This window comes from Microcoleus sp. B4-C1 (assembly GCF_036705285.1).
In the GTDB taxonomy this organism is placed as follows: Bacteria; Cyanobacteriota; Cyanobacteriia; order Cyanobacteriales; family Microcoleaceae; genus Microcoleus.
In genome coordinates this window covers 1-57671 of sequence record NZ_JAUBUC010000022.1, presented here as the reverse complement: position 1 = coordinate 57671, position 57671 = coordinate 1, and the positions used below count along the sequence as shown (strand labels likewise).

The window sequence follows — 57671 nt, the reverse complement described above, 5'->3', positions numbered from 1 at the left end:
TTGATCGCGATCGCAACTACAGCCGGACTTTTATCGCTCCAAATTAAATCGAGTAGTGGGTAGCGTCGCCACAGCTTCTGATTGCTGGGAACGATTTGTTGCCGATACCTCGCCCAATCGTACAATGATTGTCTGTCAGATGTTAAAGCTGCAATTAAAGCTAAGAACATCACCAAATTCAAGATAAGTAAACAGATGAGATTACCGTCGTTTGGGGGGTCTGATTGGAGTGCAAACCCTAAAAATATTACCTGACAGCAGATAACTAGCAAATAACTTTGCCGCTTGCTCAAAACTGTAGCACTGGGATTGGGAAAGCGGCGCTGCCATCCCTGCCACATCCAGTAGATTCCTGTACCACAAACCAAGAGAGACAAAGCAATGCCCATCGCAATATTTGTACCCACTGGCGAGTAAAACCATCGCAACTTGTCTAAGTTTTCAGCTAACGAATCGAAATCAGTTTTATGAACTAGAAAAAGCGGATATCTCAGCATAGCAAGGGGAGACAAAAAATGTAACACATCCAAAGCAGTTCGCGTGAGCGGAAGCCAAGAAATCCCAAACACAACAAAAGCCATAGCGCTAGCCAACCAAGGTTGAAATCCTCCCAACCAACTGGTTGTCAATCCAAATAAGCTGTTGTGCATTTAAATAGAATGTCAAAAAACAATCTAATTCTTGTGGGGTGGGCGTCTCGCCCGCCCTGAATATGCAATTTAAATGCGTGACAGCTTAGCATGGCAGTGCTGTAAAACAAAGCACTGCTAGCTGCCACTGCTATGTAGAAACATAAAATTTCATTCAGAGGTATTTGAGCAGCTAATCCAGCGTACAGGTGCAGGGGTAGGGCCAGAATTGTTGCTAAATAAAGTAAAATTGGTACGCCAAGAATTTTGCCCAGAAAAATTGTTTTGGCAGACTGGGGACTGAGGCGAATAAAGTTGAGTGTCCCGCGGCGTTCCTCCTTGTCTAAGTCACTGACCAGCATATAAGTCCCTGCTATTAATAAAGCTAACACGCTCGATATGCTCAGCAAAATGAATATCTCTAGCCACCACTCCCGCCAGTTAATGACAAAGTTGCCCAAGGCATCTCTGACACACTTTCTCGTAGAGGAATCGGCAGTCTCTAAGCAAAATCTGTGATAGGTGGGATAAGTGTACTCGCCATTAGTAGGGGGAACGGGTATCTGGGCGCTGTAATACATGAATAGCAGCAGTTGAGCGCTTAGGGAAAGGGCAGAGGCGATCGCCATATTGCCAGTATTCAAGCGCCCTTTGATTTCTCGAAATAACTGGGGATTCCAGTTGCCTATTTTGTCTAGTAAGTGGAGTGTCATTGGTTATTGGTGATTAGGAATGGGTGACGACTTAGTTATAACTCACTGTTTATTCTGGGAAACAGGAAAGGAGCAAATTAAGATGCTTGCTGGTGTCCCATCTTGAGGAAGATGGTTTCTAAGTCTTCTTGAGTGCAGTGGAATTCGGTTAGGGGAATGTTGGCCGCGACGAGTTCGCGTAATAAATTTGCGGCATCTTCCGGGCTTCCTGAAAAATCAACGCACACCTGTTGAGTTTCCGCGATTATTGCCCAATTTTCCACCCAAGGAAAGTTTTTTAATGCCGATGTTAGCGCTTCTAATTTATTTCCTAAAACCGACATGAAAATTTGCTGGCGGCTGAGGCGTTTGTAAAGTTCTTGTAACGGTGCGCTTTCGACCAGATATCCGAGTTCCATGATACCGACCCAGGTACAAAGTTCGGCTAAGTCGCTGAGGACGTGAGATGATATTACTACGGTCATGCCGACTTCTTGCAAAACTTTGATAATTTCGCGGAACTGCATTCGGGCGATCGGATCTAAGCCAGAAACGGGTTCGTCTAACAACAACAATAGCGGTTCGTGGATAATAGTTCTCCCCAAACTCAGGCGCTGTTTCATCCCCCGCGACAGGGTAGAAATTAAGCTGTTGCGCTTGTTGGTTAGTTGCACGAGTTCTAACACGGAGTTGATTCGCTCTCGGCGGCGCGGTTGCTGGAGGTTGTAGAGTCGGGCAAAATAGTCTAAATAATCCCAAACAGTCAAGTCGTCGTAGAGGGGAAAGTCGTCGGGAAGAAAGCCGATGCGCTGTTTGAGAATTGGGTGCGATCGATCGCGCAATAACCTATCGCCGTTGATGTAAATTTCCCCTATTGTCGGTTCCTCAGCCGCCGCCAACATCCGCAGCAAGGTAGTTTTGCCGGCACCGTTGGGGCCTATCAGTCCGCATACTTCGCCTGCTGCTACTTGCAAATCGATGTCATTGACGGCTATATGGCGATCGAATTGTTTCGTGAGTCCGCGAGTTTCTATTGCTAGTTGTTTTGCCATGTTTAGAGCGGTAAGAGAAATTTGATGAGGTGCATCTCTGGGAATAATAGGAGTTATATCGAGTCCGATTGATTTGAGGGGATTATTCGTGGGGGAGGGCGGGTTTATTTAACCTGTCTGCAAACGTTTAAGCCTACTGGCGAACCCGCCCCTACAGCTAATGGAGAATGCTGCAATATCTCAGATAGATCCGATCCGTTATTACAAACGCCATGTCTTGTAGGGGCAGGTTCACCGACAATAATTGCCGAAAACAGACAATCACATAAACCTGCCCCCTCGACTAATCTACCGGACACGATATTACGCATCAAAACCAAACAAACCGGGTTTTTGTGGTTTTTACGGGCTATAACCCGTCTTCTGGGCAAAAAACCCGGTTTCTGGCCACCCGTGCGTAAATCCCGATCGAAATAGATGTCTGCAGCTAGCCTAGCTCGTTCTTCCAGGAATTGTCATCTCGTTTCTGAAATTAAAACAAGGACATTCTCGATCGCTGAAATTCTTGCTAGTATTAAGTCTTCCTTCTTCCCGATCGCTGATTCGGTATGACATCTGATACGCGCACCCTTTAATCCGTGTATCCGTGTATCCGTGTTAATCCGTGTAGTGCCTTCCTTCTTCCTTCTGCTATATCAAGTCTGCACGGAAAATTCCTCTGGATCAATATCCCAATTTACCCAGCGAATTGCCTCCCTCGCTGATGTCAGGTCAGGCGGCACTCTCAAAGCGTGAATGAATCCCGTACTTGGACAAGTCATTTTTAACAAACAAATCGGCTCGACATCATAGGCGTCATCTATATCATCGGCGTCATCTATTTGTAATAGTGCATATTCCTGCCAACTATCTATTTGTTTTGCTGACAACTCTTGAATTATGCGATCGTAACCAATTCCTTGAATTAACACTCGCCGAACTTCGGCATTCTCTTCTGCTAAAATCCATTGGGATTGCCATTTATTTGGGTGAAATTGACCGTATTGTTCAGGCAATCTGACGCCGTGATAATAGTAAAAATTCCATCCGTCAGCAAACTCGATCGCGGGTTCCCCTTCTGCGTGCAAGCGGTTTTGACTGTCAAAGCGGAGGTGGCGGGGGCGATCGCACGCAAAGCAAATCTTTTCAAAGGGAAATATAAAACCGCAATGCTCGAAAAGCAGCTTTTGGGAGCGAAGTATTTCTTGTGCCTTTTGGGAAAGATTGACGCCTAATGAAGAGATATACCATTCAGTCAAATAGATTTTTTTAACCAAAGTCGTGGGGGTTTCAGGGGATTGGAGGCCGAACAAATAATCGGGAAAAACATTCCCCTTCGTTTTTTCCGATCGCGCATAGCTGCCAACCAATTCGTACATCAGCCCCCTTATTGTGCTGTCTGCTTCGGACTCGATCGTCATGTGAGCGAGATCAGACTCCCACACGCCCGGACTTGTAAATTCTCTCACAATAATCGATGGGGAAATCCATTCCCACTCTAGCTTTTTCCCCAATCTATTGCTGTCCCATTCGTCTGAGCAGTTTGGTGAATGGTCGCGTTTCGGCAAGTTGAAGAGTTGGATATAAGCGTCGCGGGGACTGCTGCAAATAATAACTTCGGGTTGTTCTAGCCCAATAGCGGCATAGGCAACTTTGATGGCTTCTGTAGCTTTTTGAGCATCAATTGGCTTAGTCGAGAGAGTAAGACGTTTCTCTGCGAGTTCGCCTAACACGCACAGAGCGGTAATTTGATTGTACCAGAGCTCCAGTGTTGTCAGATTGGTGAGCGATCGCAAGGCGCTAATGTCGGTAATTTGATTGTTTTCGAGATTCAGTGCTGTCAGATTGGTGAGCGAGCCGAGGAAGCTGATGTCGGTAACTTGATTGTTTTCGAGATTCAGTGCTGTCAGATTGGTGAGCGAGCCGAGGAAGCTGATGTCGGTAATTTGATTGTTTTTGAAATCCAGTGTTGTCAGATTGGTGAGCGATCGCAAGGCGCTGATGTCGGTAATTTGATTGTTTTTGAGATCCAGTTCTGTCAGATTGGTGAGCGAGCCGAGGGAGCTGATGTCGGTACTTTGATTGTAGTTAAGATCCAGTGTTGTCAGATTGGTGAGCGAGCCGAGGGAGCTGATGTCGCTAATTTGATTGTAGCTGAGATCCAGTGTTGTCAGATTGGTGAGCGAGCCGAGGGAGCTGATGTCGCTAATTTGATTGCTTTGGAGATTCAGTGTTATCAAATTGGTGAGCGAGCCGAGGGAGCTGATGTCGCTAATTTGATTGTCGTAGAGATCCAGTGTTGTCAGATTGGTGAGCGAGCCCAGGAAGCTGATGTCGCTAATTTGAGTGTCCCAGATATGGAGTGTTGTCAGATTGGTGAGCGAGCCGAGGAAGCTGATGTCGGTAATTTCATTGCCATAGAGACGCAGTGTTGTCAGATTGGTGAGCGAGCCGAGGAAGCTGAAGTCGCTAATTTGATTGAGGCTGAGATTCAGTGTTGTCAGATTGGTGAGCGAGCCGAGGAAGCTGAAGTCGCTAATTTGATTGTGGTAGAGATTCAGTGTTGTCAGATTGGTGAGCGAGCCGAGAGAGCTGATGTCGCTAATTTGATTGTGGTAGAGATTCAGTGTTGTCAGATTGGTGAGCGAGCCGAGAGAGCTGATGTCGCTAATTCCAGTGCTTTCGAGATTCAGTGTTGTCAGATTGGTGAGCGAGCCGAGGAAGCTGAAGTCGCTAATTTGATTGTTGTAGAGATTCAGTGTTGTCAGATTGGTGAGCGAGGCGAGGGAGCTGATGTCGCTAATTTTATTGCTGCGGAGATCCAGTTCTGTCATGCTTGAAAGTATCTGCTCCGCTGCTTGTGCGTCATCAGTGCCAGCCTTTTTTAACAACACTTTAACTGTGTGCCTTGCCTCTTCTGAAAGACTGTCAATATGCCTGCACCAGTCGGCAAAGCGACTAAAACTCATTGCCTCGTTTGGCTTTTTTTCTGACATAAAACACTCCTAGATGGGGAATGGGGCATCGGGAATGGGGCATGGGAATATTTATCGCACTTTTATGGTAGTTTATCGCGCAGGTCAAGCCAAGTGTTGAGTTTTTCATCTAAAACATATTTATCAGTATCAGAAAGTGCTGCAATAACTTTCAAGCGATTTTTAAGTTTTCTTAACTCGCGAATTTCTGCAATAGGTAGCGTTTTCCAATTAGCTGCTTTTTTTTGGACATCTTCCTGCGACTCTTTGATGTTATCCCAAAACCATTCTAAAATTAAGTTAACATCGAGAACAGGATGATCGGAAATTACTTCCTGTTTTTCTATCATCGCAGCCCGCAACATCATTGAGGAAATCGTAAAAGACTCGCCACTACCTGGTTTTTTCCGATCGGCATCATCGGCTTTGCGATCGTAAATTGCGATCGCAACTTCTGCCCATTTGCGATCGCACAAACCGGAACCATTTTCACCTTTTCGAGCCTTAGCCGAGGCAACATCGGCTAATAATAGCCAGTTAAACCCTTGTGGTTCGGTGGTTTGACCTGAAAATATGTTGTTCGCCCAAATCAGTACAGATTCGGCATTTTGTTCGAGAATGCGATCGAGGGATATTGTCGTAGGAGATTGAGTCATAATTTATCTACTCCACATATTCGATATCAGCATTATTTGTATCAACTCCTTGCTGCCTAAAGGCTGTAATTCCTACTTCTAAGCTCTCTGAAGTTGGTCTAAAATGCCCGCTATGATTGCTGATTGTTAGCAAAATATACAAACCGTTGGTGCCGACAATCTCGGCTTCTCCCGCAGCCAAAACAGGCTGACCGCGAGTTATAACCGTATGGTAAATTTCATTGTTAACATCTAAAAATTTCGGAATTATAAGGAGTTCTAGGTTTGTTGTCACTGCCCATTTGACAGTACCTTCATTAATTATATCGTCAAATCCTGCTTCTCCCACTTTAATGGGTCTGATACCTAACTCATCTGCCGATCGAATTTCATCATTTAGCGTCGCGGGGTACTGATTGGAAAACCGAGGACTAGGAACATTATTTGAAAATGATTGTGTCACAACAGAATTTAACGAGAATCAAATTTACAGTCAAATATGATTCTATCACTTCAAATCTTCCAGCTTAATCCGAGGATCGACAGCTTTCAGCAGCAAATCCGCCAACAAATTCCCCACAATCAACATCGTCGCACCCATCATCAAACTTGCCATTACTAAATACAAATCTTGATTGTTCACCGCCTCCAAAGTCAGCTTTCCCAAACCCGGCCAATTAAAGAAAAATTCCGCAATAAACGCACCGCTCAACAAACTAGCAAACTCAAAACCCAACAGCGTAATCAACGGATTAACAGCATTCCGCAAAGCATGAATGTAAATTACTCGATCGTCCGGCAAACCTTTAGCCCGCGCTGTTCGGATATAATCTTGACGCAGCACGTCCAACAATTGTCCGCGCATCAATCTTTGCAAACCAGCAAAACCAGTAACGCTGAGGGCGACAGTTGGCAAAATTAAGTGCCAGCCGTAATCGAGGATTTGACCCCACCAAGGTAAGTCTGCGTGGTCAATGCTTGTCATTCCTCCGACGGGAAACAGAGGCGAAGTATTTTGAGCAAAAAATAGCAGCAGCAACGCTGTGATAAAGCTGGGAAATCCCTGTCCGGTGTAGCTGACTACTTGCAGAACTCGATCGACTGTGCGGTTTTGATTGACGGCGGCGACTATTCCCAAGGGAATCGCGATCGCCCAAGTTACAATCAAAGATGCGATCGCCATTAATAACGTCGCCGGTACCCGTTCCCACAGCAGCGAAGCTACGGATCGCTGATACACAAAACTCGTGCCAAAATTCCCCCGCGTCACAATTTGTTGCAGCCACAGCCAATACTGCACAATCGCTGGTTTATCTAAGCCGAACTGCTGTTCGAGTTGCTTGAGTGTCTCCGGCGAAATCTTGGGATTTTGGCTCAAAGTATCCAAGTAATTTCCCGGTGCTAGCTCAATAATTGCAAAACAAAGCATCGATGCCAAAAATAGCGTTAAAAGTGCCTGCAACAGTCGCTTGAAAACATAAGTAAATGTCTCGCTGCTAAACAGAGAACTCAACATTCGCCAATTTCGATTCAATTTAATAGAAGTCATAGGATTTTAGATTTTAGATTTTAGATTTTAGATTTGAAGAATTGTGAATGATATTAATTCCGGTTGCATCGGAATGATTTAACCACAGAGAACGCAGAGATCGCAGAGAAAGAGAAGAGAGAAATAAATAATTCCGATGCAAAGGTCAAGGATATTATTTGTCTGTAGTTTTTATTCAACTGTCAGCAGTCAACTGTCAACTGTCAACTGCCAACAGTTAACTAACTAATATTCCACTAGCGTGACGATCGGCACATCGGGCAATTTCTGCCTGCCGCCCAAGGCCTGCAATTCAATGATAAAAGCAAAACCGACAAGCTCGCAGCCAGCTTGCTCTAACAATTTAGCCGTCGCTGCTGCTGTTCCGCCAGTGGCGATTAAATCGTCCACAATCAGCACCCGGCTGCCGGATGTCATCGCATCTTGGTGCATCTCCAGTCGATCGACACCGTACTCCAATTCGTACTCAGCAAAATGAACCGCACCTGGCAGTTTTCCTGGTTTGCGGACAGGAATAAAGCCTATTCCCATTTTATAAGCCAACGGCGCGCCAAAGATGAAGCCCCGCGATTCCATGCCCACCACATAGTCAACAGACATTGCAGAGCATTTTTCCGCTAAGCTGTCAATGGTGTAGCGGAGCCCTTGCGGGTCGCGCAGCAAAGTTGTAATGTCTCGAAACAGAATTCCCGGCTTGGGGAAATCAGGAATGTCGCGAATCAGAGATTTGAGATCCATAAGCTTGCAGATCGGCGTTGAGGGTAACGAGGCATCAAAAATGCTACAATAATAACGTCAAAATTGAAAAATTAAAAAATAAAAATTAAAACTAAGAGCTTTTTTAATTTTTATTCTTTAATTGCTTAATCCTTTACGTACTATGTAAACAAATGTCATAATTCCCTAACAACAGGGTTGAATATCACGATTTGTCGCCCTATGATCTAAAGTCAAAAATCTAATATCTAAAATCCAATGATTAAGTTGGCAGCACGAGTGGGTGAGGTTACTCCTTCTATAACCTTGGCGATCGCCGCTAAGGCTAAAGCTATGAAGGCCGAAGGGATTGATGTCTGTAGTTTGAGTACGGGAGAACCCGACTTTGATACCCCCGAACACATTAAAGCAGCGGCAAAACAAGCTTTAGACGCGGGGAAGACTAAGTACGGCCCTGTGGCTGGGGAACCGCAGTTAAAAGCTGCGATCGCGCGCAAACTCCAATCCGACAACAATCTCAACTATCAACCGGAAAATATCATTGTCACCAACGGCGGCAAGCATTCCCTCTACAATCTGATGATGGCTCTGATCGAGCCGGGAGAGGAAGTAATTATTCCGGCTCCCTACTGGCTAAGCTACCCAGAAATGGTCAAACTCGCTAGCGGCAAGCCAGTAATTGTACGGACTGATGCTTCTACAGGATATAAAATTACACCGGAACTACTGAGTGGAGCGATTACTCCCAAAACCAAGTTATTTGTACTGAATTCGCCTTCTAATCCGACGGGAATGGTGTATACTCCGGCGGAAATCAAAGCATTGGCCGAGGTGATAGTCGATCGAGATATTTTAGTCGTTGCTGACGAGATTTACGAAAAAATTATATATGACGACGCCCAGCACGTCAGCATCGGTTCCCTGGGCAAAGAAATCTTCGATCGCACCCTGATCAGCAGCGGTTTTGCTAAAGCTTACTCGATGACAGGCTGGCGAATCGGTTATTTGGCCGGGCCGATCGAATTAATCAAAGCCACCAACACCATTCAAGGTCACAGTACCTCAAATGTCTGTACCTTTGCACAGTACGGTGCGATCGCAGCTTTGGAAAGCAGTCAAGAGTCTGTCGAAACAATGCGTCTAGCTTTTGCCGAAAGGCGTCAGGTAATATTTGAATTACTCGATGCTGTCCCTGGAATTAGCTGTATTAAACCAGACGGTGCTTTCTATATGTTTGTCAACATCAGCAAGACTGGAATGAATTCTTTGGAATTTTGCGACGCTTTTTTAGAAAAGCAGCAAGTAGCAGTTATTCCGGGGATTGCTTTTGGCGCAGATGACCATATTCGCTTGTCTTACGCTACCGATTTAGGCACCATTAAAAAAGCCGTAGAAAGGCTCGATAAATTTGTCCGCAGCATCTAAAAATTAGTCTGTTGACTGTTAACGGTTAACTGTTAACTGTTAACGGTTGACTGTTAACTGTTAACTGTTCACAACTGACAACTGACAACTGACAACTGACAACCAACAACTGACCAATGACTAAAGCTGTTTAGTCATAATCTCTTTGAGCAAATCCAGCCCCTTCTTAACTCGCCGAGAAACAGTCACCGCACTGATACCCAAGCGTTCAGCCGTTTCCTTCTGAGTCAAATCGTAGAGAAAAACAAACTCCAATATCTCGCGAGTCCGTTGTTCCAACATAGCCAAAGCTTGCTGTACGCGAATTTGATCCTCTTGCGCCAACTGAAAACTCCGATACTTGCTATCGGGTACCAATTCTCCCAGACAAGTCGCCCCCTCGTCTTCATCTTGCATCGGCGCGTCCAAACTCAGAGGCGATCGATTGAGATGGGCCAACTTAATTTCGTGCCATTCTTCTACAGAAACCTCAAGGACTGCTGCTACTTCAGCATCCGTAGGCTTGCGGTTTAACTGCACCTGCAAATCCTTGATCGCTCCTACTGATTTGCGTTCCAGGGACTGCCAGTGGCGGGGAAAGCGCACCGAAGGGCTTTTGTCGCGCAAGTAGTGTTGAATTTCGCCCCGAATGTAGGGAATTGCAAAGGAACTAAAAGCGTGTCCCTTGGCGATATCAAACCGCTCGATCGCCCTGATCAACCCAATACATCCGACTTGCAGCAAATCGTCGTAGCTTTCACCGCACTGGTTGAGCCAGTGGTAAACTTCTTTTCTGACCAGTCCAACATTCAGTTTAACTAACTGATTGCGGATTTCATTCGATCCAGAAAGTTGGTACTCGCGCAACAATTGCAAATTTTCGCTTTTTAGCTCGTTCGGCACTGTGGTAGACATGGTGACATAAGGGTTGGTAGAGCAGAGGACTGAAGTTGCTTTATATCTAGTTTCCAATCTAGTCTAAAAAAATTCACTTTTAGGTAGTGTAATCCTAGCACTTAATCGGTGTGATAGCGGACACACCCGTTTAACTTTCCGAAGGTGCAGGGATTTAGCTGAATTATCCGAAGGTTTTCCGCATAAGGCAGAACTTTATCAGGTAGAAGACCTTCGACACAAGCCCGAATTAAACCGGGATTTTGCCCAAGTATATTATAATCTGAAAGCGGTTTGAATACAATACTTTAATTAATTAAAAATCCCAACTTAATAACTTGCGAATGACCACAATTCAACCATAAATTTAGTCATTAGTCAACAGTCCTAAGTTATATTGCTCAAGACTGTTGGCTAATGAAGGGCGAGCAGGAGCTTTACGGTCAGAAACTGCTCAAGTTCGATCGATCCTGAAAGCCAATTTTATGACACAGAAGGCTCAATGCGAGCGTAAAACAAACCCCGAATTTTCACGTCAAGAGCCGGTCTAGCTCCCAAATCAGTATCAGAAGGCTGCGTGCTCTCAAAAATCCCGCCAACTTCGCCTGTGGCGCTGTTGACTTTAGCAACTTGGAGAGAAATTTTGCCGGCCTTGGTGCGAGTGTCAGCAACCTTAACATTAGCCCGCACCCGTTTGGAATTGTCACTAGCCGGAAGCGCTACAGCATTGTCGTAGCCAGTCGATACCCCGCGAGCTTTAGGGTCTAAAAAGCCTGCGCTGCGGTAAGAAGGAACGTTAAACTCCCCTCTCAAATCGGTGGAAGTATTGATAGCAACCACTCCGGGTTCGGAACTTGCCACTAGCTGTTTAATGGTAAACAAGAAAGGTACTTGCTCTCCGCCCGGTAATTGAATCGTAATAGCTTGAAAATCCAAGCCGTCTTCTTCTGTGAAAGTCAGAGTTCCATCAGTACCGACCTTGAGCGTACCTTGAACTTGGTCAATGCTCGACGTGAACCGGGTCAGCAATTTACCAGGCACAAATTCCGCTTCTTGGCGTTTGTTTGCTGGTTCTTCCTTCACAAAATAAGTTGTGGGCTGCAAACACAAACCAGTCAGTTTATAGGTGGCGCCCGCTTCGATGGGGATCGAGCCCCGAGAAGTTTCTGCCAAGCTAGGGCAGTTATTAGCCAAGCCAGTACCTCTAATCTGGTCGTAGGTGAGCAACTCAGTAGTTGCCACCGTCGTGTCAGAAGCAGAAGAACAAGCAACCAGCGCACTCATGCAAAAAGCTAAAAGTGCAACAATTAAAGCACGATATTTCATTGCAAACCTCAATATCCAACATCGGATTATATTAAGAAAAAGCCCTAGTTCGAGCAAAATATAATTGCCCGCCGGCAGGCTAGGCCAGCGCTTAGGGTAGCATTTAGATCCTGATCCCTCGCTTCACCGAGACCGGCATTGACTCAAAAAATCAAGCTAGTGCGCCGTGAAAATAAGCATGAACTTATGATTTCTCAATCATGTTCGGATCGCAGCCCAATACACATGGTACGACGGGTTGTGCTCTTTTCCTGACTTGGACTGCAAATTAATATTGCTTAAGTCAACCTACTTAAGTTACTTTGCTTATGACCCCGAATGGCGATCGCGACTAGCTCGATTAGTCGGTTGACCAAAAGGCTGGGGACAAAGGCCTTGTAGATTTCAAAGGAAGCAGCAGTATGGACAACGGCAAAGATTTAGAGTCAGAAAAGTTGCAGTCTCAAATGCAATCGCTGACAGAGGCGATTCGGACTTTAGGCGAAAGTTGTCAGGGAGACAGTCTGCTGCTTTTGGCCCTGCTGCGGAGGCTGGAAGCTTCGCACCGGGAAATTCGGGACGGTTTGTTTCAAGCGTCTTTTCCCGACAACCGCCAAGCACTTTACAAACTGCTCAGGAATATTGAAGCCAATGGCGGCTGGCCTTACATCCACCGCATGAAACTTCGATCGCTCTTGGAGTATAGCCAACAATTATCTCCCCTAGAAGATTCTCCAGCCGAGTCGCCACAAGACTCGGCCGAAACTCCCCAGGACGTTAAATAGTTTTGAGTTATGAGTTTAGTGAGTTTTACATTAACTCATAACTCATCACTAAACTGCGCGATCGCACCTACAACCCGAAAGGTGGAGGGACAGGTGTAGGAAAAGGTATCAGGTTCGGCACCGTCGGGAATATCGGCGTCTGGCCCGGCATTGGCAATAGTCCGGGAGTCGGAGTCGGGGCCAGAGAACTCATTGACACCAGAGGCGAATCATCAGGCGGGCTAACTGTCGGTGCAGTAGGAATCCTCGCAGCAGTTGGCGTCGGAGTCGGAGTCGGTGCTGCTGTGGGAGTCGGAGTCGGTGCTGCTGTGGGAGTCGGAGTCGGCGCTGCTGTGGGAGTCGGAGTCGGCGCTGCTGTGGGAGTCGGAGTCGGTGCTTCCGTGGGAGTCGGAGTCGGTGCTTCCGTGAGAGTAGGCGTCGCTTCGTCCGTGGGAGTTGGAGTCGGTGCTTCCGTGGGAGTTGGAGTCGGTGCTTCCGTGGGAGTTGGAGACGGAGTTGGAAGTGATTCTGTAGTTGAAGTTTGAGGTTGAGTTGGATCTGTAATTGTGCTTGTAACTGTAGTTGTAGTGGTAGTTGTAATGGTGGTTGGCCTGGGAGTAGCCGTCCCAGTCACAGCGATAAAATCATTCGCCTCGATCAGCGCCGCCGGAGTGTCGATCAAAATTGCTAAAAGCTTGCCGTCAAGTGTCGTAATTACTGTATCCCTGACATTTGCACCGTTGCCTTGGGTAACTAGCAGTTGAGCGAAAGATAAATTGCTCGGCAGTCCAAAGAAATCCTCTGTGTCATTGTAATCAGTAATTAAAGCCAGACTGCCAGGCCCGGCTCCCAATCCAAAAACATCGCTGCCGCTGCCGCCAGTCAGAGTATCCGAACCCTCACCTCCGATTAAAGAATCATTACCCTCTGCTCCAAATAAATTGTCATTGCCGAAACCGCCCAAAATTGTATCGTCGCCGATACCTCCAGCCAAGGAGTCATCGCCAAAACCGCCGTCGATACCATCATTACCTTTGCCACCAAACAAAAAGTCATTGCCTTCATCTCCCAGTACCGAGTCGTCGGCTTCATCGCCGCGAAGGGTATCGGAACCGCTGCCACCAAAAACTGTATCGTCAGCCTTGCCGCCGAATATCTGGTCATTACCAGCATCTCCGAAGAGCGAATCGTTGTCGGCATTGCCGTACAAAGTGTCGTCGCCGTCGCCGCCAGTCAAATAATCGTTGCCCTCAGCGCCCAACATTTGATCTCTACCACTGCCGCCGTTGAGAGAATCGTTCCCCGCATTCCCGTAGAGAAAGTCGTCATCAGCATTGCCGAACACGGAATCGTCGCCGTCACCCCCTGTGAGGGTGTCGTTCCCAGTACCGCCGGCAATCACATCAAAGCCTGCGTTGCCAAAAACTAAGTCGTCCCCGGCGTCTCCCAACACGCTGTCTATCCCGTCGTTGCCTTCGAGGATGTCGTTGCCCAAACCGCCACGAATCGAGTCGTCGCCGTTTCCGCCGGAAGCAAAATCGCGGCCTTGGTTGCCAATAAGTTCGTCATTTCCTTCACCGCCAATCAGCGAATCTGCTCCGTCACCTCCCAGAAGCTGGTCGTTGCCGCCGTCGCCCTCTAGGGTGTCATCTCCTCCCGCACCCAGGGCCGTGTCATCGCCATCTAAGCCGCGAATTCGATCGCTCAGCGGAGTTCCTAGAATAAAGTCGTTGCTGTCTGTGCCGATCAGGTTTGCCATACGGGATACACCGCTCCTAAATCAAATAAATTGTTTGAAATTATGTTAATCGCCTTCATGACAAGGGATTGCTGCTTGCCTAGGTTAGCATAATTGAGATTTTGGCAATCTGGCGAAGGGGCGCTGGAAGTTTTGCTCGTGTCCGCAGTTGCGATCGGGGCTGGTATAATTCCCGATCGGCAATCTAATTTACTTATTCGGGATTTTTTCAAATAGAAATTAGTCGATCGTACTCAAGGAAGTCAAACTAGACAAACAAAATGATGAAGAATGAAAAATGAATAACCTTTTTCATTAGTCATTAGTCATTAGTCAACAGTCAACAGTCAACTTTTATTCGCTAATAGGTAACACTATCTCAAATTCACTCCCTCCCCCCAAAATAGAATTGACATTAATTGTTCCACCGTGGGTTTCGACTACAATCTGGCGGGCGATAGCCAATCCTAACCCAGTGCCTTTTCCTACTGCCTTCGTTGTGAACAAATGGTCGAAAATCCGTTTTTTCACGGCTTCTGTCATGCCCGCACCGTTATCGGCAATCTGAATTTTGATGTGTCGATCGCCCGACTGACTGGTACGAACTGTGATACAGTGTGGATTCGCTTTAATTGCCTCCAAACTGCGTCCTTGGTTTGATTCTTCTAGGGCATCGATCGCGTTAGCAAGCAAGTTCATAAAGACTTGGTTCAGTTGACCGGGAAAGCATTCGATGGGGGGAAGATTCCCGTAATCTGTGACGACTTCGATCGCCGGATGGTGTTCGTTGGCTTTCAGCCGGTGTTTCAAAATTAAGATGGTGCTGTCAATGCCCTCATGGATATTAAAGGGAACTTTGTAGTCTTTATCGGCTCTGGAGAAGGTGCGGAGGCTGGTGCTAATGCCGCGAATGCGATCGCATCCCACTTTCATCGACAACAGCATCTTGGGTAAATCTTCTAAGGCATACTCTAAATCAATATCCTCAGCATTTTCTTCAATTTCCTCGCCTGGATTTGGCAGTTTTTCTTGATATAATTTTAAGTGACCAATCACATCTTTGATCGTGGTCGTTGCTTCCTCAATATTGCCGCTAATAAACCCGACAGGATTATTGATTTCGTGGGCTATTCCTGTGACTAGATTGCCCAATGCGGACATTTTTTCGCTTTGCACGATCTGTAACTGTGCTTGCTGCAAATCAAGGAGCGATCGCTCTAATTCTTGTGCATAAGCTTGAGATTGCTGGTACAAGCGAGCATTTTCTATAGAGATAGCCGCTTGGGCGCACAAAAGTTGGATGACATCAGTACGATCTTCTGTAAATGCACCAATTGTTAAGTTATTTTCTAGGTAGAGCAACCCGATTAATTTACCCTGATTTAAAATCGGGGTGCACAGCACACTTTTGGGCTTTTTCTGCATCAAATACGGCTCGGCAATAAAATCATTTTGTACTGCTGCATTATCCAAAACGACAGTTTTCCAAGTCCGCTTAACATAGTTGACCACAGCAGGGGGAAACTCGTCGCTGGCTGACAGTGGTACAGATATTGAGATGACATCTTGATTGAAGGAGGCTACAGCTTCGATCGCGAGATTCCCATCCTTAATCAACAGGAGAACTGCTTTTTTTGCCCCGGCATTTTCCATCACCACACACATCAGTGCAGCCAGTAATTTTTCTAATTGAATTTCACTGGATAGAGTTTGGGAGGCTTTGAGAATAGTCGCGAAATCGAGGGCTTCGTAAATACTGCTACTGCTAGATAGAGTTGTGTGCCAGGTTTGATGTAAAACTGACGATTTATTGATCGTGTGGAGGCGAGTTTCGCTGATTACACCACGATTTTCTCTTGCCTGCAATATGGGAGCAAGAAGTTGGGGATAGCATTTTTCTAAGTCATCGATTTTGGCTTTCGCTCCCCAGCGAGCATAACAGTAGTAGGCTTCTTGCATATAAGCTTGCGCTACTTTTTCTTTGCCCCAGTCGAGGTAGAATTTAGCTGCTAGTTCGTTAGCGAGGGCTTCTTCTTGGATGTATTCGTTTTCTTTCGCTCCAGAAATGCCGCGATCGTACATTTCAATAGCTTCTGCCCTCTGTCTGGCAACTCGGTATTTCTCTGCTTCTACCAACTGCCACTTATGCAAATAATTCATGGGGGCGTGTTCGGCCCAATGCTGCAACTTACTTTGATTTTCCTGAACTCGTTGCGACTGCGTTTCTAACTCAGCCTCGGACTCAGGAGTGGCAAGGGCTATGAGTGAGTCATAGAAATATAAACCTGCTTCGCAAGTAGTTCCTACGGTTCCCGCTATATACTGTCTTGCTCGATCGACATCTGCGGAGGCCCGAGCAATGTCTTCCAGCAGGAATCTCAACGTTGCCCTGTACAGATAGAAGATGCAGAGTCGGTAAAAATCGTTAGAGGCAAGCGACTCAGAAACCAGCTTCTCATCATAGCCTTCCACTTCAAAGGAAATCTCAAAGTTGTTTGGATTACCCAATAAAAACAGCGTTGTTTCCCAAAAAACCGAACAATAATTTGCCGTTGCTAGTTGGTTGAGGTCGAATAATTGCTGACGGTATGCCCGAATTTGGGGCTCAAGTTCTGCCAAAGGTTGACCGCACCAGTAGGAATTTAGACAGAATCCCTGCCCATTATACCCGACAAACTCTAGATTGCCTGTTTCTAATGCGACTTGATAGCCTGCCTGAAGAATGGGGAGAGTTTCCCGCAAGTGCGATTTGTGATGGTGCAAACAGATCCCGAGCGCAGCAAAAGTTGCAGAGCGAATATTTTTGGCCTCCGCCCCACTGGCAAGACGATAAGCTAATCGGCAAAACCGATCGGCTACTGTCACATCTTGTAGAAAGTTGTTGAGAATCATCCCATAACAACCATAGCTATAAGCTGAAGTACGACTGTTGCCATATTGGATAGATAAATTTACCTGTAAGGCAGTCACCAGTGCAAACAAAGACGAACCAACCAGATAACAAACTGACCCCATACTTGCCGCCACTTGCATCGTGGCCAGTTTTTGGGGGTTTACCATCGCTGGCAGATCGAATAACTCTTCAATCGGTCGATCGGCGATCGAGCTATTAATTTCCTGCACTGCTTGCTGAATATCTTCTGATGTAGGGCGATCGGGCAATTCAACTCCTAATTCTTTGAGACTCAACAAACCGATAGCAATTGCTTCTAAAAACTTGTTCTGGGACGATAATGCCTGAATTTTGACGATGTAAACGTTCACTCGCTCTAGGGGAGTTCTGGTATGATGAATCACAGTGTCAATCCACTGATTCATCTGTTCAAATTCCCCACAGAGTGAAGCCACTTCTGCGGCTATTTCGTGCAAGTTCAATGTCATCTGGTACTGTCGTTGCCAAGGGTTATCTCCAAGCAAATTTAGCCCGATCGCAGCATACTCGCGAGCAGCTTGATAAGCAGTAGCAGCTCTGGCTTTGCGGCAAGCCGTGAGGTTGAGTTGTGCCAAATCATCACGTTGTGTTTGGTCTTCAATCAGCGCAATACCATAATTCAACTGATTGACAACTGAAAAAATTTGCTCTTCTATAGCTGCGGGTGAAATTTGCTGGATCAGCAATTGTCCAATCTGATAGTGAGCACGCGATCGCTCTTGTTCGGGAATTAAAGAATAGGCAGCTTGCTGAACGCGATCGTGCAAAAACTTGTAATTTACCACCTCCGAATTTTCGGTTTCCTCCCGTCTTTCTCGCCCCATATAAAACTTGTAGATTTCACTTTCAGGCAGGATTAACCCCTCTTGCAATGCCTTCCACAAATCCGCCGCCGTTTCCGTTTCCAATTGCTTGGAAACAACTGCCAAAGTCCCCAAATCAAAGTGATTCCCAACACAAGCAGCCAACTTCAACACATTCTGAGTCGCGGGCGGCAATTTTTGTAACTGCAACGCCATAAACTCGACCACATCATCCGTCAGCGCTGCCTCCCGAACTCGCACAATATCGCACTGCCAATAACCAGCAAGCCGATCGAACTCAATCAGCCCATCCTGATGCAGGGCTTTGAGAAACTGCGTTGCAAAAAAGGGATTTCCCTGGGTTTTTTGTGCCACCAATTCCGCCAACGGTATTGCCCAAGATGGATCACAATTGAGCGTATCAGCAACCAAATGATTTAGACTTGTTGAACTCAACGGTTCCAGGGTAATAGTATTCACCGTGGCCCCACCTTTGACCACTGCATCCAGTGTCAGCATCAACGGATGTGCGGCCAATACTTCATTATCTCGGTAGGCACCAATTACTAATAAATAGCCGGTTTCCGACTCGGTAACAAGCAGTTGCATTAACCGCAGCGAGGCGGAATCAGCCCACTGCAAGTCATCCAAAAACATCACCAGGGGATGTTCTGGCTTTGTGAACACATGAATAAAGTTTTGAAACAGCAAATTAAACCGATTTTGTGCCGCAGTTCCTGATAATTCCAGTGCGGGTGGTTGTTTCCCAATAATTCTTTCGAGTTCGGGAATTACTTCAATAATGACTTGACCGTTATCGCCCAGCGCTTGGAATATTTGAGTTTGCCAATTTTCCAACCTTTCGTCACTTTCGCTCAGCAATTGTCCGATTAAATCTCGAAATGCTTGGACAAGAGCTGAGAAAGGAATATTGCGGTTAAATTGGTCGAATTTTCCTTTGATGAAATAGCCGCGCTGGCGGACAATTGGTTTGTGAACTTCCTTCACAATTGCAGTTTTCCCAATCCCCGAAAAACCAGCTACTAGCATCATTTCAGTTGTGCCACTACTAACGCGATCAAAGGCTTCGAGTAGGGTTTCTACTTCTGTTTCGCGACCGTAGAGTTTTTCTGGTATCATGAATCGATCGCCAACATCCCTCTGCGCGATCGCAAAACTCTTTATCCTACCGTTTTCTTCAAGTTGCTCCAAACAACATTCTAAATCGAATTTCAGCCCTAACGCACTCTGATAGCGGTCTTCGGCATTTTTCCCCATTAATTTGCTGACAATCTCCGAGAGTAGGGGCGGGATTTCAGAATTGATTTCATGCAGTGATGGTGGTTGCTTGGCAATATGACAGTGTACTAATTCCATCACATCGTTGGATTGAAACGGCAATCGTCCCGCCAGCAATTCGTAAAAAGTCACGCCCAAAGAGTAAAAGTCACTGCGGTAGTCTATGCCGCGATTCATCCTTCCCGTTTGTTCGGGAGACAAATAGCCGAGTGTCCCTTCCAGCAGGTTAGGATTCATCAAGGTTTGAGTTTCCCTTGGTAGCAAAGATGCAATACTAAAGTCAATGAGTTTGACTTGTTTTGTTTGGGGATGAATTAAAATATTGGCGGGTTTAATGTCTTTGTGAATTATCCGGTGGCGGTAGAGTATATCTAATATATTGCTCAGGTCGATCGCCACTTGCAAAAACTCGATCAGAGTCGGCCCCGTTTCTCCTTGTTCCCTCCATTCCTTCAGAGAAATTCCCCCAAAGTCTTCCATTACCAACGCATAGCTGTTGTGGTAGGTTTCCAAGCTGTAGGTTTCGATGATTCCGGGCAAGTTGAGGTTTTTGGCGATCGTGTACTGATTGCGAAATTGCACCAGTTCGCTGAAGCTGGGATACTCGTTCCGCAAGACTTTGATGGCGACTGGCTGTTTGTCATCAATACGGAAAGCTCGATAAACTAGGGTGCGAGTTCCTGAGTAAATGCGATCGAGAATTTGATAACCTGTCAATCTAAAATTTATACTTGCCATACTTATATTCTTCCCGTCCTCCACGGGCTATTTCCACATTAGCAGAAGCCAATACAGTTTCCAAGTCACGTGATTTTTATTTTAAATCAAGATGAGAGATAGCAGTTTTATAGCAGTTTTAAATAAAGTTAGGTCTACCCTATGCCCTATACCCACGGAGGCCTATGCCCTATGCCCTATGCCCTCGATCGGAGAACACCTCATTTTACTGAGAAAGACTATATATCGTTCAATGTTTGTGATGGGGATCACTAAAATAATAAAATTTTCAAGCTGAGCAATTCCTATTTTTAGTAAAAATTAAATAGCCTCATCCATAGGGGAATAGTGAATAATAAACTAACGCAGCCGATGCCGATCGCAGTTACGGCTAATTCGCGATCGAGATTGAAAGCTTCGGCCAGCAATGTAGTACCAAAAGCAGGAGGCATTGCCATTTGCAACACGAGCACAAGTCGCGGCGCGCCCGCGATGCCAAAAAACGTTAATCCCGTGCCAATTACCAAGGGAATAAACAGCATTTTAATCGCCAGACAAGCCAAAACTGGTTTGAGGTTGTGCAAGGAATTCAACTTGCTCAACTGCATCCCGATCGTAATTAAAGCTAAAGTAATTACAGTCCAAGCGCCTGTTGTTAACAATTCTGCGATTTGTGCCGACAGCGGCAAGCTGCGCGAGATAAATCCTAGACCAAAAGCCCACAGTGCCGGATTCTGAAAGATTGCCTGCAGGGGTGTTAACCAACCCTGACGGCGATCGCTTTTACCGCAGTGAGAAGCAATAGCAACTCCCAGTATATTCATTCCCATCGTAGTGCCTAGCAAGTCGTAAAACAACGCCCAGGCAAAGTGTTCCGAACCTAATAAGGACAAGGTGACGGGAATGCCTAAAAAACCCGTATTACCCAGCATCGTTGCCAATAAAAAGCTGCCTTGAGTGGGCAAACTCCAAGCGCTGGTGTGTTCCGGGCTATTTTGGGCCGGATTAAGAGTCTTGAAACGTTCCTCACCGACACCAAAATTTATCAAAATCCCAGCGAGTCCTCCACCTGCTAGAATTGCCGCCCAAGCTATCAGCGGCGCCATCCAAATAGCGCCCGACAAATTGGCGCGGCGGATGAAAGCAACAATGCTCAATGGCGTCCCAAAGAAGAAAAGAAACTTGGCTAAATATGTAGAATAGCTTCTTGGTAGCAGGCGGCCGAGAATGAATCCCAACGTCACCCATCCGATCAGATTTATATAAAGTTTGAGCAGCGGATTTTCTAAATAAACCATGCTTGGCTAAATATTTTAGGACTGGCGCCGATAGTTAGAAACCGGGTTTTTTTACGAAAATATTTCGTTGTTACCCGCAGATTCGGTAAAAAACCCGGTTTCTGTGGCCTTGATGCACATCCACTACTTTTGGCAACCTTTGCTAAATATTAATGCTTATTCAGCTTTGCACATAATTTTCCACACAGGCCTTGACATCTACAGAAGCGCGTGTCATGATTAAGTTGATGAATAAGTCAACATAGGTGAAAACTATGGCACGGCAAGCAAAACAATCATCTCAAGTCAAACGTTCCAGCAGCCAAGCAGCCTCCAATACTCGCACCAAGTTTACCCTCTACAATTTTGCCGGAAACGCCAAGGCATTCTATCTAGTCGATCGCATTAATTTAGAAAGAACACCAGGCGATATCCCAGAAAAATCCGTCGCTCACAGCATCATCATCATCGACCGTTCCGGCTCAATGTGTTATGAGTTAGAACCGCTGAAAGAAACCCTAATCAAGCTTTTGACCTTAGACGAATACAACAATTACCAGCTAATTGTCAGCCTGATTTCCTATGCTAGCAATGGGGACGTAATTTGTCATTTCCAGCGAATTCCCATTCAAGAAGTGCTGAAGTTTGACTCTCAATACATCAAAGAAATTCAAAAAATCCACACGGCTGGCTATACCTGCATATCGCAGTCGATGGAACTCGCTAAATCTCTGGTTAAAGCGGGAGAAATGACAGCGATCAATTTGCACACAGACGGCTATGCAAATGACCCCAGTGCTAATTCCGAAGCTACAAAACTAGGGGAAATTTGCGAAGAACTCAAAGACATGGATGTGTTTGCCAACACCATATCCTATGCCTCTGCTGACTTCAAACTTCTCTCCAAAATCGCCAACACATTATCGGGAAATTGCATCCGCGCGGGCGAAGTTAAAATGGTTTATGATGCTCTTTACGACAGCACAAAACTGTTAGGCAGTTCCGTTGCACCGCCGCTGGAAGAACCGTTAATTAAGGAATATGATTATCAAGTTTTTGTTTCCAAAAGTGGCAAGAAAATCAACGGTTCATCGAGTACGCTGAAAATCTGCGGGCTGAAAGCAGACGATCGCGGACTGTTTTACAAATATCAGAAAGTCGCCAAAGATGAGTATGACAAATTAGATGTTCCCGTTGCTCAAACTGATGAGTCGGTGTTGGCTTTTGCGAAAGCTAACCTCGCTGACGGCAATTTAAATACGGCTAAGTATGCGCTGGCGAGCACCTTCGACGCTACTTTGACGGAAAAACACGCGAAAGCTTTGACAAATGCCCAAATAGCCGAGTTTACGGAAGATTTGGAAGAGGCTGTTTTTGCGCCTGATGTGTTGAAAAATCATGAAATTGGCGATCGGGTAAAAGTCAGCGATAAAATTTCCCTGCTGGAGTTAATCAAGATATTGGAGGAAAACAGCAACAGCATCATCATCAACTTGAAACACTTGCAAGAAAATTATCAGCGAAAAGGTTTAAAGCGAATTGAAGGAAAGCGAGACGAAAACGGCAACCTTGTCAAGCCTTGGCTGAAAACTGAATTCTTAGATGGTGGCGAATACGTGCAAATGGGTTCATTTGCCATCAATCAAAATACCGCTACCATCAATATGCTGATTACCCGAAAAGCTAAGCTGGTAAAAGTTGAGGATGAAACTTTAATCGCCGAAGTGGCGGGAATTCTAGTTACAGACCTCAATACTTTCAACAATTATACCATTGTCAGCGACGGCGAAGTTAATATTAAGTCGCTGCGAACCAAAATCAGCAGCAAACCTGTGTTTGATTTGCTCAAAAAATGCGGTCTCCTTGAAAAAGACGGTTCGCCCGTGCAAGAATTTGACTTCCGTTCCGAGTACGATATTAAGTTAGAGACTTTGCCCCTCGTGCCTTTTGACGGGCGTTACGGCAGCCTTGACGGAGTGTTTGAGGAACTAGCAGAAATCAAAATTCTCTCTAGCATTCTCTCGGCTCATTTGAAGGAGGAATCCGAGGCTTACACTGCGGAACAATTGGAAGAATTGAAACAGCATTATCTGTCAAAAAGCCTTTACATCAACTTTCCGACGACGACAGAATACACGGAATTAAAAAGTGCGATCGCCAACGGTTCAGTAGATTCGCGAGTCAGCTACAAAATCGACATCGGCAGCAAAAACATTCTCAACTTCGGCAAGTTGCACTCGGCCAACAAATTTCTCGATCGCCTTTATGAAGTTTACCACAAAAACACGGGCGAAAAGCTAGCAAAACCGACATTTGACATCACCTTAGATGAGCCTGTTGTCTTCGCACACAAAACGCTGTCATCCCGAACAAAAATCACCAAAGTTGACGACTTGATGAAACTGATTTTTGATGAGTTTTTGGGGTTGGAGGATAACGGAATTGTTAGCGCTACTTTAGCCAAAGTGGGTGCAGATAGTTTGCTGCGCCTTTTGCAAGCGAAATGGCAGGGAGAAGATGTCAAGCGAGACGAATTTGTCGCTGCTTTAGCTAATGCGAATGAGCGACTGGAAGCTTATGCTGAAAAAGCGTACAGGGAAAAAGTTTCACCGCTGGTTTTCTATATCGGTTCTACCGGACTTATCCCGGATGAAATGGAGGCAAAAGCGGCGACTGCTGAGGAAATTAATTCTAAATACGGCAACTTGCAATTTTCTAAGGATGAGCAAGAGGGGATGTTTTTTGAATTGGGAGATTGCATTATTAGCGTGTATGCTAAGAATGAGTATTTCACTGTAGGGAAGTAGGAATTAGGGTGGGCTTTTGCCCACCTTGGTTAAATATTTTTATTGGAAGGGCGATCGAGTCCACGCCGGAGATTTTGCTGAGAGTTGACCAAGAATTTCAAAGGTGGTACCCGCCACGTAATTTATCCGTGGAATCAATCCAAAATCTCAAATCTAAAATCCTCAAGCCCCCGAATTTATCCGTGGGTTCAATCCAAAATCCAAAATCTCAAATCTAAAATAGAATGACTGCTTTACTGCATCAGTTTGTGGAAATTATTAATAGGGCGATCGCAAGATGATTGGGAACATCTCAAATTTGCAAATAGACTGCTAAGCTGTCGCGCATTTAAATTGTATATTCAGGGCGGGCGGGACGCCCATCCCACAAGAACCATCACGCATTCTAAGTTATTTAATTCTCATTCCATATCCGTTATTTTTCGATAAAATATATTGCAAATCGACTTTTTATATCAATTGAATAGCTGGAGTATTTATTGCCTCGCCTCTTAAATGAAGGACAATTAATAATTAAATGGGGTCGCCAAATCAAAAACAAGGGTAATGCTTGTATAGTTTAAATATGCAACAGCTTATCTCAAAAAAAAATAGGCTAGCCATATTTCACAGCGCCTATCTCTATCCAAATTTTAATGGTTCCCCGCAACGCCGTCTTACCTCAGCTTTTGACCTGGTATTTTACCAGGTGGGTACCGTTGGCTCGGACTTAAAGTTTCTGGGTACAAGCCCAGTTTACTGCTGTCCAAACATCTTGATTCCCGAGAGTTAAGAGTTATAGATCAAAAAAACATTATTGGCAGTCACCAACGTCGCAGTAGAACCTTTATTAAATATATACCAACTAACCCGATTTTGGCAAGCTTTGAGCAATTTAACTTGCATACCAGATGGATTCTACGGTTTGAGCGATCGCCAGTGCTTGCGATCGCCCTTGAGCCACCAACTCCGCGTCGATCACAACTGTAACGTGACCGAGTTTGCGGCCCGGACGCGATACTTCCTTACCATACCAATGGACAAAAGCACCACTAATTTGTGCCAGTTGTTGTCTTTTTGCTAAATAATCGGACTGGGCAGACTCGTAGCCTAGCAAATTTACCATCACAGCGCCTGCACATTTCAGAGCCGAATTACCTAAAGGCAGTTGACAAACTGCGCGCAAATGCTGTTCAAATTGGGAAGTTTCGCAAGCATCGATCGTAAAATGTCCCGAGTTGTGAGTGCGGGGTGCAATTTCATTGACTAACAGCTTATTGTCGGCGGTTAAAAATAATTCAATGCCGAATACGCCGACAGCTTGCAAACTGTTGAGGAGAGTGCGGGCGATCGCACAAGCTTCATTTTTCACCTCTAAACTAATATCAGCGGGCGCAATCACCAGATGACAAACCTGATTTTGTTGCTGAGTTTCCACGATCGGATAAATCGCAATTTCCCCATTTGCCGATCGAGCTGCAATCACAGCCAATTCGCGATCGAACGGCACAAACTCTTCCAGTAGCAAAGACTGACCTTGGAGTGTAGCACGAATTGACTCAAAACTCCCCCGATCATTAACAATAAAAGTACCTTGGCCGTCATAACCGTGGCGGCGAACTTTGACCACAAAGGGAAAGTCGATCGATCCAGCATCCGAGTCTCCTGCAATCTGCACGCTGTCGGAAACAGAAATTGCCGGAAAGTCGATCGTCACCGAATCAAACAATTCCGGGGGCAAATCCGCGCTGCAATCCCATTCCCAAAACCTCGGAGTTGGCAAACCCAAACCTTGTAAATAACAGCGCTGAACGTACTTATCCAACAAAGGAGAAAGCGACGACAAACTCGGCTGAAATAACACACCTTGCCGCTCTAGCGGCCGCAAACCATCCAAATCCACAAACTCATTTTCAAAAGTAATAACATCGCAGTCATCCGCCAATTGAGCCGTAGCCAAAACATCATCAACAGCAGCCAAAACAGCACCAGCAGCAACAGAAACTGCCGGGTCAGTAGCATGGGGAGTTTGTACTACCAATTCAATACCGATCCCCCTAGCAGCATCCCCCATCATCGAAGCTAGCTGGCCGCCACCGACAACGCCCACCCGCTTAAATTTGGCAGACGAACTAGCAGCGGTTTTATTTGATTTCATGTGAGTAAAATTCCCCAGAGTCAACCTGCCTATCTTATCGCTATTTGGCCCTGGTTCAATTACAGTAATTGCAGAGTTAAAAGCCAAAAAATAGTTTGAATTGCAGGATTAAATCGAGGCAGAACCTAGAAAAATTGGACGGCTAAAGTCTTTAATTATTGCACGCTCCCAGCCATTGAGAAACCGCAGTCGAACCTCACTCCTCCAGAAAAGTGCCACATCTAGCAATTCCCTAGCGCCAAGCATGGCATAATTGACAGCACTGCAAAAAGCAGATAGACAGACGCCAACACTGAAAATCAGACATTCAGGGAACACAATTTATAGGTGAGGATACTGTGAAAGTTTTAGTTGTGGGAAACGGAGGTCGCGAACACGCGATCGCAAAAAAACTGCTAGAATCTACGCGGATTAAACAAGTATTCTGCGTACCGGGCAACGGCGGCACAGCTACCACCCCAGGCTGTCAAAATCTGTCGCTCAACATCGACGACTTCCAAGGCATCGAACGCTTTGTGATGGTCAACAACATCGGATTAGTCATCGTCGGCCCCGAATTGCCCCTATCCCTAGGCATCGCCGACTATTTCCAACAGCGAAAAATGATGATTTTCGGCCCCACCAAAGCCGGCGCCCAAATTGAATCCAGCAAATCCTGGGCCAAAGAATTGATGCTCGAAGCAGGCATCCCCACACCCAAAGCTGCCGTATTTACAGACGCAGAAGCAGCCAAAGCATACGTTCTGGAACAAGGAACCCCAATAGTCATTAAAGCAGACGGACTCGCATCAGGCAAAGGAGTCACCGTTGCCACCACCGTCAAAATGGCTCACAGCGCCATCAACACCATTTTCCGAGGCGAATTCGGCACCGACAACATCCGAGTCGTCGTCGAAGAATTTTTAACAGGTCAAGAAGTCTCGATTCTCGCCCTCACCGACGGCATCACAGTGGAACCTTTGCTGCCGGCCCAAGACCACAAAGCTATCGGCGAAGGCGACAAGGGAGCCAACACCGGCGGTATGGGAGCCTACGCCCCAGCGCCCATCGTCACCCCGGAACTCATGGAAAGGATTCAAGAAGAAATTCTCGAACCCACCCTCGCCGCACTGCAAAAACGCAAAATCGACTACCGGGGTGTACTCTACGCAGGTTTAATGATTACGCCAGAAGGAGAACCCACAGTCTTAGAATTCAACTGCCGTTTCGGAGACCCCGAAACTCAAGCGGTTTTGTCACTGCTGGAAACTCCTTTGGAAGATTTGGTGCTGGCCTGCTGTCAGCAGCGTCTCGGTGAATATTCTATTCGCTGGAAGTCGGGGGCATCTGTTTGCGTAGTTTTGGCTTCTGGGGGCTATCCTGGAAGTTATCAAAAAGGCAAAGTTATTACAGGTATCGAGGAAGCTGAAGCCAAAGGAGCAGAAGTCTTTCACGCCGGCACCCAGTTGAAGCACCAGCAGTTGGTGAGCGACGGCGGCCGGGTTTTGGGCGTCACCGCAGCGGGAGAAACTTTGGAACAAGCTATCTCCACAGCTTATGCAGCAGTTGATTGCATCCAATTTGAAGGCGTCTACTGCCGTCGGGACATCGGTCGCCGAGCTCTGGGCGATAAAAATTAGGAATTGCGACATCGACCGCCATCCGAAAGCCAAGCAATCTCAATGTAGAAATGTAACAATGAAGTTTGGTATCTCTGCGGTGGCGGTAGCGGACAAGTCGCATCAGAAAATTTTATCTGAAGCCAACTGAATTTATCTTGCTTTTAATATTGAACGGGTGAACTGGTGAAATGCTGGCCATACTAAACAAAATCGGAGAAATTATTGCCCGCTGGTGGTCGGATTTTACCCTCCAGACCCGCCTGATGGCCGCTGCTACCCTCGTAGTGTCGTTAATTATGAGTGGCCTGACATTCTGGGCCGTGAATACTATCCAGCAAGACGCCCGACTTAACGATACTCGTTACGGCCGAGACCTGGGCCTGCTGTTGGCGGCAAATGTGGCGCCGCTGATTGCCCAAAACGATCGCTCCGAAGTCGCCCGCTTTTCCCGCCAATTTTACAGCAGCACCTCCAGCGTCCGCTATATGCTTTACGCAGACGAAGCGGGAGATATTTTCCTGGGGATACCCTTTTCGGAATCCGAGGTGGAGACTTCCCTGACACTGCGCCGCCAGATCAAACTTCCCGATAATTTTCTCGCCGATATTGAGGCGAGAAATTTAACTTCTTTGCCTTTGGTACGGCAGCATTTGACGCCCGATGGAGAAGTTACCGATGTATTTGTGCCGTTAATTCATGAAGACAAATATTTGGGAGTTTTGGCGATCGGCATTAACCCAAATCCCGCAGCAGTTATCTCTTCAAATCTGACTAGGGATGTCACTTTAGCAGTATTTGTGACAATTTGGGTAATGGTAATTTTGGGAGCTGTATTTAATGCCCTGACAATTACTCAGCCGATCAAACAATTAGTCTTCGGGGTCAAAAACATTGCCAGCGGGAATTTTAAGCAGCGAGTTGACCTGCCTTTAGGGGGAGAATTGGGCGAGTTAATTGGCAGTTTTAATGAAATGGCCCAGAAACTCGAAAGTTATGAAGAACAAAATATTGAAGAACTGACAGCGGAAAAAGCTAAGTTAGAAACTTTGGTATCAACGATTGCTGATGGCGCGCTTTTATTAGACGCAAATTTGCAGGTGATTTTAGTTAATCCGACGGGGATGCGGATTTTTGGATGGGAAGGCAAAAATGCGCTCGGAGTAAATGTTCTCAACATTTTGCCTTCGGAAGTGCAGCAGGAGTTGGCTAGACCTTTGCAGGAAATAGCTGCGGGCGATCGCGACGGCGGCGAATTTCGCATCTCGATGAGCGAACCAGTTAACCGTACAATTCGCATTGTTTTAACTACAGTCATTCTGCACAAAGCGCCCGGTGCCGAACCGCTGTGCAAAAGCTGCATCCGCCATGAGGAAGATACCTGTACCGAACCACAACGCCCGCTAGCTGTAGAGTGTACTTTCTACGAGCAAACCTCCAAGCATCAAGGTTCAGGAAATTACCGAGAAAGTCTCAAAGGCATTGCAATGACAGTGCAGGACATTACTCGCGAAGTAGAACTAAATGAGGCTAAAAGCAATTTTATCAGCAATGTTTCTCACGAATTGAGAACGCCTTTATTTAATATCAAATCTTTTATCGAGACTCTCCACGAGTACGGAGAAGACCTTCTAGAAAGCGAGCGCAGGGAATTCCTAGAAATTGCCAATCGAGAAACCGATCGACTAACTCGTTTAGTTAACGACGTGTTAGACTTGTCGCGACTGGAATCCTGCCGAGTTTATCACTTGGAGGCGGTTGACCTCCCGCAAGCTGTCGAACAAACCCTGCGGACTTATCAGTTAAATGCTAAGGATAAAGGCATTGAATTAGAGCAAGAAGTTGACCCGTATTTGCCACCTGCTTTAGGTCATTACGATTTGCTGCTGCAAGTATTTGCAAATTTAGTAGGAAATGCCTTAAAATTTACTCAGTCCGGCGGCAAGGTGGCAATTCGAGCGTATTTGCTAGAGCCGGAGGCGTCCACTCACAAAGACGGTCAATCCCTCAACCAAAACTTGTCACCGGATGCCAAACATTTTCCGGTAGTGCGGATCGAAATTTCTGATACGGGAATTGGCATAGATCCTGAAGACCAACAAGCAATCTTCGATCGCTTTTTCCGGGTAGAAAACCGAGTACACACTTTAGAAGGAACGGGATTAGGTCTTTCTATTGTCAGAAACATTATTGACAAGCACCACACTAAAATTAATTTAGTTAGCGAAGTTAATGTGGGTACGACTTTCTGGTTCGACTTGGCAGTTTATCAGCCGAAACAAACACTAGAGATGGAAAATTCTTGGCCAGTGGAAGCCACGGTGGAGAGTGAAACAATTGCGAGTCATATTAAGTAAGCCCACTTAATTAAACGTAAAACGCGATCGGTGTTAAAGCCCCGACTTCTTTAAGAAGTGGGGGAGATGCCTATTCTTTGTAAAGATTCTCCTAATAGGCCTGACCAAACGCTGACATCATCAGTGTGGATTATCCTTAGCTGTCCTATCTAAGCTCAATTTTACCGATAAAACTACATACCAACACCAATAAGTACCAACCCCCAATAGTCCCCCCTCTGTCAAATTGGTCATTAGCATAAATGTTAATAAATACAAAGGCAAACCTGACTCTGGAAAAGTTCCTTTAACTAGGTACTTTATACCTCTAAATATATTATTCAAGAATGACCCAATAAACAACAAGAGTCCGGCCCAACCCAGTTCGCAAAGTATATCAATAAAACCATTGTGAGAGTGGGGTGGCACAAAACCAGTTTTAGCTACTACAATTCCGTAAGCGGGATTTTCCGAGCGACGCCACCACTGCCAAAATCCTTGTATTCCATAACCAAATATGGGATTGTTTTGATTAATTCGATCAATAATTAAAGGCCAAAAATCGGTTCTACCTGTTAAAGTCATATCTTTTTTCAAACCATCCACAATAATAGCCTCTAAATTATTTAATACCAAAATACTTATACCTATACTACCGACCAAAAATAAGATAAAGCAGAGAAAAGCCCATTTTACAGGTAATTTTTTTAAGAGGGCTAAATAACTCCACAAACTGATTAATACCACTGTCAAAATCCGACTAGCACCACTACAACCTTTTTGCAATCCTACTAAAGCTATTAAAGTTATAAATAATGATAAATATCGATACTTACGATCCTTAAAAGCATATAAAAGCCATAAAGAAGCTGTATTAGCCATTTGAAAAGAAAAAGGGTTTTTATGACCTAAAACTCCTGTCCAACAACCGTCCGGCGCTGCATTTGTTTTCACAAGTGACCATAAAGCTAATAAACCAGTTAGCCATCTCAATAATCCATAAATTTCTAACCAACTATACACTGTCCCTACATAAATAGAAGCCAGTGTTACTACCCAAATAGCAAAAATAGCCCTAAAAGTAATTTCAGGAGTTTGTGACCACAAGCCCGATAAAGTCATAATCAACAAAAACACACCTAAAAAAATGTCTCCTGCTATCCATTTAATGCACATAGAAACTGTTTTTTGGGTAGTTTTAGTTAAGCGGGGAAATAGCATTAATATCATGCCCCCATAAATGGCAATTTGAGCAATCATCGTTGGGGGTGTAGTTTCTAAGTTGTAGAAAACGTTAGGATGGAGTTTGGTAAAGGGCATTGCCGTGATCCCCGAACCACCAGTGATGGTAAAAAAAAGTATGCCCACAAAAATCTTTTCTAATGTGCCACTCAATTTCGGATGGCGTGCAGCTAAAATATAAATAGTCACAAACACGATAAGCGTTAAACACAATAGCATCAACGCAAACATCGGCATTCTTAAAATATCTTTCATGGCTTTACCTCTATCATAAATTTGTTACTACCTATGAAATGGCTTACTCTCCGTGCTTTACAACTGCCACTGCTGGCGCTCGTACTCACTCTCTCCTACCCTCAAACCAACCTCGCTCAGTCGCCAGCCCCCGCAACAAGTATTAATACTGATTACTATCTAGGTGGTGGAGACAATATTAAAATTGATATCTACGATCTGCCTCAGCTTAGTGGGGAGTATCAAATTCCCGCTGGGGGAGCTATTCAAATCCCCATTATTGGTAGTGTTTCCCTTCAAGGATTAACTTTAGAACAGGCAGCCCAAGTTATCACTAGAGCTTATGGTAAGGTCGTAAAAAGACCTTTAGTTACAATCAGCTTACAAGCTGCCCGCCCGCTTAATATTTGGTTATCGGGTGAAATAAGTCGTCCGGGCTCTTACTTATTACCCCTAGCTAATGGAGGTGGAACTAGACCATCGATTCAGTTTCCCACGCTTCCTCAAGCTTTAGAAAAAGCTGGGGGTATTCGAGCTAGCGCTGATATTCGACGAGTAATTGTGCGGCGTCGGCTTACGGCTAACAAAGAAATAACTATCACTTATAATCTGTGGGATTATTTACAAACTGGTCAGAGCAGCCAAGATATCACGTTGCGAGATGGAGATCAAATCTTGGTTCCCCCTCAAGAAACCATTAATTTAGCAGAAACAAATCAACTTAGTGAATCTAATTTTTCTATACCAGCAGATCAACCCCGTACTGTCTCAGTATTCGGAGAGGTGAAGCGTCCGGGTAGATATGTAGCCATTGGTGGTGATACCCGAAATGGTGAAAGAACCAGCGGACAACCGACCATCATTCGAGCTCTACAACTAGCTGGTGGCATAACATCAATCGCTGATATTCGGCAAATCCAACTCCAACGTTATACTAGAAGTGGCCAACAACAAATTAGAACTATTAACCTCTGGCAATATTTGCAAGAACAAGATACCTCTCAAGATACTATACTACAAGAAGGGGATATCATCTTTGTCCCGACAGCGACGGCGATCGACCCCGGAGAAGTTTCTGTTCTAGCTACTGCTAGCTTTGCTCCGGCGACTTTGCAAGTAAGTGTTATCGGAGAAGTCAATGCTCCGGGTGGACTCAAATTACCTCCTAATACTACCTTAAATCAAGCAATTATGAGTGCGGGAGGTTTTCGACCAAATCGCGCTAACTCTAGATATGTGGAACTGATCAGGCTAAATCCTAATGGCACGATATCTCGATCGCAAGTATCAATTAACTTTAATCAAGGAATCGACGCTCAAAGCAACCCACTGATTCAAGATAATGACATAATTATAGTGGCACGATCGAGGACTGCTATATTCGTAGACAACATTAATACTGTTTTCTCACCAGCTAGTAATATTATTGGTGGAATTCTCGTTCCCACCCGACTGATAGAGCTACTCAGACTATTCGGAAATTAGGAATTAAATAAGATTCTTGCTATGGATAAAAAACTGTTGTCTTCCATCAAAAATGACCTTAATGGTCAATATTTGTCTGCTCCCTCCGCTAATTACCTAGCTAGTACCCCAGCAGAGGATGACCAAGTTCTTGATATGAATTGGGTACTAGCTGTCATCAAACGTCGCCTTCTGGTGATGGGCATAGTAGCTGCCAGCATAGCTACTTTAAGCGGTAGTTTCGTGCTCAGGGCTGCCAAAAACTCTATTACTGAGTATGAAGGAAAATTCACAGTTTTAGCAGAACCGATTACGGCTGACGATCGGCTATCAAAACTATTGGTTCAAGCTCAAAATAACAGTTTAGGCATCACAGACTTGAACAAAATTAAATCATCAGCGGAAGACGGTTCCTCGGTGGATTATCAAAGTTTAGCGCGGGTTTTAAAAAGCCCAGAAGTGTTACTACCATTAGTCAATAAATTGCAAACAAAATATCCAAAGTTTGACTATAAAAGTCTCAGTAGCCGCTTGACTATCCAACGTATTACTTTCTTGCGAGATGGGAAGCAGGGTGGTACTAAACTCATAGATATTAGCTATCGCGATCGAGATCCAAAGCGCATCCAATATGTGCTGGATGAAACTGCAAAATATTACCTAGAATATATGGATAAAGAGCGTTTGAAAGTTAGCAAACAAAGTATTGATTTTATAGATCGACAACTGCCCCCACTCCAGCAGAGAGTCGATAAATTGCAACAAGAATTACAAATGTTAAGGCTTCAGTATAACTTTAATCAACCCGAACTACGCAGCCGCAGCCTATCAGATCAGCTCGATAATTTAACTAATCGTCGCCTAGAAGTGCAAGCACAACTGGCAGAAAGTAGGCTTCAATATGAAAGCTACAAAAAAAGAGCGTTAACGGGCGATAATCGTTGGATTATTGATATTAGCCCCAAATCCTATGAAAATTTAATTAGCAAAGTAAATGAAATAGAGTCGCAATTAGCTTTAAGCTCTACTCAATTTTATGAAAATAGCCTTCCCATTCAATCTTTGCGGGAAAAGCAGCAAAGTTTGCGTGATTTAATCAAAAAAGAAGCTGATATTGTCCTCTTGCAGATGCAATCACAACTAAAACAGTTGGAAGCTCGCGAGCGATTGATAACTAATAGCCAAAATTCACTGCAAGCAAAAATCACTCAAATGCCTCAAGCTCAACTTCGCTATGATGACATACAATTAAAACTAGAACTAGCTAAAGATAATCTCAAACTCTTCCTCGAAAAACAAAAAACTTTACAACTAGATGCTGGTCAAATTGATGGCTCTTGGCAAATTATATCTAAACCACAGTTAATCACAAACGAAAATGGTGATTTTTACCCAGTAACAGAAAAACCAACCCGTCGCCACCTAGCCATTGCGATCGTTATTAGCACTTTACTAGGCATTGCTATAGGTTTCCTAGTAGAAGTTTTAAATACTGTTTTCCATACTCCCGAAGAAATTAAATCAGCAACTAAACGCCCTATTTTGGGAGTCATTCCGATCGCCAAAGCGATGAAAATTAAATCTGGTCGAGGTGAACGTGTTCCAGCTAAATTCACTAGCGTAAGTTCAAATACTAACAGTGCAAGCTTAAAACGAATAATAGTTTCAAATTACAAAGATTTTCCTGTAGTCGAGGCATTTCACTACTTATACACAAATATTCAATTATTAAATGCTGAACACCCAATAAGTTCTTTAACCATCACTTCGACCATTAAAGGTGAGGGTAAGTCAACTGTAGCACTTTATTTAGCTAAAACTGCTTCTGCTGTTGGTAAACGAGTATTATTAGTGGATGCTAATATGCGTGTGCCTCAACTGCACACATATCTTGGCTTATCAAATATGAAAGGTTTAAGTAATGTTTTAAGTTCTGATTTAAGCTTAAATGAGGCTATTCAGCGATTACCCGACGATGACAATCTTTTTGTCCTGACTGCTGGTACTATTCCCTCAGACCCAATTACATTACTTTCTTCGAGAAAGATGCACTATTTAATGGAACAATTTCTAGCGTTATTTGATTTAGTGATTTACGATACGCCACCTTTAATTGGTTTAGCAGACGGCCATTTACTAGCGTCTCAAACTGATGGTACAGTGCTGATAGTAAAAATAGAAAAAACCGATCGCGGCATGGTAAGCAAAGCTTTAGATCAACTAAATGTAGCAGATTTTAAAGTATTGGGAGTAGTAGCTAATGGGGTTAAGTAACGAACGCTAAAAATGGAGTTAGATAGGGAAAGGAAGACGTAAGACTATTTGGGATTTTTGATGGGCGAGAGGTATTAACTTACTGGATAGGGGTTTGGAGTTAGCCTATATAGCAATCCTTGCAGGAGTCGTAAATTTTTTACCCCACCCCAACCCTCCCCTTGGTAAGGGGAGGGAGTAAGAAATTCCTAAATGATGCGACGATTGCTATAGTGGGATTCTTTTGGGAAACTGGTATAAGAAGTCGATGTAAAATGCAAAATAAGTAAATCAACTTAATTAAACGTAAAACGATCGCACTCTTAGAACCCCGACTTCTTAAAGAAGTCGGGGTGGTAATTAGATCAAGCCTTAAGAAAGAGTCTTTCTAGCACGTTCCGATCGCTCTTCAGCAGTCTCCATAACATCCGCCATCTTATCCACCATTTCCCCTGGGTAATTTTCTAGTACCCGCGTAGAAAGTGAAATTCGGCCACGACTTTCATCGAGGTCAAGCACGATCGCTTTCAGGGGTTGACCGGGAGCAAACACCTTGCCAAGGTTATCAATATATTTTTGGCTGACTTGCTTGATGTGCAGCAAACCGCTAACTCCTTCCAAGTCCACAAACACGCCAAAAGGCTTGATGCTGCTGACTTTTCCTTCCACCAACTGACCAATTTGCAAGTCCTTGAAAGCATTCGATTGAGTGGCCATCCGCTGGGAAAGTACGAGTTTTTCCCGTTCGCGATCGACCTCCAAGAAATTAACGCTCAAAGATTGACCGATCAGCGATTCTAGGTTATCGCGATCGACTAAGTGCGATCGGGGAATAAAGCCGCGCATTCCCTGAACATCTACAGTCACACCGCCCTTATTTGCGCCAGAAACCCGCACCTGAAGAACTTTACCGGTTTCTTGCAATTCGACTAAATCTTCCCAAGCTTGCTGAATTTGTAACTGGCGCAGAGACAAAGTAACTTGGCCATCTGCATCTTGTTCGCGGATAATCAAAAAGTCCCGTTCCTCGTCCAGCGGAACCACTTCCGACAAATCCGTTACTGTTCTCAAAGCAGCCTCTTCGATCGGCAAAAAAGCCGAAGACTTGCCGCCGATATCAACATACGCGCCGTTTGAGTCGTACTCGAACACTTTGCCGCGCACTACTTGTCCCTTCTGGAACTCATAATTGTGCTGTTCGAGGGCTTTAGCAAAATCATCCATTGAAAAGGATGGTTTTGCGCTTTGAGAACCTGTAGATTTGGAATTCATGTCAGTTTAGTTGTCAGTTGTCAGTAATTTAGTTGGCAGTCGTCAGTAGAAAAAAATTTCCCACTCTCCCCATCTCCCTATCTCCCCATCTCCCACTCTCTAAGCTGGTTGAAGTTGCTGATGAAATAGCTGCTTCACCTGCACCCACGAGTCGGCTGCTGCCGTAGCGTCGTAACTGCCGCGGTGGTCGCAGAAGAAGCCGTGATCGGCATTGTAGCGGAAAATTTGGTGAGAAATACTGTGTTTTTGCAATTCGGCGGCGATTTGGTCAACTTGTTCTAAGGGAATGCTGGGGTCTTGAGTGCCAAAAAAGGCGTAGAGAGTGCCTTTAATGTCTGCTGTGCGGGCGATCGTGGGGGTGCCGCCGCCGGGGGTTTGGGTGGCGATACCGGCGCCGTAGAACGACGCTGTAGCCTTGATTTCGGGCAAAGTAGCGGCTAGGTAGGCGACGTGCCCTCCAAAGCAGAAACCGATGCAGCCAAAACTTTCTGGTTTGACAGAGGGTAGAGTTTTGAGGTAATCGATGGTGGCTTGGATATCGCCCAGAAGTTCGGAAGCTGTGGTTTTTTCTTTGTATTCTTTGCCGATTTGGATGGCTTCGGGTGTGTAGCCGGTTTCAAAGCCGGGGGCTTGACGCTGGTAAATGGCTGGGGCGATCGCCACATATCCTTCTTTTGCTATTCTTTCAGTAACTTCGCGGATGTGCGAGTTGACGCCGAAGATTTCTTGAATCACGATAACTGCGGGAAATTGTCCTGGGGAGGCTGGCTGGGCTAGGTATGCAGCTATTTCCAAATCCCCGTTAGGAACTGTGATGTTTTTGGTGATAATTTCGGCTTTTGTCATCGGGAGTTTTAAGGTAAATGCCACTCTACTGATTTTAAGTTAATTTGGGCAATTTTTAGGCCATTCGCCAATAATATTTTTCGCAACCGCGAAGCGCAAATACCGCAAATATGGCAGGTAAAAATTCGCTATTTATTGAAAGTTTAGGTTTCGCTGAAGAAGTCGCGGCAAATCACGCCTAGCAATTAATTGGGAATTCAATTTCGGTAAAATATAAGTTGTGGTCTGGGATTTTCTAAAGCATAGATTTTGATAAGTCTACGACTTGGCAGCTTTTATATGGCTTTTTCGTGAGATTTTAGAGATAAGTGTCTAAGTCGTTAGCTGTTGAATATGAGCTAATTTTTTTTGATAGATCGGAGTTGTTTTTTAATCGCTTTGCTTTCTGGTTGGCGGAATAGTTTGAGGAGATTGATTCCGGCTAGGACTCAAGTCTAAGTTACGATCGCCCCGCCGAACAAAGTCATGCAACCTGTTGAGGAGATTGATTCCGGCTAGAACTCAAGTCTAAGTTACGATGCCACGCCGAACAAAGTCATCCAACAAGCGGCGCCATTGCCGTATCTGTTGAAACTGTGCTAAGTTACGATGCCACGCCGAACAAAGTCATCCAACCCAAGGAAGACAGTATTTGGTTTTTTCCGCTGTGCGCTGGCTGTCAGGGTAAGATCGAAGGTATTGGTGGGGGAGAGCCGGTTGAGCGCAGAATATTTTTTGCTGAGTTTGCGTCAAGGGGTAGGTGTTAAAATCCGAGTATCAAATTTTTCGGCTCAAACTCATGTGCAGCAAGAGTTTGATGCCCCTCGTGTGAAAAAAAGCTAGACGCAAAGTCTGAAAGCTTTACAGGACAAGGTTTTGGAGTGAGTATGGAAACTAAGGTATTGACAAGCCGAAGGCTGGAATGGTACTTTTATTTTAGATGGACGCAACTGCACCTTGAAAACCAAATACACCAAGGCTTCTGGAACGGGCGGCCGGAAAAAACCTAAAACCCTATCAGGGATTGAAACAAAATTGCCAAAGCTCATCTATTCCCTAGCCACCAGCGCCGGAAAAAACCTAAAACCCTATCAGGGATTGAAACGGCTAGAAATCGAGTGCTTGACCTTGCTGGGCTAGCCGGAAAAAACCTAAAACCCTATCAGGGATTGAAACTCAAGCGATTTTCACCGATAAGAAATTCCTCCCAACGCCGGAAAAAACCTAAAACCCTATCAGGGATTGAAACCCACTTCAAGCTGAAGTAATTGCGAGGCTTCATTACCGCCGGAAAAAACCTAAAACCCTATCAGGGATTGAAACAACGGTGTAGAAGTCGATCTAATGATTCCTAGGGCCGGAAAAAACCTAAAACCCTATCAGGGATTGAAACCTACCTCATCGGAACGTTCCGACGTACCGCTTAGCCGGAAAAAACCTAAAACCCTATCAGGGATTGAAACATCTACGAAGCAGCATAGATTTAAAAAAATTAAGCCGGAAAAAACCTAAAACCCTATCAGGGATTGAAACCTGACAGCAGACTTTTGACTGGGGCGGTTTTGGGCCGGAAAAAACCTAAAACCCTATCAGGGATTGAAACCCCATTTACTAACAACAGACTCAGTAGTATCTAGCGCCGGAAAAAACCTAAAACCCTATCAGGGATTGAAACCCCTTTTCCCACACCGTAAATCCTTGTACCGGGTACTGCCGGAAAAAACCTAAAACCCTATCAGGGATTGAAACACAGATTAAAGCCACTGCTGCTGCTAAAAATCAAGAAGCCGGAAAAAACCTAAAACCCTATCAGGGATTGAAACGGTAATGAACTGCGGGGGAAGTCGTTACTCAGTCGGGCCGGAAAAAACCTAAAACCCTATCAGGGATTGAAACCGGCGGCAAAGCTACTGAGATAGTCAACTCGCTTGCCGGAAAAAACCTAAAACCCTATCAGGGATTGAAACTTTTTTCAAATGGCAAACCGATAATATCGCGCAACGCCGGAAAAAACCTAAAACCCTATCAGGGATTGAAACTTCAAATCACATTCAACAAGAGCACTCCTATAAAGGGCCGGAAAAAACCTAAAACCCTATCAGGGATTGAAACTTGTAAAGTTTTTGACCTCTTGCGAGGTGGTAGGTAAGCCGGAAAAAACCTAAAACCCTATCAGGGATTGAAACTCAAGGGATTATTCAGCAAAAAACCCATCTAAAAAATTGCCGGAAAAAACCTAAAACCCTATCAGGGATTGAAACTTGGTCGCCAGCGACAGCGTTGTTGATATCCTTGAGCCGGAAAAAACCTAAAACCCTATCAGGGATTGAAACTTTGGGAGTCCGTTTGATTTTAGGGGTATTTTCCAGCCGCCGGAAAAAACCTAAAACCCTATCAGGGATTGAAACTCCTCTTTATTTACGTGCAATTGCTAGCATCATCCCCGGCCGGAAAAAACCTAAAACCCTATCAGGGATTGAAACAGTACCTTGCCAAGTGATATCGGATCTTACTTGAGCCGGAAAAAACCTAAAACCCTATCAGGGATTGAAACTTAATCCTATTAGCAAACCGTTGGGCGTCGAATATCGCCGGAAAAAACCTAAAACCCTATCAGGGATTGAAACAAGTAGCTTGCAGCGGAAATTGTGGAAATCCCCGCTGCGCCGGAAAAAACCTAAAACCCTATCAGGGATTGAAACTATTAATTCATCATTATCAAGTTCAGCAACTTGCCGGAAAAAACCTAAAACCCTATCAGGGATTGAAACGTTGGTAGATAAGGCGCTGCCGATGGAGTGAATAGCCGGAAAAAACCTAAAACCCTATCAGGGATTGAAACCGCCGATTTGTTGGTTATTGTTTTAGCTCTTTTCCCGCCGGAAAAAACCTAAAACCCTATCAGGGATTGAAACAGAAGAATCATCAGCGATCGCGATCGGCGACGACACAGGCCGGAAAAAACCTAAAACCCTATCAGGGATTGAAACCATCAATTTCACCAGAAAACCAAATTGTAGGAAAGCCGGAAAAAACCTAAAACCCTATCAGGGATTGAAACTTAATATGGAACAATTTGACTTGCAATCTCAGTTAGGCCGGAAAAAACCTAAAACCCTATCAGGGATTGAAACACGCTCACCGAGTAATTGAAGGTAGTCCAGCATGCCGGAAAAAACCTAAAACCCTATCAGGGATTGAAACCGTTTTAGTTGCAAAGTACGGCAAAATAAAATCGCCGGAAAAAACCTAAAACCCTATCAGGGATTGAAACTTTGATACAAATTTAGGGGTAGATGCAACCCCAGCCGGAAAAAACCTAAAACCCTATCAGGGATTGAAACTCGATCGCGGAAGTGTCTGTAACGGGCCCGGCAAGCCGGAAAAAACCTAAAACCCTATCAGGGATTGAAACACACATGATATTTCTTTTCAACTACGTTATTCAGTGCCGGAAAAAACCTAAAACCCTATCAGGGATTGAAACTTAAAAAATAAAGCGTAGTAAGAATTTAATATAAAGCCGGAAAAAACCTAAAACCCTATCAGGGATTGAAACGCTAATAAATGGGACATATTTGCTCATGACGAGGGATGAGGAGAGCCGGAAAAAACCTAAAACCCTATCAGGGATTGAAACCCCAACCCAAAAATTCCGAGAAGGTTCGGACAAGCCGGAAAAAACCTAAAACCCTATCAGGGATTGAAACGCAACTGGTCGCGCATTTCGCGACAAAGACAACAAGCCGGAAAAAACCTAAAACCCTATCAGGGATTGAAACCCAGGGTGTCGGAGTTTGGACAAATTAGTGCTTTGCCGGAAAAAACCTAAAACCCTATCAGGGATTGAAACCAATCCCTCTACAGCCCTCAATGGCTTAAAGTGCGAGCCGGAAAAAACCTAAAACCCTATCAGGGATTGAAACTTGGATTCTGTCGAATTGGCCAATGAAGTTGCTTTAGGCCGGAAAAAACCTAAAACCCTATCAGGGATTGAAACAACAAAGAAGAATCTGCTCCCGTCGCCTACGAAGGGCCGGAAAAAACCTAAAACCCTATCAGGGATTGAAACCCTGGTTTACGAATTCAGTGCAAATTTCGTTTCCCCGCCGGAAAAAACCTAAAACCCTATCAGGGATTGAAACGAGGTTGTTGACCGGGGATACGGATTACTACAGGTAAGCCGGAAAAAACCTAAAACCCTATCAGGGATTGAAACAAGAATTACCAGTTCTGCGTCAAAAAAGGCTGCGACTGAGGCCGGAAAAAACCTAAAACCCTATCAGGGATTGAAACAAGAGTAGAGCAGAACGCTACCGCGTCAAGGTTGGCCGGAAAAAACCTAAAACCCTATCAGGGATTGAAACTTGGATTTTGCAGGCAGAATTTTTGAAGGCGGTAAAGCCGGAAAAAACCTAAAACCCTATCAGGGATTGAAACTTCAAACAGCGCTAGCTCGTCACGCTTAACCCAAGCCGGAAAAAACCTAAAACCCTATCAGGGATTGAAACTCCGATCTTGCACGTTAGGCCTAACTTTCTTGAGCCGGAAAAAACCTAAAACCCTATCAGGGATTGAAACTTGGAGGTAAGCAGGATGCCATATCCCCGCTCTGCCGGAAAAAACCTATTTCCCCATCTAGGGCTTGAAACGCCCAAACTACAAAATTATTGGCTCAAAAATAGACCCCTCCTCTCTCTTTTTATCTCCTCCCATAACCTCAAGCAATCGATCGACTACGCGCCTCCAAGTAAAATTTTCAGCCACAAAAGCCGGGCCCGCAACCCTCGCTTTCGCAGCCAATCCAGGCTGTTCGATCGCCCTGCACATCAAATCAATCAAATGTTCCCCCTCTGGAGCTAAGATAAATAACGTTTCCCCGTCACTTACCACACTCATAAATTTACTTTCAATCCGCAGTGCAAAGTCCGATCGCGTAAAATCATCTGTAGCGCCGCCCGCCGTGCAAATAACCGGCAAACCACAAGCAGCAGCTTCCAACACCGGCAGATTAAAACCTTCTGCCAAATAGGGAGAAACATAAGCATCGGCTGCTTGGTAAAACTCAGCTATTTGAGCAAAAGATAGCTGGGTACCAGTATAAATTAATCTCGGTAAAACCCTCGCTCTTTCGGCATCGTTGAGCATAACTCGGCTGGCTTCAGCAATCTCATCTCTCGACGGATAAAGCAGTTCAGAACCTTTTAAAACTAATCTCGCATCTGGATATTTGTCAACTACCGCAGCGAAGGCTTTTAATAAAGGGCGAATACCTTTGCGATCCGTTTGTCCTCCGATGTTTAAAAATATAAAATAGTTTGACCAGCCGAAACTTTCGCGCAGCGATTGACGCCGATCGCCCGCAGCAGGATAATAAATCTTAGGATCGACTCCCAAAGGTACGACGGCAATGCGATCGGCCTCAACACCGCTGCGAATTAAGCCGGCTTTTGACCAGGCCGACGGTGTAATAATTTTTACTTCTGAGTTAATCTGAGTTTCTGCGATCGACTTAACCCCGATCGCTCTTAATCCTCTACGAGTAATAATACCCCATTCTGTCGCTGCAAATACCCAAGTTTCGGCGCTGCTGGATGCCCAGAAGTTCCACGGGCAGTACATTCGCAGCGTAACATCGGCTGACTGATTTACCGCCGGACTCTTAACGCTGCGGAGTAATGTTTCATTTGGGCGATCGAACAAACTAATTTTCGTCTCCCAAGCTGCATCTATGTAGGGCATATCGCGGTGGAAAAGCTCAATTTGTCCTCGCGGGCGATCGAGCATTTCCAGCAGTTGAAATTGATTGACTACGCAATAGGAATGATAAATAAAACGCCAGCCTTCAACAATAATCTGCACTTCAAAACTCCCGCTTTTGGAATTATATCATTTCCGGTAACACCGGAATGATGTTGACTGTTCACTGTTCACTTTCAACAGTCAACAGTCAACAGTCAACAGTCAACAGTGAACTCGAATTTACTATTCCGATGCTAACGGATTTGATATTAAAAACTCACCTAATAATCAGAAATTGGGAATTAGTAATTAGCAAGCAGAAATTACCAATTACCAATTACTAATTACCAATTTCTTACTTAATCACTTGCCAATCCATAATCCGCCACTGTCCCTCTTGACGGATCAAGTCGTAGCGCACCCGCAGGTTTTCATTGCGGGAAGAAACGAGTTGAGAACGATCGAACACTTCGGCTTTTTCCGCTACTTGGGCATCTACTTGGGCGCGATCGGGATTAGTCGGATTTGTGGTAACTCCATTAACTTGCAGCTTGTGTACATAACGCTGGTGCGCGTTGTTACGCTGTTGAGCTTCCGCCATCAATTGCCAGCGAGACAAAGCCGGTTCTGTCAGAACTTGCTTTAATTCTTCGACAGCGTGATTGGGGCCCAAAGCTGCTGCTTTCGCCGATAGCCAGCTTTGAACTATTTGTCCGGCTGATTCCTCAGTGATTGCTCCCGACACTGCGCCTGTGGCGCTCGGTTCTGGGGTTGCGGCCAAGGCAGGGATTTCTATGGGCGGTTCTTCCAGGCGAACCAGGGCTTGCTCTCCTTGGAGGGGGCCCGATAGGGCTTGCATCGCGCTAGCCAACAGACTGAGTATTAACCACAGGAATAACAGGCTCAGGACACCTGCCACTAGAAGCAAAGCCAGCTTGTTTGGAGGCATGGACTTGACTTGGGCGGTAATTTCTGTTGCCTTGGTGCGCGCTCGATCGACCAAATCGCCCTTTAGCCCCTTGCCGCTGGCTCCGCTGCGCCCTGAATGTTGGCGTCTGCGATGTTTGGAAGTCGATTCTGCTGGGTGTGGCACTGTAGCTATCGGGAGAGAGACAGGGGCAACAGCGCTCGGCGTGGCCACCGTTGCCGGGGATTTCGTTCCCGAAGCTGCGGTGGAAGCCTCGCCCGGTACGGGGGTCAAAGTGACCGTACTGGCTCCCTGCTTGGCTGTGGGTGGCTGTGCGGGTATGGCAGCGGGCGATCGACCTGCTGTCGGTTGCAGTCGCCCTGGCTGCTTGCCGGCGCGGGGCTGCACCACGACCCATTCGTTGGCGGTTTCTGCGTCCTGTGGCAAAGCTTCTAGGTAAGCTTGTACTTTCGGGTCAGCAAAGTAGTCTTTCAAGGACACTGACTCGTTGGCCAAGTCGCGGAAGTGGGGAAACACTTCTTCTTGTAGCCAGTGTTCGGCGTACAAGCACAGTCCGGGCAACAAGTCGGGTGAATCTTGGGAATGTTCGCGAATGAAGGCCAGGGGTTCTTTTTCCGAACTGAGTTCGAGGGCTCTGCTGGCTTCTTCTGTCTGGCCCAGCAGCAGGGAACAGACGGCTTTTTCCAGGTGAACATCTTGGCGGCGACCGAGCTGCATCAGCATCAGCTTTGCCCGACGGATCATCGATGGCTGTCTGGCGGCAAATCCTTGGGCTAACAGGGTGTAGACCGAGAGGTAAGTGGCGACTGCGGAGGGGCGACCGGCTTCGGCTTCAAATAGCGCCTGCTGCTCGCTGCTAGTTAGGTGTTTACGCATTTGCTGCACGAACCGGAGGAAGTCTTCTATTCCTAAACCCGATCGATCGTCTCCCGAACCGTCGATACCGCCTCGTTCTTGAAGCATTTCTCGCAGGATTTCCAGTCCCTTGCGACGCTCAGCGACTTTTTCTTCGGGAAGTGATAATAGCTCTAAAATGTTGTACGGACGGAGTTTGTATATGTCGGCTTGCATTTCACCCCTCACGCTTGCAAATAGGCTTTCGCGCAGCAGCAATTCTTGACCTGCTTCTAATGATTTTGCGGCATTTTCGTACTGACCTTGCTGCCACTGTTCGCGGCCGAGTTCTAGACAGGCAAGGCTGACGGTTAAAACTATATCTGGCCTCACGAGCTGCGGGTCGCCGAAACGACCTTCTGCGATCGCGATGCTGCCATTGTTAAGATACGGGCGACCCAGCTTCTGTACGAGTTCGTATTCTCCCAGTTCTTGCAGTATGAGCAGGGCTCCTACGAATTGGTTGTCATCGATTTCAATACTTGGAGTGTGGGGGTCGGGAGCAGCCTCTAAAGCCTTGGACTCTGCCGGAACGGTTTCTCCTGCGTCTTGCAGGAAGGTGGCCGGGCCTGCTGAGGTTTTTGACCTCTGGTGCTTGGCTTCCTGTGCCGCTTCCGACTCTCGATCGTAAGTTTTGGCTAAAAAATTGGCATCGTAAGCTTTGCGCCCCTCTGAGTCTGACAGAACGGCGCAGGCTTCATCGAGCAGTTGTTTGCGGGCGACGATCGCAACTTCAGAATACTCCCGGCGCGGAAGCTGTAAAGTTCGATCGCGGTGAGCCTGCTGCAACTGTTCGGCAGTAGCTTGAATCGGTAGACCCAAAATCCGGTAGTAATCTAGTGGAATTAACATAAGTTAAAGAACTGTCCACTTCCCCAAAGCGCTAGCAACTGAATTAGCCTATCTTAAGTGACATACTCCCGCAAACCAAATCAAAAATTCTGGTGTTGGCTTCCAACCGCCCCATTCACGGTATGTTGGACTTGCCGTAGAGATACTCTGATTTTTTTCCCTCTAGGGCGTTTTACAGTGAGGAAAATGCAAAGGCCCATGGCCCGTCAGCTAAATGAGTAGTTTGACTCTTGAGCATTTTCGGGTTTGAGAGTAATGGAATTATATCATTCGTGTGCATGGGGTTTAGATGGGAGTTTGTTCTCCGAGTCCCGGCAATCCGCCCCGATGGCCAAACTCATTTTAACAATTGGTGAACTGCTGCGGAGTCAAGGTGCGATCGTTTTCGGCTGCGGTTGTGTCCCATCTGGGTTTAAACTGAGATGTTGCACCATTGTGAATAAGCCTTTTATGAACGGGTTCTCCGGCCCGTTCCACAAGAAAATCTATTCTTTGTGGAACAGGCATCTTGCCTGTTCTGGAGAATGGTGCAAGATGTGGGTTTAAATTTAGATGTCTAGGAAACCGATCGTCTGGTATTATAAAACTTCATTAAGATGGTAAGCATCAATAAACAATAGGACTATTATATAGTCACGAGAGTTAAATGAAATTTTTTCGCTCGTTACGAATGGAGAGTCTGGATGCAACTAACAGAGCGACATATCATTAAATCTACGGAACACCGTTTCCCACTGATTGATGAATTAGCTTTTAAATCCAAAAATCTCTACAATGCCGCTAACTACGTCATTCGTCAGAGTTTTATCTATGGATGGGGCTATATCAACTACAACGAAATGAACCGTTTGATGAAGCATCATCAAGCCTACAAGGCTTTACCTGAATCGGTTAGCCAACAAATCTTGATGATATTGGATAAGAATTGGAAATCATTCTTTGAAGCGGTCAAAGCTTACAAAGCCGATTCCTCTAAATTCACCGGTCGCCCAAAACTGCCGAAGTACAAAGATAAAGCTAAAGGGCGAAACATTCTTGTCTACACGATTCAAGCGATTAGCACTACACAGTTGAGAAAAGGAATTATCAAGCTTTCGGGTACGAAGCTTTTAATCAAAACTCAAGTCAATTCCGCTCAAATTTGTCAAGTTAGACTGGTTCCCAAATGCGATTCCTATGTAATTGAGGTGATTTATGATGAACCGGAGTCCACCGTTAGTAACGGCAACTCTGTAGCTAGTATTGATTTAGGATTGGATAACTTAGTGGCGTTAACTTCAAATCAGCCGGGTTTTATCCCTCTGTTGATTAACGGGCGACCATTGAAATCAATCAACCAGTTCTACAACAAACGTAAAGCACAGTTACAATCTCAGTTGAAAGGAAGCCGCAAGAGTTCACCCCGCATTCAACGCTTAACTCGCTGGATCCACCAAAAAGTCAATAATTACTTGCATCACACAAGTCGCCTAATTGTTGACCATTTGGCAGCGAAACAAATTGGGACGCTAGTAATTGGTAAGAATGCACAGTGGAAAACCGAGATTGATTTAGGAAAGCAAACTAATCAAAACTTTGTCAGTATTCCTCACGCTCGATTAATTGAGATGTTGGAATACAAGACTCGGTTGGTTGGGATTAAGGTGATCGTGCAAGAAGAATCTTACACTTCGCGCGCAAATTTTCTGAATCTAGACCCAATCCCTGTTTACGGAAAAACCGATAAAGACCCTGTGTTCCAGGGTAAGCGAATCAAGAGAGGTTTGTACAAAACATCAGTCGGTCAATTAATTAATTCTGATGTTAATGCTGCGTATAACATCCTGAGAAAAGCAATCCCAAATGCCTTCAGCAATGGGATAGAGAGCTGCGTAGTTCAGCCGAGGCGGGTTAATCCGCTCAAAGTGAAAGTGAAGGGGGAGGGACTTGACGCCTCCCATGTCCTGTGCAATAAATGACTATACTTTTGCCATCTATTAATTATTTATGGTTCAGGAACGGACTTTACCAGTTTTTGACGCGCAAAGCGTAACCATTTCTCGGGATGAGGGCTTGATGCTCTACGAGGATATGGTCTTGGGGCGCTATTTTGAGGACAAGTGTGCTGAGATGTACTACCGGGGCAAAATGTTTGGTTTTGTCCACTTGTACAACGGTCAGGAAGCTGTGTCTACTGGCGTGATTCGATCGATGCGCCGGGATGACACCGATTACGTTAGCAGCACCTACCGCGATCACGTTCACGCTTTGAGCGCGGGCGTGCCGGCGCGGGAGGTAATGGCGGAGTTGTTCGGGAAGGAAACGGGTTGCTCGAAGGGCCGCGGCGGTTCGATGCATATGTTTTCGGCAGAACACCGACTGTTGGGAGGTTATGCTTTTGTGGCTGAGGGGATTCCTGTAGCTACCGGGGCGGCTTTTCAATCGAAGTACCGGCGCGAAGCTTTGGGGGATGAGAGTTCCGATGGCGTGACTGCTTGTTTTTTTGGCGATGGTGCTGCAAATAACGGGCAGTTTTTTGAGTGTTTGAATATGGCGGCTTTGTGGAAGTTGCCGATTATTTATGTTGTGGAAAACAACAAATGGGCGATCGGGATGGCCCACGAGCGAGCTACTTCTGACCCGCTGATTTACAAAAAAGCTCATGCTTTTGGCATGGCTGGTTTTGAGGTTGATGGGATGGATGTTTTGGCGGTGCGGGAAGTGGCGAAGGAAGCTGTGGCGCGGGCGCGGGCCGGCGAGGGGCCGACTTTGATTGAGGCTTTGACTTATCGCTTTCGCGGCCATTCTTTGGCCGATCCTGATGAGTTGCGTTCTAAGGAAGAGAAGGAATATTGGTTCCCCCGCGATCCGATTAAGAAGTTGGCTGCTGAGTTGATCGATCGAACTTTGGCAACGGCTGAAGAATTGAAAGAGATCGATCGTAAGATTCAAGCAGTAATTGACGATGCAGTGGATTTTGCTGAGAAAAGCGCTGAACCAGATCCTAGCGAATTGTATCGGTTTATCTATGCAGAAGATGAGTAAGCTGTTGTGCATTTAACTTGTATGTTTAGGGCGGGCTCTTAGGCCCAACCCCTACTCCCCACAAGAGTGATAGAACCCCGTAGGGATACGGCGAAAGCCTTTGTCCCTACTGCACTTCCTAAACCAGAAATACGCTGTAAGACTTACGTACAAACTCTACTTGTAGGGTGTGCATTGCGAACCTTACAACCATCAATTAGGGCTAGAATCAAAGGTAGACTTTCTAGACGAAAAGAGGCGATATGATAAATCTCGATCGCGCTCAAACTCAATCCCGCAAAAATATGGGTGCAGTTCGAGTCAAAGTCAAGCTAACGAATGCCTTTGATGCAGAGTTAGTCAAGAGAGGATTGCTCAATCCAAATCTGTTGCGTGTGTACGAAGCAGAAGCACTCATAGATACTGGCGCAGTACGCACAGCTATTCCTGTAGAAGTCTGCGAACACCTTGGTTTAAGAATTAGGAGTCAGGAAATAGCAAAATATGCTGATGGCAGACAAGAAACAGTGGGGTTGACTGGGCCTATTATCATTGAAATAGAAGGGCGCGAAACGATTGAGGCGGCAATGGTTTTAGGTGATATGGTGCTAATCGGCCACACTGTGTTAGAAACTTTAGATTTGCTAGTAGATTGCAAAAATCAGCGTCTAATTCCCAATCCCGAAAATCCCGACAGGCCTGTATTGAGAGTTTAATACTAAATCCAGCTTAAATACCTCCCCGGAGGCTAGCGAATTTTGGATAACCTGCTTTCCCCGAACGATATCGACTAAACGCATCTTTCAAGTCAATCAAAGCATTTTGATAAACTCGACTATACAACTGGTTCATCCAAACGAATTTAGGCTGTTTCTTGACGTGGTTGGTGAGAATTTTTTTGACTTGGTTGAGTACCTTGGAGTCAGAAAGCTTCCCATCGCTATACATTTGGGTTCTCCGGCTTAATCCACAATTAAATACTACGTGCCAAAATCCTAGGTGTTTGGCCACCAAGGTTGCTTCATTGTTATTCAATTTTAGCGATAGTTTGACGCCAAATATAGTTAAACTTACTTGGAGCTGCTTACTTGATTCACTATAGAGGAATCCGAACAAGGATCTATACCCTCTACAATATTCTTAACTTTAGCTTTGTATTTCCGCAGTCCGTAGAGGCGGGAAGAAAAACAGTGGATTATGGAAAGCAAGTCTTGAGTCAATTCTTCATGCGGTGAAAGGCTTTCGGCGTTGGCGACGATAATTGTCCCGCCATTCCACTCTAGAATTTGCTCGACAAGTTCAAAACCAAATCGGCACAGGCGATCTTTATGGGCCACGTACAGCACCCTAACATCGCCCAGCATCGCCCATTGTAGGATTTGCAGAAATTTGGGACGTTTGAAATTAAGTCCACCCCCAATCTCCTGAATGGAGTCTGTGATAGCAACTCCTTGCGCCAAGCAGAATTGTTCCATAGCTTGTGTCTGACGAAGTAAGTCTTGTTTTTGTCCAGTGGACGAGACGCGACAATATACGATCACCCGATGGGGTGGCGTTTTACCGGTTTTGAGGTTCCGGACTATATTTAGGTGACTTTCTGAATAAACACGCTGGTTACCCAGTGTCCTCTCAGGGATTAACTTGCCTTCCTTTTCCCAGCGCCGTAACGTAGAGCTTGAGACTCCCACTAATTTTGCGAATTCTGCCACTTTCCACATAGAACTTTCTCTCGGCGATTAACTATGGATAAGTTTAGCAAATTATTTGACACTTAAGTCTTGCTCAAATGCCATAGTAACCCCTAATCATAAGGATGGTCGCATCGGGTGAGCGACATCCCCTAAGCTGTGGAGCATTTAAACGAGTAACGAGGCTTAGGATCGGGAATTAAATAACTTACAATTTTAATTGTTATTGTGGGACGGGCCTAAGAGCCCGTCCTTTTTGGACGGGCTCTTAGGCCCATCCCACTTTCAAGAGTGGTAGTTATTTAATTCTCATTCCTTATGTGGTGTTAATCGGTAGGGGGCGGATCTGCTTCATATTTGATAAAGATTGTAGATTGACGGGTGTATCTGCACCTTACTCGCGTCTCTCTTCTTGTGTGTACTACATATACATGGAATATGCTGTATTTCTTTGATCTGCTATTCCTTGATTGAGAGAAGGATAAATTTCCGAGAAGTAGGCGCGAAATAAACACAGTAAAACCGGGAGCATCTCAAGAAAAGCAGCTAAGCTAGAAATTGGAGTTTTGAGGCTCTCTTGCTGCGGAGCAGGAGGCAGGAGGAAAGAGTCAGAAGGAAGCAGCCAGAAGAAGTGTTTTTACAAATATGAGATGCTCCCGTAAAACCACGACTGGAAACTCTCAGTTACAAGGTTGTTAAATATTGCTATCCAAGGAACTTTTGCCCAAGAATCTTTCCCGGCTGAAGCTTTTACGCTATATATTTCGGGTAATTCCAATTAAGCACTTATTGATTTCGCCAGTACATTTATGACATATAGCATTTCTCAGAAAGATGGAGTACGCCGAAACCCTGTGTTATCAAGCTTTTTTATTGGAATTGTGTACCTCATTTACCCCAGAACCGCTATAATTAGCAAAGTAATGTCCGTTGAAGTTGTCATTACTGAGCAATGGATATTTTCCATGGATTTTTTCCATGGGTTCTGTAAGCGCCCGAATCAATAATTAAGGTTGGATATTCAATTTAATTATCCTGCCTCACGAACAGCTTTCAAATATTAACTCTGTTGATAAGGCTTTATGATACCGCAACGGCAGTATAACATTTTATACTATTTGTTAACTGCAGCAAACAACCACAAGATTAGCCGATCGCCCGATCGCCCCTCCTGTATATCGCAGTAAATACAGTGCCGCCCCCAACCCGCAAATCTCCCTTGCAGAAAGTACCACAAATGTGATACGGTTGAAGCTTGTGTCCAAATAACACCAGTCCATGCCAAAACTCAAAACTCGCAAAGCAGCCGCAAAGCGCTTTAGAGCGACCGGCAGCGGTAAAATTGTGCGCCGCAAAGCTTACAAAAGCCACTTGCTACAGCACAAAAGTTCAGCTCGCAAAAGCCGTCTCTCTAAGCTGGTCGTCATCGACGAGACCAACGACGCTAACGTGCGGTTAATGCTTCCATACTTGTAAAGTTTAACGGAAATTAAAGATGACACGGGTAAAACGCGGTAATGTCGCCAGAGCGCGCCGCAAAAAAATTCTCAAATTAGCCAAGGGTTTCCGAGGCGCACAGTCGAAACAGTTCCGCACAGCTAACCAACGGGTGATGCAGGCCCTGCGTAACGGTTATCGCGATCGCAAAAAACGCAAACGCGATTTCCGCCGCCTGTGGATTGCTCGGATCAATGCTGCATCGCGCCAGCACGGCACGAGCTACAGCAGACTGATCGGCAACATGAAAAAAGCCAACATCGAAATCAACCGCAAAATGCTGGCACAAATGGCGATCATTGACCCGGCAACATTCGGTAAAGTCGTGGAAATGGCTAATCGAGCCGGAGGCTGAAAGTTAGCTTGATTTTCAGAAGGCAGAAAGCAGAAGTAAGAAAGATTTAACGGTCTGCCAGAGAAGGAAAACTCCTGATAAATTTAGGAGGTTGAGACAAACTTTCCTTCTTTGTTCTTACTTCTGGACTCTTGCTTTTTCAGAAATCGCGATCGGGCCAGTCGATCGCTATTTCGTTGTTTTTTATACAGTTGCAGAAGCAGATATCAGAGATTTCTACTGCCTTAAAATAAATAAAACCTTCCACAGACCTACCTAATTTTAAGAAAAACATGGATAGTAATTTGCTCATTATTTACTTGTCAGTCCTGCTCGCTATACTCGGCAGCACTTCCTGGTTTGTGGTGCGCCAGATTCTCAAAACTCGGAAGCTGGAAATGTCTCTGGAACGCTTAGAAAATAAGCTGACCGTAGAAAAAGGAACAGCGCAGGAATACTACGAATTAGGAAGTATCTATCTAGATAAGAAGCTTTACTCCCAGGCGATCGTACTGTTTCAAAAAGCCCTGAAAGCCAAAGACTTAGAAGGCGAAGAAAATCAAGCTGTTATCTACAACGCCCTCGGTTTTGCACACTTTGGCCAAGAACAGTACGACATCGCCATCCGCAACTACAAAGAAGCCCTGAAGTTGCAGCCAGAATACGTTACATCTCTCAATAATCTGGGTCACGCCTACGAGCGCAAAAAATTAACAGCTCAAGCCTTGGAAATCTACGAACAAGCTCTCGCCTGCGAGCCAGACAATACCACGGCCAAACAGCGAGTAGAGTCCCTCCGGAAGCGTTTGGTAATCTATAATTGAGCGCCCATGTTAGGAGCAATAGAGATCCCGCAAACCTGGTTTCATTCAGAAACCGGGTTTTTTCTTCACATAGTCCAAGATACTAAACTATCCAATACATTAATGCGTTAGTTTTTAAGAACAGGAATTGCAAGTGAAGCTCGATCGCACACCGTCTCAGCACTTTAAATTACTGTCAAGATAAAAGCAGTACCTGCAACGCCGGTCAGTCCTAAACAATAGAAGGAGGAGAACGTAGTGACATCAATTCTCGTTGTCGAAGATTCGTGGTTGACTCGCAGGGTAATCTGCAAAATCCTGCGAGCAGAAGGATACGAGACTTGGGAAGCATCCAGCGGCCCAGAAGCTCTAGAACTGCTCGGCACTAAAACCCCAAACTGTATGCTCTTGGATTTGCTGATGCCGGAAATGGAAGGTAGGGAAGTCCTGCAAGCCATGCGCGATCGAGGATATAAAATTCCAGTGATCGTCATTACCGCAGACATCCAAGCCAGCACACGCTCCGAGTGCATGGAACTCGGAGCCCTAGCAGTCATTCACAAAATGCCCAACTCAGACGAACTAATCGGGTGGATCAAAAAAGCTCTCAGTGTCAGCGAGGAGAACACCCAATGAAATTAAGCACTCGACAGCTCGATGCTTTGCAAGAACTCGTCAACATCGGGATCGGTCAAGCCGCAGGGGTTTTGAACGACATGATCGACTCCCCGATTCGCTTGCAAATTCCCTACCTTCAGATTCTGACTCCCATCGACGTGGCAGAAGAGTTAGAGCAACACCTCAACGGCGAGCAAATCGCCGCTGTCCAGCTCAAATTCACAGGCTCCTTTGGAGGCATTGCCCAGCTAGTCTTTCCCACAAACAGCGCTGCCCTGCTGGTGACAATGCTGACAGGGGAAGAAGCTGGAACTCAGGATCTCGATTCAGTCAAAATTGGTACGCTAAGTGAAGTGGGAAATATTGTAATTAATGGGGTCATGGGTGCAATCAGCAACGTACTTCAGCAGCGCCTGAACTATTCAATTCCCACTTATAGCGAAGGGACGATTGCTAGTTTGCTGATATCTGGCGGTTTAGCTACTGATACAGTTGTTTTATTAGCCCAGACCAGTTTCATGATTGAAAGGCTTCACATTGAAGGAGATATCATTCTTATTTTCAATGTTAATTCCTTTGACACCTTGTTGACTGCTATCAATCAACTTGCCGGGGGTCTATGATTGAGGAGAGCAAAAGTATTAAGGAAAAGTTTGGGGTTCTCGACAGCGTACCAGTCGGCGCCTGCTTGCTGCAAGATGATTTTGTGGTGCTGTTTTGGAACACTTGTCTCGAAGAGTGGACTAAAATTTCCCGCAGCCAAATATTGGGAACAAAGATCACAACCCATTTTCCTCACCTGAGTCAGTTAAAGTACGCCACTCGCTTCAAGCAAATCTTTGCAGGAGGCCCGCCAACAATTTTTTCTTCTCAAATTCACAAACACCTGATTCCGGCAACTTGGCAAGACGGCCAGCAGCGAATTCAGCAAACTACTGTGACTGCTGTGCCGGCCGTAGAGGCTGGCATTGAAGAACAGGAGATTAGAGACTGGGTTCTCCATACTCTTGAGTTGGAATCAGACGGTACTGTCGGCTCCCGATCGTCAAGAAGTGCTTTTGTGTCTAGGGAATCTCCACCCTCAGTTTCGTCATCAATATGGCCGGGGGTCAATGCCCCATCGTTCTACGCGCTGCTGGTGATTCAAGACGTGACCGACCTCACCCATCGCATCCAAGCTTACCGCACAATGCGGGATCAAGCTGTGGAAGAAGTGCAAGTGCGTCAGCGGGTGGAGGAAGAATTGCGATCGAGCCAGCATTTCATCCAGCAAATTGCTGACGCGGCGCCTTATTTGCTCTACATCTACGATTTGACCCAACAGCGCAACGTCTACGTCAACGGTCAAGCTTCTAAATTGCTGGGCTACACTCCCCAAGAAATTTTACAGATGCAAACTGCTTTGTACTCCAGTTTGGTGTACCCAGAAGATTTGCCGAGGCTCAAAGCCCACCAGAAAAAATTTCCCTCGACTCAAGACGGGCATATTTTGGAGTTGGAATATCGGCTCAAACATCGATCGGGCCAATGGCGCTGGTTTCGCTGCCGCGACCAAGTTTTCGCCCGCACAGCCGACGGCTGTCCCAAACAAATTTTCGGCACCGCTCAAGATATCACTGAGTACAAGCGGGCAGAAGAGACGCTGCGGCAGCAGAACGAACGAGAACTGCTGATGGCGACGATTACTCAGCACATCCGCCAGTCTCTGGATTTGGGCGAAGTGCTCCGCACAACAGTGACAGAAGTGCGTCAGTTCCTTCAGGCCGATCGAGTGATGATCGTCCGCTTTAACACCTGTACCGGCAGTTTCGGCGCCGGCCCGGCGACGGGGGCGGTGACAGTGGAATCTGTAGCTGCCAACTGCCAGCCGATGTTGGGGGAAACCCTGGAAAATTTCTGTTTTGACCAGTTTTATCTCGAAGCGTACCAACATCGAGCGATCCGACCGATCGCCGATATCTTGGCTGCAGATTTGCCACAATATCAAATTGACTTGCTCGCACAATTCGCGGTGAGAGCTTATTTGGTTGTGCCTTTAGTGCAAGGAGACGAGTTGTGGGGGCTGCTGATGGCCCACCAGTGCAGTCCCCGGCAGTGGATGCAGTTGGAAGTAGAGTTGCTGTCTTCTCTGGCCACCCAGTTGGCGATCGCCATCAAGCAAGCAGAACTCTACCAGCAGTTGCAAGCGGCCAACCTCAAGTTAGAGCGTTTGGCAACTTTAGACGAACTCACGCAGCTAGCCAACCGCCGCCGTTTCGATCAGTATTTAGAAATGGAGTGGCACAGACAAGCCAGGGAACAAACGCCTCTGTCCCTGATTCTCTGCGATATTGATTCTTTTAAAAGCTACAACGATACTTACGGGCATCAAGGCGGAGACGAATGTTTGCGACAAGTCGCCGCGGCGATCGCCGATGCAGTCAATCGGCCAGCAGATTTAGTAGCTCGCTACGGAGGCGAAGAATTTGCCGTTATTTTGCCCAATACCGCGATTCAAGGCGCGGTGTTGGTAGCCGAACACATACAGCTCAAAATCGCAGCTTTGGAGCTGCCTCACGCTGGTTCTCAGGTGAGCCCCTACGTCACTCTCAGCCTGGGCGTAGCGAGTATTGTTCCTGGATCTGAATCGGGAGCCGAAATTCTGATTGCTGCAGCCGACCAAGCGCTGTATCAAGCTAAACGACTTGGGCGCGATCGTATCCAACTTTACCAGCCCGATCCTGCTGGCAAGCCGAATGGCACAGGCACTTCGATACTTCCTGTAGATTTTTCTCTACCTAATACTAATTTACCCTCTCCCACTAGCGCTTGAGGAATTGCCATATTTGTGGATTCCGAGTAGTTATGCCACTCCGCAAAAAAAATGCCACTGTAAGCCCGCGATCCAAACCCTGATCTCCCTCTGCTGTAACTTATCACCACAACTCCAGCACAACCAACTTTCTTTCTGAGCTCCGTTACATCAGAAGAAAGCGAATCCGTTGCCGAACTTCCTTCTTCAACATCTGCTATATCCTTGAGGGTTGCAGGTTCGGGATGCTAAAGAAAGGTTTTGCACAAGTTGCCAAGTATCTCGATCTTCAAATAACAGCCATTCTGCACCTTCGCAGTATAATTTGGCTAAATCGACGCTACCACCAATTCGCTCGATCGCCCTACGAAATTATATCATTGGTATTTCGCCGCTTTCGCTAACTGTCGATCGGGTTTTTCCCGAAACTTCCCGAATGTCGAGGACTACTTTACCATCTCGGCCTCCTACTGCTTCCATAAAATATGTAAAATTTGCGATTTGAGATTGATGTTTGAGGTAATTTTCTAGGTATGGATTAGCTTCGTAGGCGTGAATTACGGCCTGGGGAAACCTGTTCCTCGCAGCAATCGGAAATAAGCCGACATTGGCTCCAATATCAATAATTGTCATCAGCGATTCAGATAATTGCTCGACTCCGTAGCAGTCGTCTAAAAGCACTTCTATAAATTCTCCGTCCATGCCTTTCTCTAAAGGCACGTTTACTTGATGCAGTTTTCCTTGCACAATTAATTGTTCGGGTAATTGAAAGTTAGCAACTCTGTTAAATTTAATCCCTAAATTTTTTGCTCTAATTTGGCCCTGCACGAGTTGCTGAAGTTTATGGACAAGCATAGGGAGAGATGGAGATTTGTTTTCATTTTTTTTACATAACGTTCGATGATGGAAAAGCCTCTAAGGATTGCGAATTAAATAACTTACAATTTTAATTGTTATTGTGGGATGGGCGTCCCGCCCGTCCAAAAAGGACG

General features: G+C 45.6%; 41 protein-coding genes, 1 other RNA gene, 1 pseudogene and 1 CRISPR repeat array (1 of these 44 running past the window's edge). Of the genes and pseudogenes, 17 read left to right on the top strand and 26 right to left on the bottom strand.

Annotation, left to right across the window (positions count from 1 at the left end; all coding sequences use genetic code 11):
* The 9 genes from QUB26_RS11555 to QUB26_RS11515 all read right to left on the bottom strand — a co-directional run.
* Window positions 1-650, bottom strand: the 5' portion of a protein-coding gene (locus tag QUB26_RS11555) for a hypothetical protein (RefSeq protein ID WP_333318039.1). The gene continues 424 nt to the left of window position 1, outside the view; only the first 650 of its 1074 coding nucleotides appear in the window; it begins with the start codon at window positions 648-650; its stop codon lies beyond the left edge, outside the window.
* Window positions 626-1342, bottom strand: a complete 717-nt coding sequence (locus tag QUB26_RS11550) for a hypothetical protein (protein ID WP_333318037.1) — start codon at window positions 1340-1342, stop codon at window positions 626-628. The genes QUB26_RS11555 and QUB26_RS11550 overlap by 25 nt, the downstream gene beginning before the upstream one ends.
* Before the next feature lie 77 nt (window positions 1343-1419).
* Window positions 1420-2373 (bottom strand): ABC transporter ATP-binding protein, encoded by a 954-nt coding sequence (locus QUB26_RS11545; RefSeq protein ID WP_333318035.1) that lies wholly within the window; start codon window positions 2371-2373, stop codon window positions 1420-1422.
* A 432-nt stretch (window positions 2374-2805) separates the two neighbouring features.
* A complete protein-coding gene (locus QUB26_RS11540) occupies window positions 2806-2928 on the bottom strand; it encodes a hypothetical protein (RefSeq protein WP_263053594.1) in 123 nt (40 codons plus the stop codon).
* An 80-nt stretch (window positions 2929-3008) separates the two neighbouring features.
* Window positions 3009-5348, bottom strand: a complete 2340-nt coding sequence (locus tag QUB26_RS11535) for a leucine-rich repeat domain-containing protein (RefSeq protein WP_333239973.1) — start codon at window positions 5346-5348, stop codon at window positions 3009-3011.
* Window positions 5349-5410: 62 nt separating this feature from the next.
* Window positions 5411-5983: a hypothetical protein gene (locus tag QUB26_RS11530; protein ID WP_333239975.1), complete on the bottom strand. Its 573-nt coding sequence runs from the start codon at window positions 5981-5983 to the stop codon at window positions 5411-5413.
* Between the two features lie 7 nt (window positions 5984-5990).
* Complete coding sequence (locus QUB26_RS11525; RefSeq protein WP_333239978.1) at window positions 5991-6425, bottom strand: hypothetical protein; 435 nt, start codon at window positions 6423-6425, stop codon at window positions 5991-5993.
* 45 nt (window positions 6426-6470) lie between these two features.
* On the bottom strand, window positions 6471-7511 hold the full coding sequence (locus QUB26_RS11520) for an ABC transporter permease (protein ID WP_333239980.1): 1041 nt from the start codon (window positions 7509-7511) through the stop codon (window positions 6471-6473).
* 225 nt (window positions 7512-7736) lie between these two features.
* Window positions 7737-8249 carry an adenine phosphoribosyltransferase gene (locus tag QUB26_RS11515; protein ID WP_333239982.1) on the bottom strand — a complete coding sequence of 171 codons (513 nt, stop codon included), beginning with the start codon at window positions 8247-8249 and terminating at the stop codon, window positions 7737-7739.
* Between the two features lie 237 nt (window positions 8250-8486).
* Between QUB26_RS11515 and QUB26_RS11510 the strand changes: the two genes are divergently transcribed.
* Window positions 8487-9653, top strand: coding sequence for a pyridoxal phosphate-dependent aminotransferase (locus QUB26_RS11510; RefSeq protein ID WP_333239984.1), 1167 nt, complete (start codon window positions 8487-8489; stop codon window positions 9651-9653).
* 120 nt (window positions 9654-9773) lie between these two features.
* Here QUB26_RS11510 and QUB26_RS11505 read toward each other — a convergent pair whose 3' ends face one another.
* Both QUB26_RS11505 and QUB26_RS11500 read right to left on the bottom strand, forming a co-directional pair.
* Entirely contained in the window at window positions 9774-10547 is a 774-nt protein-coding gene (locus QUB26_RS11505) for an RNA polymerase sigma factor SigF (protein WP_333239986.1), read from the bottom strand.
* Window positions 10548-11009: 462 nt separating this feature from the next.
* Complete coding sequence (locus tag QUB26_RS11500) at window positions 11010-11852, bottom strand: photosystem II manganese-stabilizing polypeptide (RefSeq protein ID WP_333053687.1); 843 nt, start codon at window positions 11850-11852, stop codon at window positions 11010-11012.
* A 401-nt stretch (window positions 11853-12253) separates the two neighbouring features.
* On the opposite strand from QUB26_RS11500, the gene QUB26_RS11495 reads away from it, so the two are divergent.
* Window positions 12254-12616 carry a hypothetical protein gene (locus QUB26_RS11495; RefSeq protein ID WP_333239988.1) on the top strand — a complete coding sequence of 121 codons (363 nt, stop codon included), beginning with the start codon at window positions 12254-12256 and terminating at the stop codon, window positions 12614-12616.
* 67 nt (window positions 12617-12683) lie between these two features.
* Here QUB26_RS11495 and QUB26_RS11490 read toward each other — a convergent pair whose 3' ends face one another.
* The 3 genes from QUB26_RS11490 to QUB26_RS11480 all read right to left on the bottom strand — a co-directional run bounded on the left by QUB26_RS11490 (window position 12684) and on the right by QUB26_RS11480 (window position 21382).
* Window positions 12684-14354, bottom strand: a complete 1671-nt coding sequence (locus QUB26_RS11490; RefSeq protein ID WP_333239990.1) for a calcium-binding protein — start codon at window positions 14352-14354, stop codon at window positions 12684-12686.
* A 333-nt stretch (window positions 14355-14687) separates the two neighbouring features.
* The gene (locus QUB26_RS11485) at window positions 14688-20105 is read right to left on the bottom strand and encodes an AAA family ATPase (protein WP_333239992.1); all 5418 of its coding nucleotides are present in this window, start codon (window positions 20103-20105) and stop codon (window positions 14688-14690) included.
* Window positions 20106-20395: 290 nt separating this feature from the next.
* Window positions 20396-21382, bottom strand: a complete 987-nt coding sequence (locus tag QUB26_RS11480; RefSeq protein WP_333318032.1) for an AEC family transporter — start codon at window positions 21380-21382, stop codon at window positions 20396-20398.
* Window positions 21383-21636: 254 nt separating this feature from the next.
* Here QUB26_RS11480 and QUB26_RS11475 point away from each other — a divergent pair, with 254 nt between their 5' ends.
* Together QUB26_RS11475 and QUB26_RS11470 are read left to right on the top strand one after the other, a co-directional pair.
* Window positions 21637-24168 (top strand): vWA domain-containing protein, encoded by a 2532-nt coding sequence (locus QUB26_RS11475; RefSeq protein ID WP_333239996.1) that lies wholly within the window; start codon window positions 21637-21639, stop codon window positions 24166-24168.
* A 428-nt stretch (window positions 24169-24596) separates the two neighbouring features.
* A pseudogene (locus tag QUB26_RS11470) lies at window positions 24597-24731 on the top strand (IS630 family transposase); the annotation flags it as partial.
* Window positions 24732-24804: 73 nt separating this feature from the next.
* On the opposite strand, the gene ssrS reads toward QUB26_RS11470, so the two are convergent.
* Window positions 24805-24992: non-coding RNA, 6S RNA (gene ssrS, locus QUB26_RS11465), on the bottom strand.
* Between the two features lie 50 nt (window positions 24993-25042).
* Complete coding sequence (locus QUB26_RS11460) at window positions 25043-26305, bottom strand: 5-(carboxyamino)imidazole ribonucleotide synthase (RefSeq protein ID WP_333239998.1); 1263 nt, start codon at window positions 26303-26305, stop codon at window positions 25043-25045.
* A gap of 338 nt (window positions 26306-26643) precedes the next feature.
* Between QUB26_RS11460 and purD the strand changes: the two genes are divergently transcribed.
* Window positions 26644-27924, top strand: a complete 1281-nt coding sequence (purD, locus tag QUB26_RS11455; RefSeq protein ID WP_333240000.1) for a phosphoribosylamine--glycine ligase — start codon at window positions 26644-26646, stop codon at window positions 27922-27924.
* Between the two features lie 170 nt (window positions 27925-28094).
* Window positions 28095-30260, top strand: coding sequence for an ATP-binding protein (locus tag QUB26_RS11450; RefSeq protein ID WP_333318030.1), 2166 nt, complete (start codon window positions 28095-28097; stop codon window positions 30258-30260).
* 120 nt (window positions 30261-30380) lie between these two features.
* Here QUB26_RS11450 and QUB26_RS11445 read toward each other — a convergent pair whose 3' ends face one another.
* Window positions 30381-31736, bottom strand: coding sequence for an O-antigen ligase family protein (locus QUB26_RS11445; RefSeq protein ID WP_333318028.1), 1356 nt, complete (start codon window positions 31734-31736; stop codon window positions 30381-30383).
* A 33-nt stretch (window positions 31737-31769) separates the two neighbouring features.
* Between QUB26_RS11445 and QUB26_RS11440 the strand changes: the two genes are divergently transcribed.
* Together QUB26_RS11440 and QUB26_RS11435 are read left to right on the top strand one after the other, a co-directional pair.
* The gene (locus tag QUB26_RS11440) at window positions 31770-33200 is read left to right on the top strand and encodes an SLBB domain-containing protein (RefSeq protein ID WP_333240006.1); all 1431 of its coding nucleotides are present in this window, start codon (window positions 31770-31772) and stop codon (window positions 33198-33200) included.
* Window positions 33201-33221: 21 nt separating this feature from the next.
* Window positions 33222-35453, top strand: coding sequence for a polysaccharide biosynthesis tyrosine autokinase (locus QUB26_RS11435; protein WP_333240008.1), 2232 nt, complete (start codon window positions 33222-33224; stop codon window positions 35451-35453).
* A gap of 351 nt (window positions 35454-35804) precedes the next feature.
* On the opposite strand, the gene QUB26_RS11430 is transcribed toward QUB26_RS11435, so the two are convergent.
* The 5 genes from QUB26_RS11430 to QUB26_RS11410 all read right to left on the bottom strand — a co-directional run bounded on the left by QUB26_RS11430 (window position 35805) and on the right by QUB26_RS11410 (window position 46452).
* A complete protein-coding gene (locus tag QUB26_RS11430) occupies window positions 35805-36704 on the bottom strand; it encodes a S1 RNA-binding domain-containing protein (protein WP_333053701.1) in 900 nt (299 codons plus the stop codon).
* Window positions 36705-36803: 99 nt separating this feature from the next.
* Complete coding sequence (locus QUB26_RS11425; RefSeq protein ID WP_333240010.1) at window positions 36804-37550, bottom strand: dienelactone hydrolase family protein; 747 nt, start codon at window positions 37548-37550, stop codon at window positions 36804-36806.
* Between the two features lie 973 nt (window positions 37551-38523).
* A CRISPR array of direct repeats spans window positions 38524-42110; the repeat unit is 37 nt; unit sequence GCCGGAAAAAACCTAAAACCCTATCAGGGATTGAAAC.
* 78 nt (window positions 42111-42188) lie between these two features.
* Window positions 42189-43391, bottom strand: a complete 1203-nt coding sequence (locus tag QUB26_RS11420) for a glycosyltransferase family 4 protein (RefSeq protein ID WP_333318026.1) — start codon at window positions 43389-43391, stop codon at window positions 42189-42191.
* A gap of 235 nt (window positions 43392-43626) precedes the next feature.
* Window positions 43627-45945, bottom strand: a complete 2319-nt coding sequence (locus QUB26_RS11415) for an IMS domain-containing protein (protein ID WP_333318024.1) — start codon at window positions 45943-45945, stop codon at window positions 43627-43629.
* 342 nt (window positions 45946-46287) lie between these two features.
* Window positions 46288-46452, bottom strand: a complete 165-nt coding sequence (locus tag QUB26_RS11410; RefSeq protein ID WP_333240015.1) for a hypothetical protein — start codon at window positions 46450-46452, stop codon at window positions 46288-46290.
* Between the two features lie 176 nt (window positions 46453-46628).
* Between QUB26_RS11410 and QUB26_RS11405 the strand changes: the two genes are divergently transcribed.
* The 3 genes from QUB26_RS11405 to QUB26_RS11395 all read left to right on the top strand — a co-directional run bounded on the left by QUB26_RS11405 (window position 46629) and on the right by QUB26_RS11395 (window position 49664).
* Window positions 46629-47903: a transposase gene (locus QUB26_RS11405; RefSeq protein WP_333240017.1), complete on the top strand. Its 1275-nt coding sequence runs from the start codon at window positions 46629-46631 to the stop codon at window positions 47901-47903.
* Window positions 47904-47931: 28 nt separating this feature from the next.
* Window positions 47932-48969, top strand: a complete 1038-nt coding sequence (gene pdhA, locus QUB26_RS11400) for a pyruvate dehydrogenase (acetyl-transferring) E1 component subunit alpha (protein WP_333053708.1) — start codon at window positions 47932-47934, stop codon at window positions 48967-48969.
* Between the two features lie 242 nt (window positions 48970-49211).
* Window positions 49212-49664, top strand: coding sequence for a clan AA aspartic protease (locus tag QUB26_RS11395; protein WP_333240019.1), 453 nt, complete (start codon window positions 49212-49214; stop codon window positions 49662-49664).
* Window positions 49665-49677: 13 nt separating this feature from the next.
* Here the strand turns inward: QUB26_RS11395 and QUB26_RS11390 are convergent, their stop codons facing one another.
* The 3 genes from QUB26_RS11390 to QUB26_RS31975 form a co-directional block, all read right to left on the bottom strand.
* On the bottom strand, window positions 49678-49983 hold the full coding sequence (locus QUB26_RS11390) for a hypothetical protein (protein WP_333302703.1): 306 nt from the start codon (window positions 49981-49983) through the stop codon (window positions 49678-49680).
* 35 nt (window positions 49984-50018) lie between these two features.
* Entirely contained in the window at window positions 50019-50666 is a 648-nt protein-coding gene (locus QUB26_RS11385) for an IS607 family transposase (RefSeq protein WP_333053712.1), read from the bottom strand.
* Between the two features lie 607 nt (window positions 50667-51273).
* Window positions 51274-51414 (bottom strand): MrcB family domain-containing protein, encoded by a 141-nt coding sequence (locus tag QUB26_RS31975; protein WP_445243015.1) that lies wholly within the window; start codon window positions 51412-51414, stop codon window positions 51274-51276.
* Between the two features lie 500 nt (window positions 51415-51914).
* On the opposite strand from QUB26_RS31975, the gene rpmI reads away from it, so the two are divergent.
* The 6 genes from rpmI (at window position 51915) to QUB26_RS11355 (ending at window position 56700) form a co-directional block, all read left to right on the top strand.
* Window positions 51915-52112, top strand: coding sequence for a 50S ribosomal protein L35 (gene rpmI, locus QUB26_RS11380; protein WP_006634164.1), 198 nt, complete (start codon window positions 51915-51917; stop codon window positions 52110-52112).
* Window positions 52113-52131: 19 nt separating this feature from the next.
* Complete coding sequence (gene rplT, locus QUB26_RS11375) at window positions 52132-52488, top strand: 50S ribosomal protein L20 (protein ID WP_190658174.1); 357 nt, start codon at window positions 52132-52134, stop codon at window positions 52486-52488.
* A gap of 272 nt (window positions 52489-52760) precedes the next feature.
* Window positions 52761-53291: a tetratricopeptide repeat protein gene (locus QUB26_RS11370; RefSeq protein ID WP_333231755.1), complete on the top strand. Its 531-nt coding sequence runs from the start codon at window positions 52761-52763 to the stop codon at window positions 53289-53291.
* A 237-nt stretch (window positions 53292-53528) separates the two neighbouring features.
* Window positions 53529-53906, top strand: a complete 378-nt coding sequence (locus QUB26_RS11365; RefSeq protein ID WP_333053715.1) for a response regulator — start codon at window positions 53529-53531, stop codon at window positions 53904-53906.
* Window positions 53903-54511 carry a chemotaxis protein CheC gene (locus QUB26_RS11360; protein WP_333053716.1) on the top strand — a complete coding sequence of 203 codons (609 nt, stop codon included), beginning with the start codon at window positions 53903-53905 and terminating at the stop codon, window positions 54509-54511. Before QUB26_RS11365 ends, QUB26_RS11360 begins: the two co-directional genes overlap by 4 nt.
* Window positions 54508-56700: a diguanylate cyclase domain-containing protein gene (locus QUB26_RS11355; protein WP_333240023.1), complete on the top strand. Its 2193-nt coding sequence runs from the start codon at window positions 54508-54510 to the stop codon at window positions 56698-56700. Before QUB26_RS11360 ends, QUB26_RS11355 begins: the two co-directional genes overlap by 4 nt.
* 351 nt (window positions 56701-57051) lie before the next feature.
* Here QUB26_RS11355 and QUB26_RS11350 read toward each other — a convergent pair whose 3' ends face one another.
* Entirely contained in the window at window positions 57052-57534 is a 483-nt protein-coding gene (locus QUB26_RS11350; protein ID WP_333240025.1) for a hypothetical protein, read from the bottom strand.
* Window positions 57535-57671: the final 137 nt, after the last annotated feature.

Coding starts and splice junctions, on each gene's coding strand:
- QUB26_RS11550 (WP_333318037.1), bottom strand. CDS start 1,342: ATGACACTCCACTTACTAGACAAAATAGGCAACTGGAATCCCCAGTTA.
- QUB26_RS11545 (WP_333318035.1), bottom strand. CDS start 2,373: ATGGCAAAACAACTAGCAATAGAAACTCGCGGACTCACGAAACAATTC.
- QUB26_RS11540 (WP_263053594.1), bottom strand. CDS start 2,928: ATGTCATACCGAATCAGCGATCGGGAAGAAGGAAGACTTAATACTAGC.
- QUB26_RS11535 (WP_333239973.1), bottom strand. CDS start 5,348: ATGTCAGAAAAAAAGCCAAACGAGGCAATGAGTTTTAGTCGCTTTGCC.
- QUB26_RS11530 (WP_333239975.1), bottom strand. CDS start 5,983: ATGACTCAATCTCCTACGACAATATCCCTCGATCGCATTCTCGAACAA.
- QUB26_RS11520 (WP_333239980.1), bottom strand. CDS start 7,511: ATGACTTCTATTAAATTGAATCGAAATTGGCGAATGTTGAGTTCTCTG.
- QUB26_RS11515 (WP_333239982.1), bottom strand. CDS start 8,249: ATGGATCTCAAATCTCTGATTCGCGACATTCCTGATTTCCCCAAGCCG.
- QUB26_RS11510 (WP_333239984.1), top strand. CDS start 8,487: ATGATTAAGTTGGCAGCACGAGTGGGTGAGGTTACTCCTTCTATAACC.
- QUB26_RS11505 (WP_333239986.1), bottom strand. CDS start 10,547: ATGTCTACCACAGTGCCGAACGAGCTAAAAAGCGAAAATTTGCAATTG.
- QUB26_RS11500 (WP_333053687.1), bottom strand. CDS start 11,852: ATGAAATATCGTGCTTTAATTGTTGCACTTTTAGCTTTTTGCATGAGT.
- QUB26_RS11495 (WP_333239988.1), top strand. CDS start 12,254: ATGGACAACGGCAAAGATTTAGAGTCAGAAAAGTTGCAGTCTCAAATG.
- QUB26_RS11490 (WP_333239990.1), bottom strand. CDS start 14,354: ATGGCAAACCTGATCGGCACAGACAGCAACGACTTTATTCTAGGAACT.
- QUB26_RS11485 (WP_333239992.1), bottom strand. CDS start 20,105: ATGGCAAGTATAAATTTTAGATTGACAGGTTATCAAATTCTCGATCGC.
- QUB26_RS11480 (WP_333318032.1), bottom strand. CDS start 21,382: ATGGTTTATTTAGAAAATCCGCTGCTCAAACTTTATATAAATCTGATC.
- QUB26_RS11475 (WP_333239996.1), top strand. CDS start 21,637: ATGGCACGGCAAGCAAAACAATCATCTCAAGTCAAACGTTCCAGCAGC.
- QUB26_RS11460 (WP_333239998.1), bottom strand. CDS start 26,305: ATGAAATCAAATAAAACCGCTGCTAGTTCGTCTGCCAAATTTAAGCGG.
- QUB26_RS11450 (WP_333318030.1), top strand. CDS start 28,095: ATGCTGGCCATACTAAACAAAATCGGAGAAATTATTGCCCGCTGGTGG.
- QUB26_RS11445 (WP_333318028.1), bottom strand. CDS start 31,736: ATGAAAGATATTTTAAGAATGCCGATGTTTGCGTTGATGCTATTGTGT.
- QUB26_RS11440 (WP_333240006.1), top strand. CDS start 31,770: ATGAAATGGCTTACTCTCCGTGCTTTACAACTGCCACTGCTGGCGCTC.
- QUB26_RS11435 (WP_333240008.1), top strand. CDS start 33,222: ATGGATAAAAAACTGTTGTCTTCCATCAAAAATGACCTTAATGGTCAA.
- QUB26_RS11430 (WP_333053701.1), bottom strand. CDS start 36,704: ATGAATTCCAAATCTACAGGTTCTCAAAGCGCAAAACCATCCTTTTCA.
- QUB26_RS11425 (WP_333240010.1), bottom strand. CDS start 37,550: ATGACAAAAGCCGAAATTATCACCAAAAACATCACAGTTCCTAACGGG.
- QUB26_RS11415 (WP_333318024.1), bottom strand. CDS start 45,945: ATGTTAATTCCACTAGATTACTACCGGATTTTGGGTCTACCGATTCAA.
- QUB26_RS11410 (WP_333240015.1), bottom strand. CDS start 46,452: ATGCCTGTTCCACAAAGAATAGATTTTCTTGTGGAACGGGCCGGAGAA.
- QUB26_RS11405 (WP_333240017.1), top strand. CDS start 46,629: ATGCAACTAACAGAGCGACATATCATTAAATCTACGGAACACCGTTTC.
- pdhA (WP_333053708.1), top strand. CDS start 47,932: ATGGTTCAGGAACGGACTTTACCAGTTTTTGACGCGCAAAGCGTAACC.
- QUB26_RS11395 (WP_333240019.1), top strand. CDS start 49,212: ATGATAAATCTCGATCGCGCTCAAACTCAATCCCGCAAAAATATGGGT.
- QUB26_RS11385 (WP_333053712.1), bottom strand. CDS start 50,666: ATGTGGAAAGTGGCAGAATTCGCAAAATTAGTGGGAGTCTCAAGCTCT.
- rpmI (WP_006634164.1), top strand. CDS start 51,915: ATGCCAAAACTCAAAACTCGCAAAGCAGCCGCAAAGCGCTTTAGAGCG.
- rplT (WP_190658174.1), top strand. CDS start 52,132: ATGACACGGGTAAAACGCGGTAATGTCGCCAGAGCGCGCCGCAAAAAA.
- QUB26_RS11370 (WP_333231755.1), top strand. CDS start 52,761: ATGGATAGTAATTTGCTCATTATTTACTTGTCAGTCCTGCTCGCTATA.
- QUB26_RS11360 (WP_333053716.1), top strand. CDS start 53,903: ATGAAATTAAGCACTCGACAGCTCGATGCTTTGCAAGAACTCGTCAAC.
- QUB26_RS11355 (WP_333240023.1), top strand. CDS start 54,508: ATGATTGAGGAGAGCAAAAGTATTAAGGAAAAGTTTGGGGTTCTCGAC.
- QUB26_RS11350 (WP_333240025.1), bottom strand. CDS start 57,534: ATGCTTGTCCATAAACTTCAGCAACTCGTGCAGGGCCAAATTAGAGCA.